The organism is Halorubrum rutilum (assembly GCF_042665015.1).
Lineage (GTDB): Archaea > Halobacteriota > Halobacteria > Halobacteriales > Haloferacaceae > Halorubrum > Halorubrum rutilum.
In genome coordinates this window covers 213,998-269,469 of sequence record NZ_JBHTBL010000004.1, presented here as the reverse complement: position 1 = coordinate 269,469, position 55,472 = coordinate 213,998, and the positions used below count along the sequence as shown (strand labels likewise).

The 55,472-nt window shown below is 69.8% G+C and carries 55 protein-coding genes and 1 tRNA gene (2 of these 56 running past the window's edge); 26 read left to right on the top strand and 30 right to left on the bottom strand.

All coding sequences use genetic code 11. The annotated features are described in order from the left end of the window. Positions 1-585, top strand: partial view of a DUF7973 family transport facilitator gene (locus ACFQMF_RS05555; protein ID WP_256408552.1) — the 3' portion only. 495 nt of this gene lie to the left of the window's left edge; 585 of the gene's 1,080 nt are visible here — the last part of the coding sequence; its start codon lies off the left edge, out of view; its stop codon occupies positions 583-585. 17 nt (positions 586-602) lie between these two features. Here ACFQMF_RS05555 and ACFQMF_RS05550 read toward each other — a convergent pair whose 3' ends face one another. Then, positions 603-1,004, bottom strand: a complete 402-nt coding sequence (locus tag ACFQMF_RS05550) for a hypothetical protein (protein WP_256408553.1) — start codon at positions 1,002-1,004, stop codon at positions 603-605. Between the two features lie 130 nt (positions 1,005-1,134). On the opposite strand from ACFQMF_RS05550, the gene ACFQMF_RS05545 reads away from it, so the two are divergent. The 3 genes from ACFQMF_RS05545 to ACFQMF_RS05535 all read left to right on the top strand — a co-directional run bounded on the left by ACFQMF_RS05545 (position 1,135) and on the right by ACFQMF_RS05535 (position 3,403). Further along, positions 1,135-1,341 carry a hypothetical protein gene (locus ACFQMF_RS05545; RefSeq protein ID WP_256408554.1) on the top strand — a complete coding sequence of 69 codons (207 nt, stop codon included), beginning with the start codon at positions 1,135-1,137 and terminating at the stop codon, positions 1,339-1,341. A gap of 88 nt (positions 1,342-1,429) precedes the next feature. Further along, positions 1,430-2,602: a Cdc6/Cdc18 family protein gene (locus ACFQMF_RS05540; RefSeq protein ID WP_256408555.1), complete on the top strand. Its 1,173-nt coding sequence runs from the start codon at positions 1,430-1,432 to the stop codon at positions 2,600-2,602. 117 nt (positions 2,603-2,719) lie between these two features. Continuing rightward, positions 2,720-3,403, top strand: a complete 684-nt coding sequence (locus ACFQMF_RS05535; protein ID WP_256408556.1) for an HAD-IIB family hydrolase — start codon at positions 2,720-2,722, stop codon at positions 3,401-3,403. 532 nt (positions 3,404-3,935) lie between these two features. Here ACFQMF_RS05535 and ACFQMF_RS05530 read toward each other — a convergent pair. Continuing rightward, a complete protein-coding gene (locus ACFQMF_RS05530; protein WP_256408557.1) occupies positions 3,936-4,220 on the bottom strand; it encodes a DUF357 domain-containing protein in 285 nt (94 codons plus the stop codon). Between the two features lie 181 nt (positions 4,221-4,401). Between ACFQMF_RS05530 and ACFQMF_RS05525 the strand changes: the two genes are divergently transcribed. From ACFQMF_RS05525 to ACFQMF_RS05500, 6 genes are all read left to right on the top strand, one after another. After that, entirely contained in the window at positions 4,402-5,265 is an 864-nt protein-coding gene (locus ACFQMF_RS05525; protein ID WP_256408558.1) for a DUF6498-containing protein, read from the top strand. Between the two features lie 131 nt (positions 5,266-5,396). Beyond that, on the top strand, positions 5,397-6,119 hold the full coding sequence (locus ACFQMF_RS05520) for an RNase P subunit p30 family protein (RefSeq protein WP_256408559.1): 723 nt from the start codon (positions 5,397-5,399) through the stop codon (positions 6,117-6,119). Continuing rightward, entirely contained in the window at positions 6,103-6,756 is a 654-nt protein-coding gene (locus tag ACFQMF_RS05515; protein ID WP_256408560.1) for a class I SAM-dependent methyltransferase, read from the top strand. The genes ACFQMF_RS05520 and ACFQMF_RS05515 overlap by 17 nt, the downstream gene beginning before the upstream one ends. A gap of 7 nt (positions 6,757-6,763) precedes the next feature. Then, complete coding sequence (locus ACFQMF_RS05510) at positions 6,764-7,243, top strand: Rpp14/Pop5 family protein (RefSeq protein WP_256408561.1); 480 nt, start codon at positions 6,764-6,766, stop codon at positions 7,241-7,243. A 4-nt stretch (positions 7,244-7,247) separates the two neighbouring features. Continuing rightward, positions 7,248-8,045: an archaeal proteasome endopeptidase complex subunit alpha gene (gene psmA, locus ACFQMF_RS05505; protein ID WP_256408562.1), complete on the top strand. Its 798-nt coding sequence runs from the start codon at positions 7,248-7,250 to the stop codon at positions 8,043-8,045. Between the two features lie 57 nt (positions 8,046-8,102). After that, positions 8,103-9,014, top strand: coding sequence for an SDR family oxidoreductase (locus ACFQMF_RS05500; protein ID WP_256408563.1), 912 nt, complete (start codon positions 8,103-8,105; stop codon positions 9,012-9,014). A gap of 2 nt (positions 9,015-9,016) precedes the next feature. Here ACFQMF_RS05500 and ACFQMF_RS05495 read toward each other — a convergent pair whose 3' ends face one another. After that, positions 9,017-9,547, bottom strand: a complete 531-nt coding sequence (locus ACFQMF_RS05495; protein WP_256408564.1) for a hypothetical protein — start codon at positions 9,545-9,547, stop codon at positions 9,017-9,019. Positions 9,548-9,782: 235 nt separating this feature from the next. Here ACFQMF_RS05495 and ACFQMF_RS05490 point away from each other — a divergent pair, with 235 nt between their 5' ends. The 6 genes from ACFQMF_RS05490 (at position 9,783) to ACFQMF_RS05465 (ending at position 16,120) form a co-directional block, all read left to right on the top strand. Next, complete coding sequence (locus ACFQMF_RS05490; protein ID WP_256408565.1) at positions 9,783-11,708, top strand: beta-CASP ribonuclease aCPSF1; 1,926 nt, start codon at positions 9,783-9,785, stop codon at positions 11,706-11,708. A gap of 332 nt (positions 11,709-12,040) precedes the next feature. Next, on the top strand, positions 12,041-13,093 hold the full coding sequence (locus tag ACFQMF_RS05485; protein ID WP_256408566.1) for a PhnD/SsuA/transferrin family substrate-binding protein: 1,053 nt from the start codon (positions 12,041-12,043) through the stop codon (positions 13,091-13,093). Between the two features lie 6 nt (positions 13,094-13,099). Beyond that, complete coding sequence (locus ACFQMF_RS05480; protein ID WP_256408567.1) at positions 13,100-13,900, top strand: phosphonate ABC transporter ATP-binding protein; 801 nt, start codon at positions 13,100-13,102, stop codon at positions 13,898-13,900. Further along, positions 13,897-14,892, top strand: coding sequence for a phosphonate ABC transporter, permease protein PhnE (gene phnE / locus ACFQMF_RS05475; protein WP_256408568.1), 996 nt, complete (start codon positions 13,897-13,899; stop codon positions 14,890-14,892). Before ACFQMF_RS05480 ends, phnE begins: the two co-directional genes overlap by 4 nt. A gap of 227 nt (positions 14,893-15,119) precedes the next feature. After that, positions 15,120-15,491, top strand: a complete 372-nt coding sequence (locus ACFQMF_RS05470) for a methylglyoxal synthase (RefSeq protein WP_256408569.1) — start codon at positions 15,120-15,122, stop codon at positions 15,489-15,491. A gap of 77 nt (positions 15,492-15,568) precedes the next feature. Then, positions 15,569-16,120, top strand: a complete 552-nt coding sequence (locus ACFQMF_RS05465) for a DUF7332 family protein (RefSeq protein ID WP_256408570.1) — start codon at positions 15,569-15,571, stop codon at positions 16,118-16,120. A 51-nt stretch (positions 16,121-16,171) separates the two neighbouring features. Here the strand turns inward: ACFQMF_RS05465 and ACFQMF_RS05460 are convergent, their stop codons facing one another. The 3 genes from ACFQMF_RS05460 to ACFQMF_RS05450 form a co-directional block, all read right to left on the bottom strand. Further along, positions 16,172-16,756, bottom strand: a complete 585-nt coding sequence (locus ACFQMF_RS05460; RefSeq protein ID WP_256408571.1) for a DUF6517 family protein — start codon at positions 16,754-16,756, stop codon at positions 16,172-16,174. Between the two features lie 127 nt (positions 16,757-16,883). Further along, positions 16,884-17,204 carry a transcription factor S gene (locus ACFQMF_RS05455; protein ID WP_256408572.1) on the bottom strand — a complete coding sequence of 107 codons (321 nt, stop codon included), beginning with the start codon at positions 17,202-17,204 and terminating at the stop codon, positions 16,884-16,886. Positions 17,205-17,273: 69 nt separating this feature from the next. Further along, a complete protein-coding gene (locus ACFQMF_RS05450; RefSeq protein WP_256408574.1) occupies positions 17,274-18,080 on the bottom strand; it encodes an alanyl-tRNA editing protein in 807 nt (268 codons plus the stop codon). 187 nt (positions 18,081-18,267) lie between these two features. Here ACFQMF_RS05450 and ACFQMF_RS05445 point away from each other — a divergent pair, with 187 nt between their 5' ends. Next, positions 18,268-20,109, top strand: coding sequence for a DUF7289 family protein (locus tag ACFQMF_RS05445; protein WP_256408575.1), 1,842 nt, complete (start codon positions 18,268-18,270; stop codon positions 20,107-20,109). Between the two features lie 36 nt (positions 20,110-20,145). Here ACFQMF_RS05445 and ACFQMF_RS05440 read toward each other — a convergent pair whose 3' ends face one another. The 7 genes from ACFQMF_RS05440 to ACFQMF_RS05410 are packed head-to-tail and all read right to left on the bottom strand — an operon-like array spanning position 20,146 to position 28,483. Further along, positions 20,146-20,964, bottom strand: coding sequence for a DUF7289 family protein (locus tag ACFQMF_RS05440; RefSeq protein WP_256408576.1), 819 nt, complete (start codon positions 20,962-20,964; stop codon positions 20,146-20,148). Beyond that, positions 20,961-21,449: a DUF7266 family protein gene (locus ACFQMF_RS05435; protein ID WP_256408577.1), complete on the bottom strand. Its 489-nt coding sequence runs from the start codon at positions 21,447-21,449 to the stop codon at positions 20,961-20,963. The genes ACFQMF_RS05440 and ACFQMF_RS05435 overlap by 4 nt, the downstream gene beginning before the upstream one ends. Beyond that, positions 21,442-22,365: a DUF7261 family protein gene (locus ACFQMF_RS05430; RefSeq protein WP_256408578.1), complete on the bottom strand. Its 924-nt coding sequence runs from the start codon at positions 22,363-22,365 to the stop codon at positions 21,442-21,444. The genes ACFQMF_RS05435 and ACFQMF_RS05430 overlap by 8 nt, the downstream gene beginning before the upstream one ends. After that, the gene (locus tag ACFQMF_RS05425) at positions 22,353-22,952 is read right to left on the bottom strand and encodes a DUF7288 family protein (RefSeq protein ID WP_256408579.1); all 600 of its coding nucleotides are present in this window, start codon (positions 22,950-22,952) and stop codon (positions 22,353-22,355) included. The genes ACFQMF_RS05430 and ACFQMF_RS05425 overlap by 13 nt, the downstream gene beginning before the upstream one ends. A 1-nt stretch (position 22,953) precedes the next feature. Beyond that, positions 22,954-23,523 (bottom strand): DUF7287 family protein, encoded by a 570-nt coding sequence (locus ACFQMF_RS05420; protein WP_256408580.1) that lies wholly within the window; start codon positions 23,521-23,523, stop codon positions 22,954-22,956. Next, positions 23,513-25,549: a type II secretion system F family protein gene (locus ACFQMF_RS05415; RefSeq protein ID WP_256408581.1), complete on the bottom strand. Its 2,037-nt coding sequence runs from the start codon at positions 25,547-25,549 to the stop codon at positions 23,513-23,515. Before ACFQMF_RS05415 ends, ACFQMF_RS05420 begins: the two co-directional genes overlap by 11 nt. 27 nt (positions 25,550-25,576) lie before the next feature. Further along, the gene (locus tag ACFQMF_RS05410; RefSeq protein WP_256408582.1) at positions 25,577-28,483 is read right to left on the bottom strand and encodes an ATPase, T2SS/T4P/T4SS family; all 2,907 of its coding nucleotides are present in this window, start codon (positions 28,481-28,483) and stop codon (positions 25,577-25,579) included. Positions 28,484-28,587: 104 nt separating this feature from the next. On the opposite strand from ACFQMF_RS05410, the gene ACFQMF_RS05405 reads away from it, so the two are divergent. Then, positions 28,588-29,292, top strand: a complete 705-nt coding sequence (locus ACFQMF_RS05405; protein ID WP_256408583.1) for a DUF1405 domain-containing protein — start codon at positions 28,588-28,590, stop codon at positions 29,290-29,292. Between the two features lie 221 nt (positions 29,293-29,513). On the opposite strand, the gene ACFQMF_RS05400 is transcribed toward ACFQMF_RS05405, so the two are convergent. Beyond that, a tRNA-Arg gene (locus tag ACFQMF_RS05400) sits at positions 29,514-29,586 on the bottom strand. Positions 29,587-29,640: 54 nt separating this feature from the next. Next, positions 29,641-29,937 (bottom strand): Sec-independent protein translocase subunit TatA/TatB, encoded by a 297-nt coding sequence (locus tag ACFQMF_RS05395; protein ID WP_256408584.1) that lies wholly within the window; start codon positions 29,935-29,937, stop codon positions 29,641-29,643. A 213-nt stretch (positions 29,938-30,150) separates the two neighbouring features. Here ACFQMF_RS05395 and ACFQMF_RS05390 point away from each other — a divergent pair, with 213 nt between their 5' ends. After that, complete coding sequence (locus ACFQMF_RS05390; RefSeq protein ID WP_256408585.1) at positions 30,151-30,621, top strand: redoxin domain-containing protein; 471 nt, start codon at positions 30,151-30,153, stop codon at positions 30,619-30,621. Positions 30,622-30,648: 27 nt separating this feature from the next. Here the strand turns inward: ACFQMF_RS05390 and ACFQMF_RS05385 are convergent, their stop codons facing one another. The 5 genes from ACFQMF_RS05385 to ACFQMF_RS05365 form a co-directional block, all read right to left on the bottom strand. Beyond that, entirely contained in the window at positions 30,649-32,685 is a 2,037-nt protein-coding gene (locus ACFQMF_RS05385; protein ID WP_256408586.1) for an AMP-binding protein, read from the bottom strand. Positions 32,686-32,736: 51 nt separating this feature from the next. Beyond that, positions 32,737-33,123, bottom strand: a complete 387-nt coding sequence (locus tag ACFQMF_RS05380; RefSeq protein WP_256408587.1) for a hypothetical protein — start codon at positions 33,121-33,123, stop codon at positions 32,737-32,739. A 63-nt stretch (positions 33,124-33,186) separates the two neighbouring features. Continuing rightward, positions 33,187-35,694: a DNA gyrase subunit A gene (gene gyrA / locus ACFQMF_RS05375; protein ID WP_256408588.1), complete on the bottom strand. Its 2,508-nt coding sequence runs from the start codon at positions 35,692-35,694 to the stop codon at positions 33,187-33,189. Continuing rightward, entirely contained in the window at positions 35,691-37,628 is a 1,938-nt protein-coding gene (gene gyrB, locus ACFQMF_RS05370; RefSeq protein ID WP_256408589.1) for a DNA topoisomerase (ATP-hydrolyzing) subunit B, read from the bottom strand. Before gyrB ends, gyrA begins: the two co-directional genes overlap by 4 nt. Before the next feature lie 76 nt (positions 37,629-37,704). After that, positions 37,705-38,700: a hypothetical protein gene (locus ACFQMF_RS05365; RefSeq protein WP_256408590.1), complete on the bottom strand. Its 996-nt coding sequence runs from the start codon at positions 38,698-38,700 to the stop codon at positions 37,705-37,707. A 173-nt stretch (positions 38,701-38,873) separates the two neighbouring features. Here ACFQMF_RS05365 and ACFQMF_RS05360 point away from each other — a divergent pair, with 173 nt between their 5' ends. After that, positions 38,874-40,085: an iron-containing alcohol dehydrogenase family protein gene (locus ACFQMF_RS05360; protein WP_256408591.1), complete on the top strand. Its 1,212-nt coding sequence runs from the start codon at positions 38,874-38,876 to the stop codon at positions 40,083-40,085. 39 nt (positions 40,086-40,124) lie between these two features. On the opposite strand, the gene ACFQMF_RS05355 is transcribed toward ACFQMF_RS05360, so the two are convergent. Next, complete coding sequence (locus tag ACFQMF_RS05355) at positions 40,125-40,403, bottom strand: hypothetical protein (protein ID WP_256408592.1); 279 nt, start codon at positions 40,401-40,403, stop codon at positions 40,125-40,127. Positions 40,404-40,510: 107 nt separating this feature from the next. Here ACFQMF_RS05355 and ileS point away from each other — a divergent pair, with 107 nt between their 5' ends. The 3 genes from ileS (at position 40,511) to ACFQMF_RS05340 (ending at position 44,839) form a co-directional block, all read left to right on the top strand. Next, positions 40,511-43,663: an isoleucine--tRNA ligase gene (gene ileS / locus ACFQMF_RS05350; protein ID WP_256408593.1), complete on the top strand. Its 3,153-nt coding sequence runs from the start codon at positions 40,511-40,513 to the stop codon at positions 43,661-43,663. Between the two features lie 147 nt (positions 43,664-43,810). Continuing rightward, positions 43,811-44,281, top strand: coding sequence for a GNAT family N-acetyltransferase (locus tag ACFQMF_RS05345; RefSeq protein ID WP_256408594.1), 471 nt, complete (start codon positions 43,811-43,813; stop codon positions 44,279-44,281). A gap of 63 nt (positions 44,282-44,344) precedes the next feature. Further along, positions 44,345-44,839, top strand: coding sequence for a hypothetical protein (locus tag ACFQMF_RS05340; protein WP_256408595.1), 495 nt, complete (start codon positions 44,345-44,347; stop codon positions 44,837-44,839). A 37-nt stretch (positions 44,840-44,876) separates the two neighbouring features. On the opposite strand, the gene lrpA1 is transcribed toward ACFQMF_RS05340, so the two are convergent. From lrpA1 to ACFQMF_RS05325, 3 genes are all read right to left on the bottom strand, one after another. After that, positions 44,877-45,305 carry an HTH-type transcriptional regulator LrpA1 gene (gene lrpA1, locus ACFQMF_RS05335; protein WP_256408596.1) on the bottom strand — a complete coding sequence of 143 codons (429 nt, stop codon included), beginning with the start codon at positions 45,303-45,305 and terminating at the stop codon, positions 44,877-44,879. Between the two features lie 149 nt (positions 45,306-45,454). After that, positions 45,455-46,393: a thiamine pyrophosphate-dependent enzyme gene (locus ACFQMF_RS05330; protein WP_256408597.1), complete on the bottom strand. Its 939-nt coding sequence runs from the start codon at positions 46,391-46,393 to the stop codon at positions 45,455-45,457. Positions 46,394-46,396: 3 nt separating this feature from the next. After that, positions 46,397-48,292: a 2-oxoacid:acceptor oxidoreductase subunit alpha gene (locus ACFQMF_RS05325; RefSeq protein WP_256408598.1), complete on the bottom strand. Its 1,896-nt coding sequence runs from the start codon at positions 48,290-48,292 to the stop codon at positions 46,397-46,399. A 171-nt stretch (positions 48,293-48,463) separates the two neighbouring features. Between ACFQMF_RS05325 and dph5 the strand changes: the two genes are divergently transcribed. The 3 genes from dph5 (at position 48,464) to ACFQMF_RS05310 (ending at position 50,199) form a co-directional block, all read left to right on the top strand. Beyond that, positions 48,464-49,261 (top strand): diphthine synthase, encoded by a 798-nt coding sequence (gene dph5 / locus ACFQMF_RS05320; protein WP_256408599.1) that lies wholly within the window; start codon positions 48,464-48,466, stop codon positions 49,259-49,261. 116 nt (positions 49,262-49,377) lie between these two features. Further along, positions 49,378-49,764 carry a CBS domain-containing protein gene (locus ACFQMF_RS05315; protein ID WP_256408600.1) on the top strand — a complete coding sequence of 129 codons (387 nt, stop codon included), beginning with the start codon at positions 49,378-49,380 and terminating at the stop codon, positions 49,762-49,764. Positions 49,765-49,824: 60 nt separating this feature from the next. After that, the gene (locus ACFQMF_RS05310) at positions 49,825-50,199 is read left to right on the top strand and encodes a CBS domain-containing protein (RefSeq protein ID WP_256408601.1); all 375 of its coding nucleotides are present in this window, start codon (positions 49,825-49,827) and stop codon (positions 50,197-50,199) included. Positions 50,200-50,234: 35 nt separating this feature from the next. Here the strand turns inward: ACFQMF_RS05310 and ACFQMF_RS05305 are convergent, their stop codons facing one another. The 6 genes from ACFQMF_RS05305 to ACFQMF_RS05280 all read right to left on the bottom strand — a co-directional run. Continuing rightward, complete coding sequence (locus ACFQMF_RS05305) at positions 50,235-51,494, bottom strand: MgtC/SapB family protein (protein WP_256408602.1); 1,260 nt, start codon at positions 51,492-51,494, stop codon at positions 50,235-50,237. 151 nt (positions 51,495-51,645) lie between these two features. Further along, complete coding sequence (artA, locus tag ACFQMF_RS05300) at positions 51,646-52,608, bottom strand: archaeosortase A (RefSeq protein WP_256408603.1); 963 nt, start codon at positions 52,606-52,608, stop codon at positions 51,646-51,648. Positions 52,609-52,824: 216 nt separating this feature from the next. Beyond that, entirely contained in the window at positions 52,825-53,277 is a 453-nt protein-coding gene (locus tag ACFQMF_RS05295; protein ID WP_256408604.1) for a transcription elongation factor Spt5, read from the bottom strand. Next, entirely contained in the window at positions 53,277-53,453 is a 177-nt protein-coding gene (locus tag ACFQMF_RS05290) for a protein translocase SEC61 complex subunit gamma (RefSeq protein ID WP_123114379.1), read from the bottom strand. The genes ACFQMF_RS05295 and ACFQMF_RS05290 overlap by 1 nt, the downstream gene beginning before the upstream one ends. A gap of 138 nt (positions 53,454-53,591) precedes the next feature. Further along, positions 53,592-54,746 (bottom strand): cell division protein FtsZ, encoded by a 1,155-nt coding sequence (gene ftsZ, locus ACFQMF_RS05285; RefSeq protein WP_256408605.1) that lies wholly within the window; start codon positions 54,744-54,746, stop codon positions 53,592-53,594. A gap of 101 nt (positions 54,747-54,847) precedes the next feature. Continuing rightward, positions 54,848-55,472: the 3' portion of a D-aminoacyl-tRNA deacylase gene (locus tag ACFQMF_RS05280; RefSeq protein ID WP_256408606.1), read on the bottom strand. Its footprint extends 866 nt past the window's final position; the window shows 625 of its 1,491 coding nt (coding positions 867-1,491); its start codon lies off the right edge, out of view; it ends in the stop codon at positions 54,848-54,850.

Genomic DNA, 55,472 nt, shown 5'->3' with positions numbered 1-55,472 from the left:
CACCGGGCGGTGTTCGGCTACTCCGTCATCGGGAACGTCAGCAGCAAGGCGAGCGGCTTCTTCGACATGGGGCCGTTCGAGCGCGAGGAGATGCGCGAGCCCGGTGAGGTCCCGGGCGACGGCGACAAGTCCAGCGAGGACCGGCTCGCGGTCGAGCCGTGGCTGCCGAACATGTACAAGTGGTCGCACGTCGCGGCGATCGGCTCGGCCTCCGGGCTGGCGGCGGCGTACGCCGCGATCCAGACCGGGAACGTGTTCCTCGGGTTCGGTATCAGCGCGGCGACGCTGCTGTTCCTGAACCTCGGCGTCGACCGGATCCCGGTCACGCACCACATGACCCTCCCGGGCGCGACGGCGTGGGCCGCGTTCACCGGGGCCGGCTTCAGCGGAACGGTCGGCCTGATCGCCGGCGCCGGGTTCGGACTCCTCGGCGCGGTGATCGGCGAGGCCTTCCAGCGTGTCTTCTACGCGCACGGGGACACGCACGTGGACCCGCCGGCCGCGGCGATCTTCATCACGTCCTCGATCCTCGCGGTGCTGGCGATCCTGGGCGTTCTCGGCTCCATCTGGGTACCGGGCGCCTGAACCCTCGCTTCCGATTTTTATCCCGTCGGAAGCACCGAGGAAAGACCCACATACGAAACGACACCAGCGATGATCCCGACACCAACCGAGGTAATGAACCCGTGAGTGGACGCGAACGCGGCGACGGCGACCACCGACAGCACGATCAGGCCGATCCCGGCGGCGCCGTGGTGGTACGCGCCGACCGTCGGGTGGTCGCTGAGCGACGTCCGCTCCGCCTCCGGAACCCGCACGCTGGCGTGGTACGGGACGTACAGGCGGACGCCGATCCCGGCAGTCGCCGCGGCGATCGACGCGAACTGGACGTCGACGACGAGCTCGCGGACGAGGAGGAACGCGGCGATCGCGACGATCAGCGCGACCGCCTTGCTCCGCCGGTCGGCCTTGACGACCGACTCGTCGAACTCTGGTTCGGCCATACTCCGCGGGAGGCGGCCGGGGGTGTTAAGATTGTGGACGGCGGCGGGAGCGTCCCGACGCCCGCCCGCGGTCGCCGAGCGGCCGCGGCGTTCGGGGTGGATTTAACGTCGACGGGCGCGAGGAGCCGGTATGGACGCGGAGACGCTCGGACTCGAGAGGAGCGACGGTCGCAACATGCTCGCGGTCGCCGCGACCGTCACCCTGGTGGTGGCGGTGACCGCGGAGGGACCGATCGGGCCGCGCGTCGTCGCCGGCGCGATCGCCGGCGCCGTCGCGGCCGTCGTCTTCGTCGCCTCGACGCTGCTGATAAACCGGTACAAGCCCGATCACTGGTGAGGCCGCGTCGGGCGCCCGATCGGAGCCCGCGGCGACGGCGTCGGCGCGGTCCGTGCCAGTTTTATTCGGACACCGGGGAGGGGCGACCGTGAACATCGACGACCGGATCGAGCGCCGGCTGGGGTACGACGCCGGCGCCGGCGTCCTCGTCGACCTCGACGCCGTCTCTCCCGTCTCGCACGTGGAGTCCCCGACGGGTCGAGGACCGGTGTTCGAGCGGCTGCTCGACGCGTTCAGTCCAGCGTTCTCCGGGTCGCTCCCCCCGAGCACCTACGTGCACGGGCCGAAGGGGAGCGGGAAGTCGGCCGTCGTCTCGGCGCTGTTCGACCGGCTCGCGTCCCACAGCGGCCCGCGCCGAGCGATCCAGACCACGACGCGGGCGGTCGAGCCGACGCTGCCGGGGTTCGTCTACGTCGACGCGCGGCGCGGCTCGACCCGGTTCCGGCTCTACCACGACGTCCTCTCGGAGATCGGCGACGAGCCGGTCCCCGAACACGGGATCGGCACCGACGAGCTCGCCGACGAGCTCCGGGACGCCGTCCGTACCGGGCCGGACGTGGTCGTCGCGGTCGACCACGTCAACGAGCCGGAGACGCCGGACGCGGCGACCGTCGTCGACTGGCTCGCGGGTCTCAGCGGGCACGTCGCGCCCGTCTGTCTCGGCCGGGACGCGCCCGACGAGATCGAGTGGGAGCCCGGCGAGCGCGTCGCGTTCGAACCGTACCGCCGACACGTGCTCGTCGAACTGCTGACGAGCCGGTGCTCGACCGGGCTCGGCCGCGACGCGATCAGCCACGACCAGATCCGCGAGGTCGGCGAGTGGGCCGACGGCGACGCCCACGACGCGCTCGCCGCGGTGACCGGCGCCGCGATCAGCGCGGAGCGGGCCGGGGCGTCGACGGTCCGGCCGACCGACCTCGACGCGGGGATCGAGAACGTGCCGCGGCCGGGCGCGGCGCTCGGCCGCGTGCTCGCGCTCTCCGAGAGCCGCCGTCGGCTGCTGTACGAGCTCGTCAGCCTGTCGGACGAGGACCGCTCGTCGGTGAGCGCCGCGACGGAGACGATCGCCTCGCGGCCCGCCGTCGACCTCTCGGCCTCGACCGTGCGCCGAGTGCTCTACGAGCTCGCGGACGCGGAGCTGCTCGACCGGGTGACGGTCCGCCGGAGCGACGGCAAGGGCCGTCCCCCGAGCCGGCTCGTCCCGCGGTTCCCGACGCTCGTGTTCCGGGAACTGTTCGACCGGCCGTCGTGGTCGGTCTGAGCCGCCCCCATCGACCAAGCCGCCGCGGTCGACGACCGCGGACGCCCTTTTATCGCGCCCTGACGCCGCGCCGAGCCCGAGCGCAAGACAGTTGCGCCCGGCCGCCCCACCGCCGGTATGGCCCCGCCCCTCGCCCTGGACATCGACGGAACGCTGACGACGCCGAGCGGCCGGATCGACCCGCGCGTCTTCGAGCTGCTGCCCGACTGGGACGCGCCGGTCGTCCTCGCGACGGGGAAGGCGTTCCCCTATCCGGTCGCGTTGGCGCACTTCCTCGGTCGGCCGGAGACCGTGATCGCCGAGAACGGCGGGGTCGCGCACGTCGACGGCGAGACGGCGGTCCTCGGCGACCCGGCGGTCCCGCGGGCCGTCGTCGAGGCCTACGAGGCGCGCGGCGGGGAGATCGGCTGGGGGGACGGCGACACGGTGAACCGCTGGCGCGAGACGGAGGTGGCGCTGTCGCGAGACGGCGACGAGGCGCTGCTCCGCGAGGTCGCCGCGGCGGCAGAGGGGCGCGTCGAGGTCGTCGACACGGGCTACGCGTACCACGTCAAGTCGCCCGACGTGAGCAAGGGGAAGGCCCTCCGGCGCGTCGCCGACGCGCTCGACATCGCTCCCGAGGCGTTCGTCGCGATCGGCGACAGCGAGAACGACGCCTCGACGTTCGCCGTCGCCGGCGAATCGTACGCGGTCGCCAACGCGGACGCGACCGCCCGCGAGGCGGCCGACGTCGTCCTCGACGAGGCGTATATGGACGGGACGGCCGAACTGCTGACCGACCTGCGTGAGCGGGGCGAGTGAGGCTTCTCGACGCGAGGATTGTTTATAAGTGCCAAGCGACAGCCACGTGAGATCTTGTTAATAAACGGTGCTGTGGCGCGTGCCGACGAGCAGCCGTCAGGCTGCGAGTCGCACGCGCGAGGGAGCCCGCGGCCGCCGATGGCGGCCGCGGCGAGGCTGGGGAGGCGTGAGGCGCGGTTGCGGGCGGGTGGGACTCAAAGGGGCAGGCGGGAGGCGGGCGCAGGCGTTCACGAGAGCGGAGCTCTCGTGAGCCAATCAGAACGCGAAGCGTTCTGATGACGACGCAAGTACCGCAGGGAGCGAGCAGCGCGAGCGACTGAGGAGCGCAGCGAGCGTGCGCCCGCCTCCCGCCTGGGGGCTTTGGAAGTGTTCTCTGTCGATCCGCTAACAATCACATATAGCCGAGCGGCTGGGGTTTTGGAGGTGTTCACCGCGGAGCTACCGGCAACCGTTTATAAACGATCGACTGCAGACGACCAGAGACTCACGCTCGCGTCGCTCTGCACTCCGTAAACGATCACGTCCTAACCGCTCACGTCGTGAACAGCTCGGTGTCGTCGGGGACCGAGAAGAGCCCCAGCCGGACGCCGGCGTCGAGCCAGCCGTAGCCGTACGAGTACGACGCGAGCGCGTTCACCGGGTCGTCGCCCTCGCGGAAGTGCCGCCCGTCTTCGAGGTACGACTCCGCCATCTCGACGACGTCGGCCGCCGCCTCGCCGAGGTGCGTGTCGGCCGGCGGCCGGGGCTCCGCGGCCGCCAGCGCGTCGGCGAGCATGCGCTCGTAGCGGTCCGTCTTCTCCTCTAGGTCGGCGCTCATGCGCTCCGGTTCCCGCGAGCGGATGAAAAGGGCGTCGGGGCGCGGGCGGCCCGGCGACCGGGCGCGGGGGACGGCCGGGGGTGACGCCGGGCGACGGGAAAGGAGCGCTCGGGACGCTCGACCGCGGGAGCGGACGCCCGCGGAGCCGGATTTATACTCGCTCCGCCCGCAGTACCGGGCGATGCCCTCCGACGGATCGCCCGACGTCCAGTCCGGCCCGTCCCGCCTCCTCGACCCGACGGGCCCCGCGGCCCTCGGGATCGTGGTCGCGACGAACCTCCTCCCGCTCATCGGGGTGGTCGCGTTCGACTGGCGCGTCGGAGAGCTGCTCGCCGTCTACTGGATCGAGGTGGTCGCGCTGGTGCTCGCCCACGGCGTCGCCGCGATGTTCGCGGAGCGCCCCATCGTCTTGGAGGACCGCTCGTTCTACATCACCGGCTACGACGAGGACGCGGAGCGCGACGAGGTGTGGGAACGCGATCCGGACCCGATCCGCCTCGTCCCGTGGCTCCCGCCGATCTACCGCCGGAACGCGCGCGTCGTCGCCCGGTCGCTGGGGGCGTTCGGCTTCCTGCTGTTCCCGCTCCTCCCGGTCGGGTGGGACGCGCTCTCGTACCTCACGCCGACCGTCGGGCTGGCGACGCTCGGGGTCTGCGGCGCGCAGGTCGCGGAGGCGTACCGGGAGTTCCTCGGCGGGCGCGCCTACGAGGAGCGGTCGCCGTACATGGTCGTGGAGGCGGCCCAGCGCGTCGTCTTCTTCTACTTCGTCATCGGGATCGTCACGGCGGTCGCCGTCACCGCCGGGATCTTCGCGATCGAGGCGGCCCTCGCCCCCGGGCTGCTCGACCGCGTCGCCGACGCGTTCGGCGTCGAAGCGGTCCTCCTGCCGTATCTCCTCCCTATCGCGCTCGCGAAGGCGACCGTCGAGTGGGGCCGGCGTCGGGCCGTCCGCGAGGACGACCCGGACGGGATCGCGACGTGGTTCACCGGCGAGGATCCCAGACGGGAGTGGAAGAAGCGGGAGGAGTCCGCCGGAGACGACTGATCCCGGACCCAAACCCGAGAGGACGACGGGAAGCAAGACGGACGAGGAAGCGAAACGGACGAGGCGAAACAGGAAGCAAGGTCGGCGCCGAAAGCGCAACGAGGATACGGCCCGGCGCGAAAGTGGGGCCCATGTACGAGGCCGTGCACGCCCACCCGGACGGGGAGGCGACCGTCGCCCGCCACGCCGCCACCGCGGCGCGGTACGGCTACGACGGGATCGTCGTCCGCACGCGGGACGCCCTCCCCCCGGCCGGCGAGGGCGGCGAACCGCCGGACGAGGCGGCCGCGCTCCGCGAGGAGTACGGGGTCGACGTCGTCGACGCGGTCGAGGTCGACGCCGACGACCCGACGAGCGCGTCGGGCGCGGTCGGCAACTACCGGTCGGAGCGGACCGTCGTCTGCCTCGTCGGCGGCGACGACGCGCTGAACCGGTTCGCGGTCGAGGAGCCCCGCGTCGACGTGTTGGCGCGTCCGATGGCCGGCGGCGACATCAACCACGTCCTCGCGAAGGCGGCCCGCGACAACGGGGTCCACGTCGAGTTCGACTTCGGCCCGGTCCTCCGTGCGACCGGCGGGGAGCGGGTGCGGGCGCTCGCCGACCTGCGGAAGCTCCGCGAGGTCGTCGGCCACTACGACGCCCCGTACGTGGTGAGCGCGAACCCGCGGTCGCACCTCGGACTCCGGGCGCCCCGGGAGCTGGTCGCGGTCGGCGAGGCCGTCGGGTTCGACGCCGAGGCGGTCCGGGAGGGGCTCCGGGCGTGGAGCGAGATTGCCGACCGGAACCGCGAGCGGCGTTCCGAGGAGTTCATAGAGCCGGGGGTCCGACTGGGGAGGTATGAAGAGGACGGTTGAGGAGCACGCGGCGCGCTTCTCCGAGAAGGCCGCCGAGTACGACGACTCCAAGAGCGACGAGTACCACGCCTGCGCGAGCCTCGTCGTCGACTACGCCGACCCGAGCACCGACGACGTGGTCCTCGATCTGGGCGCCGGCACCGGCGCCATCGCCCTCGCGCTCGCGCCGGACGCCGAGCGCGTGCTCGCCCGCGACATCAGCGAGGGGATGATGGACGAGGGGCGGCGCAAGGCCGACGAGCGCGGGGTCGCGAACGTCGAGTTCGCGTACGGCGAGTTCCGCGAGCCCGAGGTCGACCCCGGTCAGCGGGTCGACGTCGTCACCTCGAACTTCGCGCTCCACCACCTCGCGGACGGCGAGAAGCGCGAGGCGATCCGCGAGATGGCCGCCACCGGCGCCCGCCGGGTCGTCCTCGGCGACGTGGCCTTCTTCGAGGGGCCGGACCCGGAGGCCCCGTTCTACGGCCCCGAGGTCGACGACCCCGCCACCGTCGGCACCCTCGTCGAGGCGTTCACCGCGGAGGGGTTCGCGGTGACCGCGGTCGAGCGCGTCCACGACCAGGTCGCCGTGATCGTCGCGGAGCGACCCGGCGAACGCGGGGGAGACGCCGAGGGCGGCCGCTCCCTCTCCGAGTGATCGCGCCGTGAAACACCTCCCCAAACACCTCCGGCCGCGCTGGCGGTACGTCGCGGTCGGGATCGAGACGTGGCCCGACGCCGACCTCGGGCGCCGCGCCTTCCAACGCGCGCTCTGGTACGCCGCCGGCAACCTGCTCGGCGACGCCGGCAGCGCCGACGCCGACCTCACGCTGCTCTCGTTCGCGCACGACGACAGCGTCGGCGAGGCGGTGGTGAAAGTCCGTCACGGCCACGTCGCCGAGGCGCGCGCGGCGATCGCCTGCGTGAGCGAGGTTGACGGCGAGGCGGTCGGGATCCACGTCCGTGGGATCTCGGGGACGGTGCGTGCCTGTGAGGAAAGATATATGGGTCGCGCGACCGCCAGTTCGACACAGCGAGACGTCGCGTTCGAGGGTGCCGAGCGGCCCGCGGTCGTGCGCGAGGACGCGTGCGACGTGCGGACCGAGTCGGGTTACGTCGGCGCGGCGGCGTTCGACACCGAGTGATATCATGCAGGGACAATCCCAACAGCAGGCGTACGACCGCGGAATCACGATCTTCTCTCCCGACGGCAGGCTCTACCAGGTCGAGTACGCCCGGGAGGCGGTGAAACGCGGGACGGCGAGCGTTGGCGTCCGCGCCGAGGACGGGGTCGTCCTCGCGGCCGACAAGCGCGCCCGCTCCCCGCTGATGGAGCCGGCGAGCATCGAGAAGCTCCACAAGGCCGACGACCACGTCGGCGTCGCGAGCGCGGGCCACGTCGCCGACGCCCGCCAGCTCATCGACTTCGCCCGCCGGCAGGCGCAGGTGAACCAGCTCCGGTACGGCGAGCCGGTCGGCATCGAGACGCTGACGAAGAACATCACCGACCACATCCAGCAGTACACGCAGGTCGGCGGCGCGCGCCCCTTCGGCGTCGCGCTGATCGTCGGCGGGATCGAGGACGGCGAGCCGCGCCTCTTCGAGACCGACCCCTCCGGCACCCCCTACGAGTGGCAGGCGCTCTCGATCGGCTCCGACCGGAGCGACCTCCGCGACTACCTGGAGGAGGAGTACGAGGCGGGCCTCTCCACTGACGAGGCGGTCGGGCTCGCGCTCGACACCCTCGCGCAGTCGAACGACGGCGAGCTGGCGCCCGACGGCGTCGGCGTCGCCACGATCACGGTCGACGACGACGACGGCTACACCGAGCGGTCGAACGACGAGATCGAGTCGATCCTCGACGAGCGCGACCTGCTCGCGACCGACGAGGACGCGCCGGCCGAGAACGGAGACGCAGACGACGCGACGGACGCCGACGAGGAGTAAGGCGCCCGCCGCGCGGCCCTTTCCTCGCCGTCGCCGCGACGCCCGGTCGGGAGAGTTATGCCGACGGGGGCCGACCGACGACGCGTGCAGAAGACGGTACTCATCACCGGCTGTTCCTCGGGTATCGGCCGCGCCGCGGCCCACGCGTTCAACGACGAGGGGTGGACCGTGTACGCGACCGCGCGGAACCCCGCGGACGTCGAGGCGCTCGGCGAGGCGGGCTGCGAGCTCGCGACGCTCGACGTCACCGACGGGTCCGACGTCGAGCGGGTCGTCGACCGGATCCTCGACGAGGAGGGGGCGATCGACGCCCTGATCAACAACGCGGGCTACGGCCAGTTCGGGCCGATCGAGGACGTGTCGACGGCGAAGGTGCACGAGCAGTTCGACGTGAACGTCTACGGCCCGCACCGGCTGACGAAGGCGGTGCTGCCGGCGATGCGGCGCGAGCGCGACGGCACCGTCGTCAACGTCTCGTCGGTCGCCGGGCGCGTCTCGTTCCCCGGCGGCGGCGTCTACTGCGGCTCGAAGTTCGCGGTCGAGGCGATGTCGGACGCGCTCCGCAACGAGGTCGCCGAGCACGGGATCGACGTCGTCGTCGTCGAGCCGGGACCGGTGAAGACGAACTTCTCGAAGCGCGCGCAGGCGGAGGCGGGCGTCGATCCCGACGGGGACGGCGGCGCCGACGGGGCCGACGCCGACGGCGACAGCGGCGACGGCATCGACCGCTCCGGCGCCTACGAGGAGTTCTACGAGCTGTTCGAGGACGCGAAGCTCGTCGGCGGCGGCGGTCCCGGCGCGGTCGAGCCGGAGCTCGTCGCGGGCGCGATATACGACGCCGCGAGCGCGACGAACCCGCCGGCGCGGGTCCAACCGGGCACCGCCGCCCGCGTCGGCGTGCTCGCGCGGTTCCTCCCGGACGCGCTGCTCGACCGCGGCTACGAGTTCGTCCGCAACTTCACGTCGTAGCGTCAGTCGTCGGGGTTCAGACTCCCGGGCCCCGACCCGACCGCGAACGGGCTCTCCCCCTCCCGCCACTCCCAGCCCGGGAGGCGCGTCTGGAACCCCGCGGCGAGCGCGGCGTCGAGGTCGTCGGCGCCGGCGGTCCCGGCGTCGTCGCCCGGCGCGGTTTCGTCCTCGTGCACGTGCACGTCCACGAAGTGGAACGTCGCCTCCGCGAGCAGCGAGAGGGGCCGACCGCCGGCGATCGTCGCCGCGAGCTCGCGGCCGAGGACCTCGTCGACGACGAACCCGGGGTAGTCGCCGGCGACGTCGAGGTCGCGGAGGAGCGCGACGCAGCCCGCGACGTTGACCGCGACTTCGCCGTCGGCGAAGACGGCGTCGACCTCGCGGCGGTACGCCTCGGGGGGCACGGGATCCACGTCCGTCTCGAACAGCGTTCCGAGCCGCTCGCGGCTCTCGTTGATGAGGGGGACGACGACGGGCGCGCGGTCGTGGACCCACGCGCGCTCGTCGCGGACCGTCTCTGGCGTGACGCGCATGCGACGTCGAACGCCGGCGGCGGGCAAGGGGTTTGCCCTTTGCGAAGGGTTTTATAATAACCGGGGTGTACGACCACCCAAGCGGGTTTTCGCTGGCTGTTCCCGCACGGTACCACCTACGGACAGTACTACCACTATGCCTACCCCGTCACGGTCGGCCGTTCGGCGGCGAGCGACGTACCGGCGCGCGGACGCGTTCGACGGCGGCGGCGACCCCGACGACCCGCGGTAAGATATGAGTCAAGTCGACAAGCAGCTCGATACCCTGAAATCAGAGATCGAACAGGAGATTCCGAACGACATCACGGTCACCGACGTCAAGTACGAGGGCCCGGAGCTGGTCGTGTACACCCGCGACCCGAAGCGGTTCGCCGGCGACGGCGACCTCATCCGCCGGCTCGCCTCCAAGCTCCGGAAACGAATCACGGTCCGCCCCGACCCCAGCGCCCTCTCTCCGCCGGCGCGCGCCGAGGAGGAGGTCCGGGAGGTGATCCCGGACGACGCCGGGGTGACCGACCTCGACTTCCACGAGGACACCGGCGAGGTCGTCATCGAGGCCGAGAAGCCGGGGATGGTGATCGGCCGCCGCGGCTCCACGCTGCGGGAGATCACCCAGGAGGTCGGCTGGACCCCCGAGGTCGTTCGGACGCCCCCGATCGAGTCCTCCACCGTCTCGAACGTGCGCGGCTTCTTGAAGAACGAGCGCGAGGAGCGCCGCGACATCCTCGAACGCGTCGGCCGGCAGATCCACCGCGAGGAGATGTCCGACGACGAGTGGGTCCGGATCACGACGCTCGGCTGCTGTCGCGAGGTCGGCCGCGCCGCGTTCATCCTCTCGACGCCCGAGACGCGCATCCTCATCGACTGCGGCGACAAGCCCGGCGCGGAGGGCGAGGTGCCGTACCTCCAGGTCCCCGAGGCGCTGGGCGCCGGCGCGGCGACCCTCGACGCGGTCATCCTGACGCACGCTCACCTCGACCACTCGGCGCTGCTGCCGCTCCTCTTCAAGTACGGCTACGACGGCCCGATCTACACGACCGAGCCGACCCGCGACCTGATGGGACTGCTCACGCTCGACTACCTCGACGTCGCCGCCAAGGAGGGGCGGACGCCGCCGTACGAGTCGGCGCAGGTCCGCGAGGCGATCAAACACACCATCCCGCTGGAGTACGGCGACGTCACCGACGTAGCGCCCGACGTGAAGCTCACCTTCCACAACGCGGGCCACATCCTCGGCAGCGCGGTCACCCACTTCCACATCGGCGACGGGCTCTACAACGTCGCCTTCTCGGGCGACATCCACTACGAGGACACCCGCCTGTTCAACGGCGCCGTCAACGACTTCCCGCGCGTCGAGACGCTCGTGTTGGAGTCCACCTACGGCGGCCGCGACGACTACCAGACCGACCAGGCCGACTCGGAGGAGGCGCTCAAGCGGGTCATCAACGAGACATACGAGCAGGGCGGGAAAGTCGTCATCCCGGCGTTCGCCGTGGGGCGCTCGCAGGAGATCATGCTCGTCTTGGAGGAGGCGATGCGCGAGGGCGAGATCCCGGAGATGCCCGTCCACCTCGACGGGATGATCTGGGAGGCGACCGCGATCCACACGACCTACCCCGAGTACCTCCGGGACGACCTGCGCGACCGGATCTTCCACGACGACGAGAACCCGTTCCTCGCCGACCAGTTCAACCACATCGACGCCGGCGAGGACGAGCGGCAGGAGGTCGCCGACGGCGACGAGTGCATCGTCATCTCCACCTCCGGGATGATCGAGGGCGGCCCGATCATGTCGTGGCTCCGCCACATCGGCCCCGACCCGGACTCGAACCTCGTCTTCGTCGGCTACCAGGCGCAGGGGACCTTAGGCCGCCGGATCCAGAACGGCTGGGACGAGATCCCGGTCGACGGCTGGGGCGGCGGGAGCCGCGGCGACACGCTCACCCTGGAGATGGGCACGGAGGTCGTCGACGGCTTCTCCGGCCACGCCGACCGGCAGGGGCTAGAGAACTTCGTGAAGACGATGAACCCGCGGCCCGAGAAGGTGCTCTGTGTCCACGGCGACGAGCGCTCCGTGCAGGACCTCTCGTCGGCGCTGTACCACGACTACAACATGCGGACGTTCGCGCCGAAGAACCTGGAGACGTTCCGGTTCAAGTGAGTCGTCCTCGCGGGTTCTGCGGCTTCAAACAGCCTCGTCCCGCATCGCCACGCGTTGAGGCGGAGCACTTTGGGCGGTCTTGACCCGTAGGCTGGCCACTCAGCGCGTCGTCGGCTTGCGGTGCGTCAGCAGGTCGTTCGTCGAGAATTTCAAGTCCGGGAACGCGAGAAGGGAGTACAGTTCCCGGTGAGACACCCGTCTGATTAGATGGTATATAGAAGTTAATTTGTGATGTGTAAGGCTATTGCACCGTAGTTTGTGACATACCGAAACGTAGTTCAATTTATAAAAATTATAAAATCTTATTCTGATACTTCACTGACCAATATCCGATGCCAGACAAGGCACGCCGTCGCGTACTGCAGGGCACTGGAGTAGCACTGACCGCCGGTCTCGCGGGCTGCGGCGCAAGTAGTTCCGGTGACGGCTCTGATGGTAGTTCCGGTGACAGTTCCGATGGTAGTTCCGGTGACGGTTCCGATGGAGAGTCCGATTCGACCGGAGATTCGTCGGGCAACGATTACGAGCCGGTCACGTTCCTGGAGACGCCCGGCGAGACTCCCGGGGATACCGAGGAGATGTGGGAGCCGTTCTCGGAGTACGTCAACTCGCAGGTCGACGAGCTGGACCTGAACGTCGAATTCGCGGACAGCACTTCGGGAATCGGCCAATCGCTTATCAACGACCAAGCCGAGATGACGCGCAGCGACATCGTGTTGCTCGCGAATCCCGAGGAGATTGACGTCGTCGGCATCGTTAACGAAGGCGGTGCGTCGGTGTACTTCTCCGGGATCGCGACGCGTCCGGACTCCGATATCGAGGAGCTGTCAGATCTTGAAGGAGAGAGCATCGTGTTCGCTGACCGGCTCTCGACGAGCGGATCGCTGTACCCCAACTACATGCTGAACCAGGCCGGACTGGACACCGGAGAGGCCCCGTACGGCGACCCAGTGGACTACGACGGGACGTGGACGAGCGGCCAGGCCGGCGCGATAGAGAACTTCCTCAATCGGGACGAGTTCGCCGCAGTCGGTTGTGACATCGCAGTTCTGTTGGAGTATATCCCGGAAGACCAATGGCCGGACCGGGTGCGCGAACGGTCCGGTCGATGGGACGACGACGTCGGATCGAGTTCGACGGAGCTAGAACTGGTCCAAGCGTCGCAGTCGCTCCCTCTCTCGCCCATCATCGCGCGCAGCAACTGGGAACACCCGCTGCGTTCCGACATCGAGGAGGCGATTCTCTCGATCGACGAGGGGACGCTACGGGAACCGGACGGAGACGTGGACAACCCCATCAGTGCGGTTTCGCCGGGTAGTAACGAGGATTATCAGCCCATTCTCGACGTGATCAACACGCTCGGCGTCGATCTGGGGGACCTGTAACTGTATATGGTCCTCCGCGTACAGGATTTGACCAAAGAGTACGGGGACACGACGGCCCTGTCAAACGTCTCCTTCGAGGTCCCCGATGGAAGCTTTGCTGTCGTGCTCGGCGAGTCTGGGGCTGGCAAGTCGACGCTGTTGCGGATCCTCAACGGGTTGACCGAGCCCACTTCGGGGAGTGTATACCTCGACGGACAGGAGATCACCAACTCGCGGTCGGACGTTGGAATGGTGTTTCAACAGCACAACCTCGTCGATGAGCTGAGTGCCTACGATAACGCCCTGACCGGGGCGTTCAACCGAACTGGGTACCTTCGGAGCCTGCTCAATTTACAGCCTACCGAGGATCGAGAACTCGCGTTGGAGGCGCTGAGCACGGTCGGACTGCTCGACGAAGCAGGTCAAAAAGTTAGTAGTATGAGCGGAGGCCAGCAGCAGCGCGTCGGGATCGCACGCGCGTTGGTTCAGCAGCCCACGCTCCTCCTCGCCGACGAGCCAGTCGCCAGTCTGGACCCTGCCAGTGCTGAAACGGTAATGACGTACTTCCGTGAGACTGCGAAAAAACGCGACCTCACGACGCTGGCAAGCCTCCATCAGGTCAATATCGCCCGGGAGTTCGGCGAGCAGTTCATCGGGATGAAAGACGGTGAGGTCATGTTTGTAGGCTCGCGCTCGAAGCTCACGCCCTCTATTCTCGAAGAGATCTACGGTGAGATCCAGACGAAAGAACTCCGAGAAGGGACCGAGACTACCGAACTGAACGAATCGATGCAGACCGAGGCCGCCGATACGAAAACCGGACTATGAGCACCGATCGCGATCGCCTCACTGAGAGGCTACTCCGACGGTTCCTCGGTGATACTCAAGAGGATTCGGCCGTCAAACAACGGCACAGCGAATTGAAACGTGCCAGACTGATACGTCGGCTGTCTCAGTCGGTTCTACTGATTAGCATTGCGGGGGTCCTGTACTTCTCATTGAGCGCGGCCGGGTTCTGGAGGACAGAGTGGCTGGAGTATTGGCCGCAGTTCACCGAAGCGCTCGCGCAGTATTTCCCGCCGAAGCTGTATTTCGGCGTAATTCCGTTTGTTGACCTCGGGCGCTACTATCGGTTCATGAACGAGGCTGGGTTGGTGGGAGAAGCTGGGATCACGCTGGCGATTGCGCTCGCGGGGACGATCATGGGCGCGCCACTGGCACTGCTGTTCGGTATCCTCGGAAACGAGCGGGTTACCCCGTTCCCGCTCAATTTCCTCTTTCGGGGGGTGATGAGTATCATTCGCTCGATTCCGGCGCTCGTTTGGGCGCTGATATACGTCCCCTTGGGCGGTATCACTCCGGTAACCGCAACACTCGCTCTCGGTACGGACACTATCGGAGAGCTGGGCCGACTACTCACCGACGAACTCGAAGAAGTCGATGACGGACCGATCGAAGGGATCAGGAGCACTGGCGCAGGTAAGCCTCAGATAATCACATTCGGAATGATTCCACAGATGGTCCGACCGTTCATCGCGTGGGCGATGTTCGTTCTGGAGAATAACGTCCGGTCTGCGGTCAGTCTCGGTATCATCGGAGCGGGCGGTCTCGGAGTGACGCTGACGATCGAGCAGCAGACGTTCAACTTCACGAATATGATGGCGACGATTCTGTTCATAGTGATACTCGTCATCTCCGTCGAAATGATCAGCCAGCGAACGCGCTCTTACCTCCGTGAGGGCGACGATGTGGAAGAGATGAGCTTCCGTCAGCTAGTTTTCGGCTTCCCCAGACGGATGTCCGATTCACTGCTCAAATAGACAGACGGGTCCGTATTGCTTCCATTACGCCTCCGAACAATGGAAGATAGAAGGTGTAGAACGCGTCTCCTACTGGATGGGACAAATAATTCAGTTAAATTGTTTCGACTGATCGGAGAAACTGCTGACGAACGGCTCGGATCGTGGTCTTAGCACGGAACCGGCTCGTCAGGATAGCAACTTACTTCGACGGGAGTATTTAACCCGCGACGCGGCAACGTCATCTCATGCGCATCGCGCTCATCGCTCACGACGAGCTGAAAGACGAGATGGTCGAGTTCGTCACGAAACACGCCGCGACCCTCGACGACTGCGAGCTCGTGACGACGGGGACGACGGGGAAACGCATCGCCGAGGAGACCGGCCTGACCGTGAATCGGCAGGCGTCCGGGCCGTACGGCGGCGACCTCCAGATCGGCGCGATGATCGCGAACGACGCGGTCGACGGCGTCGTCTTCCTCCGGGACCCGCTCACCGCGCAGGCGCACGAGCCGGACATCTCAGCGCTCCTGCGGGTCTGCGACGTGAAGGACGTGCCGCTGGCGACCAACGTCGCCTCCGGCGAGCTGCTCGTCGAGGGGCTGCTCGGCTCGCCGTGACGCCGCCCCGCACCCGAGTATCAGATCGGATAGCGAGAGGGGCGGCGTTTTAGGTGCGTTCCTCGTACCCCGGACCAATGACCGGTCACTCGGCGGCCCGGCTCGCCGCGCTGACGACCGCGCTCCTCCTCGTCTCGGCGCTCGCCGCGAGCGGCGCGGTCGTCGGGGGCGGCGCGGCACAGGCGGGCGTCGGCGCGGCGCAGGCGGGCGGCCCGGCACAGATGGGCGGCACTTCGGGCGGCGGTCCCGGCGGCGACGGGTCCGGCGGCGACGTGACGCCGCCGACGCGCTGTTTCGCGGGCGACGGCTACCCGATCTCGATCGGCGAGACCGGGGCGACGATCGACGCGGTCGTCCACCTCTCCGTGCTGACCGATCCCGCCGCGGGCAACGAGTTCGGGCTGGAGGCGGCCGGGACCCTCGACGGCGACCCCGTCGTGACGCTCGCCGCGGGTGTCCGGCTCACCGCGCGCGAGGCCGTCGTGAACGGGGTCGACCCGTTCGCGGCGTTCGACGTGTTGTACGCGTACGAACTCAACCTCCCGATGTTCGGCGGGGCGATCGACGACGCGGAGTACCGCGACGACGGCCCGCCGATCGAGTCGGGCGCCGGTATCGCTGACTGCTAAGGCGGGACGCGCCTCGCGTTCCGCCGCCGTCGTCGCCTCCCTCGCGTCCCGTTACTCCTCGTCGCCGTCGCGTTCCCCGCGCGCCGGCGAGCGAACGCCGCGAATGATCCCCAGCAGCTCCCGCCGCGCGTCCTCGGCGTCTCGACCGGCCGGATACGCGTCCGCACCGAGCGGGTAGGCGCCCCCGGCGAGGAGGTACTCGTCGGTCGCCCAGACCGCGAGCAGCGCCTCGACCGGGACCTCGCGGTCGCCGCCGCGACCGCCGTCGCTCCCGAGGCGGCAGTCGCCGCGGAAGGTCCAGAGCGTCGCGCGCGATCCCGCCGGGTCGTCGACCGCGATCTCGCGGTCGCCGCGGCGCTGGACCGCCTCGATGTCGCGGTCGGCGAGCCGGTCGCGGAACCCCTCCCTGGCCCGGCGCTCGACCAGCCGTGTGAGCGCGGCGTTCGGCGCGGTCTCGGGACGGATCCGCAGGCGACTCGCGAAACAGAAGGGCCGCGGCGCCGTCGCGTCCGCCCGCTCGTACCGCACCGTGCTCGCGGTCACCGAGACGGGACCCGCGGCGAACGGGCGGTCCGTCGACTCGGCGACGCGTCGCCAGCCGTCGAGGCGGTCGGCGGGCACGACGGGCGGGTCCATGGCGGCCGTTCGCCGGGAAGGTAATTAAAAGCGGGCGCGGGCCGGAGCGTCGTCGGGGCGGTGAGGGGAGGGACGTGGAGGGGTCACAGCGTGCCGCGGCGGGCCGAGAGGAACCGCTCGGGGCCGGTCAGTGGTCGTCCTCCCGCCACTTGTGCTCGCACTCGGTGCAGACGAAGAAGCGCGTCTCGGACTCGTCGGCCGAGCGGATCTGCTGCATGTACCAGTACGCGCGGTCGTTGCCGCACTCCGGGCAGTGCGCCGTCGTCTGCGGGAGCCCCTTGTCCTCCGCGTCGCTCACGTCGATGACCTCGGACTCGACCTGCGACTCGGTGGTCCACTCGTCGTCGCCGTCGTCGCGTCCGACCTCGTTGCCGCAGGAGTCGCACACCCAGTGGTCCTCGCCCTCGCCCGACTTCATCATCGAACCGCACTCGTCGCAGAACTTCATGGCGGAACCCAGCCGCGGATCGCATATAAACGGCGGGATCGCGAACGAACGGGAGCGTCGCCGGACCCGTCACTCGTCGCGGTCGAGGTGCTCGGCGAGCGCGAACCGCACGCGCTCCTCGTCGCTCCCCTTCGTCTCCCGGCCGGTGACGACGACCTCGCCGATCTCGGCCGTGTCGTCGACGTGGGTCCCGGCGCAGGCGGTGCGGTCGTAGGGGTCGGCGTCGGCCTCCGGGCCCGCCTCGTCCGCGCCCGCGGCGCCGATCTCGACGATCCGGAGCTCCTCGATCGAATCGGGGAGGAGGCGGATGCGCGTGCGCTCGGGGTCCAGGGTCGCTTCCGCCTCGGCGCGGTCCAGCAGGTAGCTCGTCACGGGGCGCTCGTCGGCGACGAGCTCGTTCAGCCGCGCCTCGATTCGGTCGAGGTCCGCGTCGTCGAAGCGGTCGTACGCCGCGTCGAGGTGCGCGCGGTCGTCGTACAGCTGGTTCCCGGTGGTGGCCGCGTCGAACTCGTCGAGCAGCAGCGCCGACAGCAGGTGCTGGGCGGTGTGGTACCTCGAGTGGGCCGCCCGACGCGCCGCGTCGATCTCGCCGATCACCGCCGTTCCCGGGTCGGGCGGTGAGGGGTCGCCCCCCTCGTCGCCGGTCGTCGGCGCGAGCGTGTGGTAGATCGTGTCCTTCTTCTCGACGTCGACGACCCGCCATCGGGCGTCGCCCTCCCCGTCCGCGACGCGGAGCGTGCCCGTGTCGTGGGGCTGGCCGCCGCCGGTCGGGTAGAACGCCGTCCGGTCGAGGACCACCCGGTCGTCGAGCGTCCGCTCGACGGTCGCCTCGAACGTCGTCACCGCGTCGTCGGCGAGGTACAGCGCCTCGGTCATGCCCGAACGAAGCCGCTCCGTCGACATAGGTGGTGCGTTCGGCGCGGGCGACGGGCGCGCCGACCGCGAGCGAGAGCGTGAGAGACGGGGAGAGGTGCGGGAGAGACGTGTCTGGGGACCGAACCGCGGTCTCAGCGCTGATACTCGGACGTCGACGCTTATCAGTGCTCCCGCCGTAGACGGCCGCATGGACAGCCGCGACCGCGCACAGAGCGAGGTGATCGGGACCGTGCTCCTCATCGGGCTCACGATCACGGCGGTGGGGGTGACGGTCGCGATCGGCTCGGCCGCGCTCGCCGACGCGCAGGCGTCGGCCGACGTGCAGCGCGTCGAGGGGGCGATGACGCAGGTCGACTCGAAGACGAGCCTCGTCGCGCACGGCGGGTCGACGAGCCAGCGCGTCCGGCTCGATCCCGGCTCGACGGCGAACGCCCGCATCGACGGGGACGCGGGCCGGATGCGGATCGAGGTCGAGACGGAGGACGGCGACGTCGAGGCGCGGAACGTGACGCTCGGCGCCGTGGTCTACGAGCGCGGCGACGACCGCGTGGCGTACCAGGGCGGCGGCGTCTGGCGCGCGAACGAGGGCGGCTCGTGGATGGTGTCGCCGCCGGAGTTCCACTACCGCGGCGACACGCTCACCCTCCCGCTGGTGACGATCGACGGCGAGGACGGTCGCTTCCGCGACTCGGCGGTCGTCACCCGGAACGCGAGCCGTCCGGACCAGTTGTTCCCGAGCGGGGACGTCTCGAACCCGCTGCTCGGCGGGAACGTCACCGTCACCGTCGAGAGCGAGTACGCTCAGGCGTGGGGGCGGTTCTTCGAGTCGCGCACCGAAGCGAACGTGACGCGGCTGGCCGACGACGAGGTCGAGGTGCGGCTCCGGACGGTGACGACCCATCCCGCGCTCAACGCGAGCGTCTCGTCCGTGGCACAGTCACAGCTCGCTCTCGGCGGCGTCACGTCTCTTTACGCGGACAGTTACGACTCGTCCCAGGGGGCGTACGATCCTGATACCGCGGGCAGTGAGGCTCGAATACGAACGAGCGGACAGTTTCAGCTGGTCGCAAACGGCGGGGGACCGGACTCGTTCGAGGTTCGCGGAGATGTTGTGGCAGATTCATTTAATCCCTCACAGAATAGTAGTAAATGGAAAAAGAATACAAATATAACTGGAGATCTGATTCGAAACAGCGGATCTATCGATCCCGGCCCGACCTCGGGTGCGATAGCCGAGCGAATAGCGCAAGTCAAGGCGCTCGGCCTCGACGAACCCGGAGAGTGTCGCAGCGATTCCGAATTCGATGACGGAGGCACCCACCCGATCAGCGAAGATACGTGCTTCGCGGACGGCCTCGAAGTATCCGACGGGACCACGCTCCGGATCGAGGACGGATCGACGGTTCACGTCCAGGGAGGCCTTGACGTGGGCGAAAATGGGAGAGTCGTGTTCGATAGCACGAGCGGTGACATCGAGGTCCTCCTAGAGGACGAGCTCTCTATCGAGAGCGACGGACGGATCGACTCGGTAGGTGGTGGCCGCAACGTCCTCTCCGTCGACGCCGGAATAGACGTTCAGGACCAGGGGTCGATCGAGACGGACGAGGACACCCGCCTCGACCTGTACAACACCGGCGAGATAGATCTCTCGGATAGGGCACAGATCACCGCGGACGGGGACGTGGCGGGCAACCTCTGGCTCTATTCGAGCGGGAGCGAGATCGAATTCGACGGTCCCGGCGAAGATAGCGTCGACGACAGGGACATTCGGTTTACCGGCGTCCTCTACGCTCCCCAGAGCGAGGCGTACGTCGAGGGGAGAGTCACATTCAAGGGGTCGAACACGTTTCTGAGCGTCAATTCGGGCGAAGCCGACGACAACGGAAACGGCGGCAACGACGATTACGTCGATATCAGCTTCCATTACGACGAGGCGCTTCAGGGATCTCACCCGTTCGGGGGCGGCTCCGTTCCGGTCGTGAGTCACCTCCACGTCTCCCGCCATCGGGTAGTTATTGAGACGAACTGAGCGGAGCGTCTGCCGACGGGGTTCACTTCGGCGCCGTCACCGTCGCAGGGAGACGATGCGAGTGAGGTGCTGGACATAGACCTGATCGTCGTTGACGATGCGGGCGACCGCGACGCCGTCGGCGCCGGCGGGTGTGACTTCCTCGAAACCGTCGGTTCGTTGGAAGTACCGACGCCACGCACCGGCATGTGCGCTCTCTACCCGGAGGTGCAACGTCTCACCAGCCGCGTCGAACCGGCTCGTCTCCGATCCGGTGTCCAACTGATCGACGGTGGTGATCTGGACGGTCCCCTCACCGGTGACGCTGGCGTCCGCCTCTTCCGGCACCAGATCGACGATCGGTATCGTCGTCCGGTCGTACGCGGCGACGAACCGCGGGTCGGAGAGCATCACGGAACCGTCCCCGTCGCTCCGAACCAAAGCACCGGCGTCGTAGGCGATCACCGTATCCCCGTCGCGGTACGTGAGCGAGCCCGCCTGCCACTCAGCGAGCGTCACGTTATCGCCGCCGCCGGTCGTCCGGTTAAGAACGAACCGCGTCTCGCCCGACGTCGCGAGGGTACCGCCGGCCAGCCGGATCTCGGTGGCCCGACTGGGGTCGCCGTACCGCTGGACGTCCCGGAGGTTGTCGTCGAACACGTCGAACGCGCGCTCGACGTTGGCGACGCGTTCGGCCTCCCGGCGGTCCTCGACGCCGGTGATCCCGACCGCGAACACCGTGCCGATGGTGATCGTGATGAGCGAGAAGACGAGGATGTACCCGACCACGTCGCTCACGCCGCGGTCGTCGCCTCCGAACGCGCGCCGGGACGCGTCGAGGTCGACGGCGACGGTCCGAGAGCGCCGGTCGCTCATCGGTCGGTCACCTCCAACTCGTCGTCGCCCGGGTCGTACGCGATCCGTATCGGCCCGCCGGAGACGGTCGTCTCGGCGACGCGCTCGGTCGCCGCGTGCGGGACCCGAACGGTCACGTCGGGGTCGTCGGTCCGCAGCGTCACGCCGTCGTCGTCGACCGCGATCCGGTACGTGGACCCGGCGACTCGCTCGGGGAGGTCGACGGAGACGGTCACCGCGTCGGGACCGCCCGCTCCGTCCGCCCGGGCCGCCCTGACGAGCCGGTCCGCGCTCTCTAAGTTCGCCACCGTCGTCTGGCCCGTCACCTCCAGGTTCCCCCGGACGACGCGCTCGGTCTGGGAGTCGACGACCCCGCCGACGCCGACGACGACCCCCGAGAGCAGCACCGCGCCGATGGCGAGCGTCAGCACGTAGCCGACGGCGACGCTCACCGCGCGGTCGTCGCGGACGAGGCCCGACCGCCCGCCGAGCCGGCGTTCACGCATCGGGCTCACCCGGGGCGACCCGGATCGGCGTCTCGAACCGCAGGTCGGCGGTGCGGTAGCGGAACTCGATCGTCGCCGCGTAGACGGCGTCTCGGACCGTCAACGCGGTGTCGCTCTCGGGGTTCGCGTCGGTCCCCACGGTCGCGGTCACCTCCGCCTCGGCCTCATCCGCGTTCTCGAACTCGATGTCGAACGGTCCGTCGTCCTCGTCGCTCAGGCTCTCCGGCCAGACCATCGGACACGGCTCGCCGTCGAGGCGGTCGCCGGTGAGGTCGAGCACGGCGGGATCTCCGGAGGCGGGATATCGACACCGCTCCGTCGGGGTCGAGCCGTTCTCCCCGCGGGCGACCACGACGTCGCCGTCGTTCTCGTACAGGTACACCTCGTGGGTGGTGTTGGCCGCGGTGTCGTTGAGGACGACGGTGAACGCCGCGGCTTCCGTCGACGGCAGGTCGCTCCCGTTGGCGACCGAGAACGCGCGGATCCGGTCGACCTCACCGATCGTCGTCGAGTCGTTGACCGAACCGGTGAGATACTGACCCGGGGTGGTGCTGAGGAGATCGACGGCGGCGATCCCGCCTCGACTCGCGTAGCGCGCCGTCAGGTTCCGGTCGATCGCGTCGACGCTGGCCTCGATGTCCGCGTCGCTCGTCGACCCGTCTCGGTTCGCGGCGTCGAGACGCGCCCCCGTCTCCTCGACGACCGCCGCGCGGACCTCCAGCGCCTCGCCGTCGGCGGCCTCGACGCCGCGGGTGGCGACGTTCTCGCCGTAGATGCTCGCGTTCAGGAGGACCACGAGCGCCACGAGCGAGACGGCCACGACGAGCCCGGAGATCAGCAGGAGCTGACCGCGGTCCGCGTCGCGGAAGCGTTCGCGAGGGTCGTCGCCGTCGAAGGCCGGGATCATAGCTGCCATACGGTGATCCGCACCTCCACGCGATAGATCGGTCGGGTGTCGGGGTCTTCCGCGTAGAACGACTGGTCATCGTCCGCGGCGACCTGCGCGAGCGTCCTGTCCTCGTACCCGGGCATCGTCAGGTTCGCGTCGTCGGTCAACACGACGGTCCGCGTCGCCGTCACGGCGTTGTCGCTCGGCGAGCCCATGTCCACCAGCGGCGTCGACTCCCCGTACCGCGGCCCGTGCCGGAGCTCGACGTTGAACGCGATCCGCGCGTCGCGGAAGGTCCGGTTCAGCGCCTCGCCGAACCCGTTCGGCGGTCCCCCCGCGGTGAACGGCCCGGGCGTCCCCGACGCCCTGAACGAGCTCCTGTTCGGGTCCCACCGGAGCGCCGCCTCCCGCAGGTCGCCGTTCGCGGCGCTCGTCTCCAGCAGGTCGGTCGCGACCGCGCGCTGCTGGTTCTCCAAGTGCTGGTTGGACGTGCTGGCCGACAGCGGCGTGACGGCGGTCGCCTGCAGTGCGAACGTCAGCCCGGCGACGATCAGGATCGCCGCGGCGAACGCCTCCAGCGTGTGCGCCTGCCCCCGGTCGTCGATCCGGCTCATCTCACCACACCCACACCGTGAGCCGGTACTGGTCCCCGCGGATCGAGACGACCCGCTGCGAGGCGCTGACGCCGCCGCGGTCGACGCGGACCGAGTCGGTCGTGCCGCGGCGCAGTTCGAGCGCGTGCGTTCCGTACCGCGTGTCGATCGAGAGGTCCAGCGGGTCGGCGATCGGGTCCGACTCGTTCAGCTCGTGGATCGCGACCAACACCTCCTCGTCGAGCCCGAACCGGGTCGCGACGTCGTCTTCGACCCCCTCGGGGCAGCCGGCCTCGTCGGCGAGGCCGGCGTCAGGCTCGAAGAAGGCGACGGTACAGGCCGGCGACAGCACCCCGGGCTCCGTCGGCGACGCGGCGAGGAGGTCCCCCGCGAGCCCGGCCGCGACCCGGTCGCTCACGACCGGTGAGGCGGTCGCGGGGCCGGTGAACGGGTCGAACAGCGTCGGGGTGAACGCGATCACGAACGCCAGCGTCAGCAGGAACACGCTCGCGCCGACGGCGAAGTCGATCGGGGTCTGCGCGCGGGCCGTTTCGCTCGACCCGAGTCCGCGTCGCCGCGGCTCACCCGACATAGATCCACACCCCCAGCGCGAGCGTCAGCAGGACCACGGCGAACTTGACGCCGGAGATGATGTCGGCGTTCCGGATGTACCCGCTGATGAACCCGGAGAGGACCGCCTGCAGCGTCACGGCGTGGAAGAACAACAGCGAGAGCACCTCCGGGTCGACGCCCCCGCCGCCTCCGAAGCCGGCGCCGCCGGCGGCGCCGCCGCCGTCCGCCTGCGAGGAGAGCCCGCCCATCACGTCGATGAACTGGGTCTGGAGGATGGCCATCACGCCGAGCAGGGTGACGTACGTCATCACGATGATCGCCACCTGCATCCGGGTCCGGGAGACGCGGTCGCGCTCGATGTCGTCCTGGTTCTCGGAGGCCTGCGCCGCCGTCGTCAACACGTCCGTGATCTGCGAGGAGGCCTCCTGCGCCTCCGAGATGAGCTTCACCGTCCGGGCGAGCCGGGGCACCGCGTACTTGTTGTTGAACTCCACGAGGGCGTCGCGCAGGCTCATCCCGTAGTTCACCTTCGCGTGGACGACCTCGAACTCCTCGGCGAGCTGACCGGTCGAGGTCTCCGACACCGTCTGGACCGATTCGAGCAGCGTCTGTCCGGTGTCGTTCGCCGAGGAGAGCTTCCGGAGGCTCTCGGAGAGCTTCCCGGTGATCGCCCGCTTCGACCGCCGGCTCCACTCGTGGAACGCCGCGAGCGGGACCATCACGAGGTACGCCGGGACGTACACCCAGACGAACGTCGACCAGACGGGGCGGGCCACCCACCCGTCGAAGGTCGTCGGCGCGTTGCCGGTGAGCGCGGCGATCGCGACGATCGCGACCGCGGCCGGTACGGTCAGCGCCAGCGTGTACAGGGGGTTGTCGCGCAGGAAGACGTGCGGCGCCGAGACGATCTGTTTCGTCTTGTACGTCCCCTCGCGGTCGCGGATCCGGTCGAAGACGCCGAAGCGACCGACGAACCCCTCGATCAGCCCGAAGTGGAGCAGCCCCTCCTGGCTCGTCTGTCGGAGGCGCTCGCTCCCCCCGTCGGGGTGCAGGTAGCCGTCGCCGGGCTCGTCCTGCTTGACCGTGGAGACGAGCACGAGGAAGCCGATCCCGGTCAGCGGGATCAGGACGTACACCGTCGCGTACAGCAGCCGGTCGTCGGCCTCGCCCATCATCCCCATGATGACGAGGATGATGATGAGGAGGAGGGGGAACAGCGAGAGCGTCATGTACATCTCGCCGAACAGCTCCAGCGTCTCCAGGGTCATCTCGCGCTCCTGCTTCGACGTGCGGAGGTGTTTCTCCTTTTTGTCCTTCAGGAAGCTCTCCATGTCGCCGCCGGAGTTGACGATCGAGAGCATGTCGGCGAGGAACTGCGAGAGCTCGTCCGACGGCGTCTCCATCGACTGCTGGCGGATCGCGTTCCGGTAGTCGGTGCCGAAGTACTCCGTCTCGTTGACGATGCTCTGGAACTCGCGGGAGACCTCGCCGTACGTGTCCTCCGCCGTCGCCATCGCGCGTAGGATCTCCAGCTGATTGAGTCCCCCGACGGAGAGCGCGTACATGAACGAGACGGAGTCCGCGAGCAGGAGGTTGATCTCGCGCTTCCGCGAGGACGCCCGCGAGTAGGGGACCGCCACGAACCCGCCGAAGCCGAGCGCGAACCCGATCGAGCCGAAGACGAGCCCGCTGAGCAGCACCGCGGTCGGGACGACCAGCGACCGCAACAGCTCCCGGATCGCCGGCGTCGGCGCCGGCATCCCGAGCGACAGCGCGCTCGGGTCGATCAGCCCGAGCGAGAACACGCCGTACCCGACCAGCGTCCCGATCGCCCAGAGGAGGCCGCCGACGAGCAGCCCGGCGCCGAGCGCCCGGGAGACGTACATCTCCACCTGGTCCGGCATCCGCGCCTCCGCGAGCTTGCGCTCGACGTCCCCGACGAAGTCGCCGTCGGGGTCGAACAGCAGCTCGAAGACGGGGTAGAACAGCTCGCCGAGGGCGTCGCCGTCGGCGGACCCGTCGCCGACGCCCGTATCGAGGCTCACGCGGTCCACCTCGCTCGGGACACGGCGTTACCCCTCCTCCGGGGACTCGACGGTGCCGAACCCCCAGTCGCCGGCTTCGTCGCCGTCGGACTCGCTTTCGGCCTCCTCCGCGTCGGGGTCGTCCTCGGCTTCGGGCGCCGGTTCGACCGCGTCGCGCTCGTCGGGACCGGCGTCAGACACGTCGTCGTCGCCGTCCGCCGGATCCAGCACGTCGACCCCCTCCGCGAACGGCTCGTCGAAGTCGATCCCGTCGTCGCCGCCGGTTCCGTCGCTCTCGCCGTTCGAACTCGGACCGTCCGCGTCCGAGGCCCGGTCGTTCGGACCGATGCGGGGCTCCCCGTCGAGGGGAGTGACGTCGGCGACCCCCTCGAAGCCGTCGCGGGCGACCGGCTCGGCCGTCGCCTCGCCGCCCGTCGCGTCCTCGCCGTCCGCGCCCGCGTCGGGTCCTTCGGGACCGGCCGCCTCGGGGCCGAGCGCGGCCGCCTCGCGGGCCGTCTCCGCGAGCGTCTCGTGGGCGGCGTCGGGCGTCGCCTCGACGTCGCGGGCGGGGGCCACGTCGAGCAGCGCGTCGGCGACGGAGTCGGGCATCCGACCGCGGTACTCGGCGAACAGGTCCTCGGCCTCGTCGAGGATCCCCTCGACCTCCGCGCGGCCGGCCTCGTCCGGCTCCGGCCGGGGGACCATCTCCTCCTTGTCGCGGTCGACGTTGATGAGGACCGACTCCATCTCCCGGAGGTCCTCCAGCGAGCGCTCCAGCTCCTCGTTGGCCATCAGCGCGAGCACCGTCTCCGGGTCGTTGATGAACGCCTGGAACGTCGCGGCCACCTGCGCGTAGCTGTTGAGCCCGCGGTCGATGAGGTACGCGAGCACGACCCGGCGCTTCCGGAGCTCGGCGTTCAGCGTCTCGCGGCTCCACCCGCGGTCGAACATGATGTCTTCGAGGGTGTTGGAGTCGCCCATCTGGAGGAACTCGTCCGTCTCGGCCTGCCACTGGAACACGTCCTGGACGTTGATCTCGTCGTTCTCGGCGTCGTAGTGGTTGATCTCGGTCAGCGACTTGTTCCGGCGCACCTTCTTGCCCTGCACCCGCGTGGAGGTCTGGACGGAGACCAGATCGAGGGCGGTGAACATCGTCTTCGAGACGTTGATCGGCTCCGTGGTGAACCGCTTGAGCACCTCGCCGACCGTGTCCGCGTGGAAGGTCGTGTAGGTGGTGTGGCCGGTGGACATCACCTGGAAGGCGGTCCGGCCCTCCTCGCCGCGGATCTCGCCCATCACGATGTAGTCGGGGCGCTGGCGGAGCGCGGCCTCCAGCAGGTCGAACTCGTCGATGTCGCCCTTGTCGTCGTCGGAGAAGGAGGGGCGGGTGACGGAGGCGATCCAGTTGCGCTGCGGGAGCTCGACCTCGCGGGTGTCCTCGATGGAGACGATCTTCGCGTTCGAGGGGATGAAGAGGGAGACCGCGTTCAGGCTCGTCGTCTTCCCGGAGGCGGTGCCGCCAGCGAAGATCAGGCTCTTGTGGTTCTCGATGGAGAGCCACAAGAAGGCCATCTCGTCGAGCGAGAACGTCTTCCAGTTGATCAGGTCGATCGGCGTGAACGGGATCTCGTTGAACTGCCGGATGGTGTAGTTGGTCCCGTGGTCGGACACCTCGCGGCCGAGGGTGAGCTGGGCGCGGGAGCCGTCCGGGAGCGTGGCGTCCACCTGCGGGCGGCGCTTCGAGATGCCCTTGCCGGAGCGCTGCGCGAGCTTCACGACGAAGTCGTCGAGCTCGTCGGTCCCGTGATAGACGTTGGTGATGATCTGCTCGTAGTCGGAGTGGTAGACGAAGACGGGGGAGTCGTACCCGTCACAGGAGATGTCCTCGACGTTGATGTCGTACTTGATCGGGTCGATCCGCTCGTAGCCGATGAAGTCGCGCTTGAGGTAGTACAGCAGCTTCTCGACCTGGTGTTCGGAGAGGGTCTCCGGGTCCTCCGCCAGCACCGCGGGCTCGGGCCGTGCGGGGACCCTCGTCGGCCCCGACTCGGACGGCGACTCGGCGGGCGGTTCGTAGCCGAGCGACTCCGTGATCCGGGCGGCGATCCCCTCGGTGACGTCGAAGCCGAACCGGTCGACCGCGTCGTCGACGAGGTCGTCGACGAGCCCGCGGCCGCCGCCCTCGCGCTCGTAGAGGTCGTACCGGTCGAGCAGGGTGAGCGCCTCGTCGACGATCACGTCCTTCCGGAACGCCTCGTCGCCGCCGGCGATCGCCTCGTCGGCGTACTTGATCGAGGTCCGGAGCTTCCCCGTCAGGAACTCGACGAGGTCCCTCTCGATCTCGGTCCGGTACGGCTGGACCGCGTAGTACTTCACCTCGTTCTCCTTCGTCGAGCGGAACACGATCACGAACGCGTACGGCTCGTTCACCCAGTACCGCTCGATCTCGCGGAAGTGACGCTTCTTCGGCATCGGCACCGCCTTCTCTAGGTCGTACCGGTTCGCGAGCGTGGTGTCGCCCGCGGCCGTCGAGAAGAACGCGTCCTCGTCGACCTCGGGGTTGACGTTCACCGTGCGCTCGTCGACCAGGTCGGCGAGCTCGGCGGCGGCGCTCCCGCCCGCGCCGAGCAGCTCCTCGGTCCGGTCGGGGTCGAAGCCGAGCGCCTCGGTCTTGTCCTCGTGCGTGAATTCGAGGGGCTCGTCGTCCTCGTCGGTCGGAGGGGATCCGTCCTCGTCGAGGAAGTACTCGTCGCGGTAGTCGTCCCACGTGTAGTATCCCTTGGACACCGGCACTTCGTCGAGGGCGTACCGGGCCGAACACAGGTCGCGAACGACGTCGCCGACAGCCGCGGCCGCCCGAATCCGGCGGGCGGTCTCCGAGGGGTCGGACGCCGGTGTCGCTCCGGTCGCCTCGTCGGGCGACTGCGGCGGGCGCTCGGCGTCCTCTGTTGCCATGGACGTACGAAACCCGTTCCAGTTAAAAAAGGTGTCTCGCAAAACCCCGCGACTGATAATTGCCGAGCGAGCGGTTTTAGGTCGGCGGACGCCGAAGCGACGCCGTGGCACGCTCAGACGACGCTCCGGTTCGGCGCGCGCTCGGGCGCCTCCGGCGGTCGGCCGTCCGCCGGCGGGTCCGCGCCGCGATCGCCGAGGAGCTGCTCGGCACGCCCCGGAGCCTCGGCGTCGTGCTCGCGTTCGTCGCGTTCATGTTCGCGGTGGGGGTCGGCTACTACGCGCCGACCGCGGGCGACGTACCGGTTCCGCTGTGGCCGCTGTACGCGGACTCGGCGGTCGCGGTCGCGCTCGGCGGGGCCGCCCTCGCGGCGCTCGTCCCGACGGTCCGGGCCGGCGGGAGCGTCGTCGACGAGGCGCCCGCGTCGCGACCGCTGGCGTACCTCCAGACCCTCGCGTTCGTCTGGCTGGTCACGTTCGGCCTCTGGCCGCTGGTCTCGCTGAACCTCGCGGTCTCGCAGTACGTCGCCGCTCCCGACGCGTGGATCTACTACTGGGGGGTGCTCGGCACGCACCTGCTGTTCGTCGGCCTCGCGCTGCTGTTCCCCGCGTTCGGTCGGACGACCCGGGGGGCGCTGGCGCTGGCGCTCGCGCTCGCCGTCGGCAACGTCGCCCTCGACTACGGGCTCGGCTACCACCCGCCCCTCTTATACGAGCCCGGACCGCTGCTGGCGGGCTCGACGCTCGCGATCGCCCTGCTCGCCGTGTGGCTCGCGTGGCGGTCGTTTCCGCGACTGGGCGAAGACGAGTGAGCGGGCCTTGTGAACGAGTGCGAGGGCGCGGCGGGATCCACGCGAGCGAACGAAGTGAGCGAGCGTGGAGCCGGTCGCGCCCGTGACTGAGCGAAGCGAAGGAACGGGCGCGACGGGATTCGAACCGGAATCAGACGTGCTCGCTCGCTTCTCTCGCTGTGCGCGACTGATAGGATTCAAATCCCGCTTGCGCCGCTACTGCTCACTTCGTTCGCAGGTAGCGGGCGCGGCGGGATTTGAACCCGCGATCGAGAGGTTAGGAACCTCTCGCCCTGTCCGCTAGGCCACGCGCCCAATGCGGGCGGAGAAGACGTCGAAGCGGGGATCGGTCGGCGCCGCGGGGTCGGTCTACGCGCTGGTCTCTTTGTCGGTTTCGAGGTCCTCGAACTCCTCGTCGTCGTCGAGCGTCGAGTCCGCGTCGACGGTCGAATCCGCGTCGACCGACGAGTCGTCCTCGCCCTGCATCTGCTTCAGCTCGTCCTCGACCTCCTCGCGGCCCTTCTTGAACTCGCCCATCGCCTGGCCGGTCGAGCGAGCGAGCTTCGGGATCTTGTTCGCTCCGAACAGGAGGACCAGGACGAGCAGGATAATGAGGAGCTCCGGGCCCGCCGGGATGCCGCCGATCAGTGGAATCGCAGTTACCATCTCTGTCCGGCAGTAACCCTCTTGCGATTATAGTCTTTTTGCCTCGGTAGACGAGCCTCGGATCGCCGCTGAGCGGGCAACGCGCCGGGAACCGCGGCCGTCCCGGGAACCGCGACCGTGCCGGATGCGCGACCGTCCCGGGAACGCGACCCGGCCGAAAGCGCGGCCGGCGGACGGCGAAACCGTGATACGGCCGCGGCGCAAGCGATGGGTATGACAGCCGTCGGCGACGACGCCCCCGACTTCACCGCCTCGCTCGTGGACGACGACATCGAACCGTTCCGGCTGGCCGAGCATCTCGGCGACGGGCCCGTGGTGCTCGCCTTCTTCCCGGCCGCCTTCTCGAACACCTGCACCGATGAGATGGAGGCGCTCCGCGACGGGTTCGACCGGAGCGCCTGCACGCTGTTCGGCGTGAGCACCGACCTCCCGCACGCGCTCGCGGCCTACCGGACGCAGTACGAGCTCCCGTTCGCGCTCGTCGCCGACCCCGACCACCGCGCGATCGAGGCGTACGACGTGATCGAGGACTTCGACGGCTACGGCGTCGACACCGTCGCGCAGCGCGCGGTGTTCGTGATCGACGGCGGCGGGGTCGTGACCTATCGGTGGCTCGCGGACAATGCGGGACGGGAGCCGGACTACGACGCGCTGGCCGACGCGGTCGCCGAGGCGGCCGAGTAGCGTCCGAAGCGCCGGGAACGGCGACCGTCAGGCCGCGTCGCGGAGGTCCTCCAGCGCCTCCGGGTTCTCCATCGAGGAGAGGTCGCCGGGGTCCTCGCCCCTGTACACCGACTCGATCGCGCGCCGGATGATCTTCCCGGACTGCGTCTTCGGGAACGCGTCGACGAACAGCAGCTCGCGCGGCCGGAACGGCTTCCCGTGCTCCTCGCCCACGAGGGCACGCAGCTCCTCGCGGAGGTCGTCGCTCGGCTCGACGCCCGGTTCGAGCACGACGTACGCGACGACCGCGGTGCCGGTGGTGTCGTCGGGGACGCCGACCGCGGCCGCCTGATTGACGGCGTCGTGATCGATGAGGACGCCCTCGATCTCGGCCGGCCCCACCTTCCGCCCGGCGACGTTGAGCGCGTCGTCGGCGCGGCCGTGGAGGAACCAGAACCCGTCGTCGTCCTTCTGCGCGAAGTCGCCGTGGTCCCAGAGGTCCTCCCACGTCGACCAGTACTCCTCTAGGTAGCGCTCGTCGCCGGACCACAGCGACTTCGTCATCGAGGGACAGGAGTCGCGGGCGACGAGGTAGCCGCGCTCGCCGGCCTCCCGCACCGACTCGCCGCCCTCGTCGACGATGTCGACGTCCATCCCGAGCCCGGGGCCGCCGAGCGTGCAGGGTTTCAGGGGTCGGTTCGGCATCGACATCAGGAAGCAGCCGCAGATCTCGGTGCCGCCGGAGATGTTGATTACGGGGCACTCCCCGCCGCCGACCGCGTCGTGGAACCAGCGCCACGACTCGGGGTCCCACGGCTCGCCGGTCGAGCCGAGGATCCGGAGCGAGGAGAGGTCGTGGCCCTCGACCCACTCGTCCCCGTGTTTGCGGAGCGCCCGGATCGCGGTCGGCGAGATGCCGAACTGCGTGATCGAGTGCCGGTCGATCAGCTCCCAGAACCGGTCGGGCTCCGGGTGGTCCGGCGCGCCCTCGTACATCACCACCGTCCCCCCGAACGCGTGGTTGCCGATCAGCGTCCACGGGCCCATCATCCAGCCGATGTCGGAGACCCAGAAGAACCGGTCCGCGGGCTTCTGGTCGAAGCCGAAGTGGATCTCCTTCGCGCACTGCGTGAGGACGCCCGCGTGGGTGTGGACGATCCCCTTCGGCTCGCCGGTGGTCCCCGAGGAGTACAGCAGCATGGACTCCTGGTCGCTCGGGAGTCGCTTCGTCTCGTAGTCGGTCGACCGCGACGCGATCGCCTCGTCCCACGTCCGGTCGCGGTCGGGATGCCACGGGATGGGGTCCGAGCCGACGGCGTCGGGCTCGCCGGCTCCGTCGCTCGCCGGCGTCGCTCCCAGTCGGTCGTACACAACCACCTCCTCGACGTGGCCCGCGTTCGCGACCGCCTCGTCCGCGGTCGCCTTCAGCCGGACCTCGTCGCCCCGGCGGTAGAAGCCGTCGCCGGTGAAGAGGACCGACGGCTCGGCGTCGGCGATCCGGGTCGCCGTCGCCTCCGTGCCGAACCCGGAGAAGATCGGGACCGCGATCGCGCCGACCTTCAGGCAGCCGTAGAGGATTGAGACGACATCGGGCACCATCGGCATGTACAGCGCGACGGTGTCTCCGGCCTCGACGCCGACGGAGTCGAGATAGTTCGCGACGCGGTTCGTCTGTCGGGCCAGCTCGTGGAAGGTGACCTCCCGCACGTCGCCGGGCTCGCCCTCCCAGATCAGCGCGACCCGGTTCCGGTTCGGCGAGTCGACGGCGGCGTGTCTGTCGACGACGTTGTGCGCGACGTTGATCTCGCCGCCGGGGTACCAGTCGGTGAACTGCGGGCCGTCGCTGTCGTCTCGAACGGCGTCGTAGTCGGTGTAGAAGTCGATGTCGAGGTAGTCGGTGATCTCGTCCCAGAACCAGTCGACGCCGGACGCCGGCTCGCCCGGGACCTCCGAGGTAGTGCGCTCGATCAGCGCCTCGTAGTCGTCGACGTCGTACTCGCGCATGAACGCGGCGACGTTCGTCGACTCGGCGAACGCCTCGCTCGGCTCGTGTACGACCTCGTCCGTCCCCTCGTACTCGTCCATCTCGTCCGGTCGTTCCCGCGGTGACCGTAAGTAACTTTCCTGAACGTTTCCCTACCGCGGGTCCACGCACTCGCCCGCGACCTCGACGCTCTCGCCGTCGACGGCGACCGTCCCGTCGTAGAGGGCGCAGACGCCCGCGTCCCACGCGAGTCGCCCCTCCCAGTCGGCGCCGGTCACGACGGCCTCGTGCCGGCCGGTCTCGCCGACGACGACCTCGAACGCGCGGGCGACCCCGGCGTCGACGCGGTCGGACGTCTCCTCGTACGTCGTCCCGTCGTCGCCCTCGACGACCACGTCGACGTCGACCGGGTCGTCGCCGTCGTTCCGGACCGTCAGGTCGAGCCGGCCGGGATCGGTCCCGCCGAGGCCGAGGCAGCCGGCGGCGCCGACCGCGGTCGCGGTCGCGACCGTCGCCGTGAGGAGTTCGCGTCGGTGCACGGAGGAGCGGTCGGGGCCGAGACCCTTGAACCCCGCACACGCGGGCCGCCGGGACCGGCGCGCCTACTCGGCGTCGACCGGGTCGTCGTCCGCGTCGTCGGCTCCCTCGTCGGCGTCCGCGTACGCCGCCTCGGGCACGATGTCGACGGAGGCGACCGCGTCGTCCGGCTCTAAGTTCATCACGATGACCCCCTTCGTGTTGCGGCTCACCGTGGAGATCTCCTCGACGCGCGTCCGCATGATCTGGCCGTCGTCGCTCATCGCGACCAGGTGATCGCCGTGGGTGACCGCCTCGATGGCGACGGCCTCGCCGTTGCGGTCGCCGGTCTTGATGTCGATCAGCCCCTTCCCGTTGCGGGACTGGAGGCGGTACTCGTCGAGGTCGGAGCGCTTCCCGTAGCCGTTCTCCGTGACGGTGAGCACCCAGTTGTGGTAGTCGTCGTCGACGGCGGCGACGCCGGCGACCGCGTCGCCCTCGCGGAGGTCGATCCCGATCACGCCGCGGGCCGTCCGGCCCATCGCCCGCGCCTCCGACTCGTCGAAGCGGATCGCCATCCCGTTGCGGCTCCCGATGACGATGTCGCGCTCGCCGTCGGTCACCTCGACGTCGACCAGCTCGTCGCCGTCCTCCAGCCGGATCGCGCGGATCCCCGTCGACCTGATGTTGCCGAACTCGTCGACGGCGGTCCGCTTGATGTACCCGTCGCGGGTGACCATCGTGAGGAACTCGTCGTCGTCGAGGTCGTCCGTGTTGACGACGGCCTCGATCTCCTCGCCGTCGTCGAGGTCGAGGAGGTTGACCGCCGACTTCCCGCGGGCGGTCCGGGACATCTCCGGGATCTCGTACGTCTTCAGCTCGTAGATCTGTCCGCGGTTGGTGAACACGAGCAGGTAGTCGTGGGAGTTGGCGGCGAAGACGGAGGAGACGCGGTCGCCCTCCTTCAGGCCGGTGCCGATGATCCCCTTGCCGCCGCGGTTCTGGGCCCGGAAGGTGTCGAGGGGCATCCGCTTGATGTAGTCGTCTTCGCTCATCACGACGACCTGCTCCTCCTCGGGGATCAGGTCCTCGTGGGTCACGTTGCCGGCGTCCTCGATGAAGCTCGTGCGGCGCTGGTCGCCGTACTCCGCCTTCATCTCGTTCAGCTCGTCGACGATCACGGCGTCGAGCTCGTCGGGGTCGGCGAGGACCGTCTCCAGCCGCTCGATCCGGGCGGTGACGTCCTCGTACTCCGACTCGATCTCCTGGGTCTCCATCGAGGTGAGCGACCCGAGCTGCATCCGGACGATGTGGGCCGCCTGCGCCTCGCTGAACTCGTACTCGGCCTCCAGCGCCGCCTTCGCGGCGTCGCGGTCGTCGGAGTTCTGGATGGTCTCGACCACGTCGTCGACCTGTTCGAGCGCCTTCAGGCGCCCTTCGAGGATGTGCGCGCGCTCCTTCCGCTCGTCGAGCTCGTGCTCGGAGCGCCGGCGCACCACCTCGCGGCGGTGCTCGACGTAGTGACGGAGCGTCTCCTTCAGGTCCAACACCTGCGGCGAGCCGTCGACCAGGGCGAGGTTGATGACGCCGAAGGTGCGTTCGAGGTGGCTCTCCAACAGCTGGTTCTTCACCACTTCCGCCATCGCGTCGCGCTTGAGCTCGATCACGATGCGCATCCCGTCGCGGTCGGACTCGTCGCGGAGGTCGCGGATCCCCTCGATCGCGCCCTCGTTCACGTCCTCGGCGATGCGCTCGACGAGCCGCGACTTGTTCTGCTGGAAGGGGAGCTCCGAGACGACGATCCGGCCCTCCTCCTCCATGACCTCGAACTCGGCACGGACGCGGACGCGGCCGCGACCGGTCTTGTACGCCTCGTGGACCGCGTTCCGGCCGACGATGTTCGCGCCGGTCGGGAAGTCCGGTCCCTTGACGTGCTCCATCAGGTCCTCGACCGTCGCGTCGGGGTTCTCGATCAGCTCGACCGTCGCGTCGACGACCTCGCCGAGGTTGTGCGGCGGGATGTTGGTCGACATCCCCACCGCGATCCCGGAGGAGCCGTTGACGAGGAGGTGCGGCACCGCCGCGGGCAACACCTCCGGCTCCTCCAAGCGGTCGTCGTAGTTGGCGGAGAAGTCGACCGTGTCGCGCTCGATGTCCGCCAGCAGCTCCTCGGCGATGGGGGCCATCCGGGCCTCCGTGTACCGCATCGCGGCCGGCGGGTCGCCGTCGACGGAGCCGAAGTTCCCCTGCCCGTCGACGAGGGGATACCGCATCGAGAAGTCCTGGGCCATCCGCGCGAGCGTGTCGTAGATGGCGCTGTCGCCGTGCGGGTGGTAGTCGCCCATCGTCTCGCCGACGATGGAGGAGGACTTCCGGTGCGAGGAGCTGCTCGTGACGCCCGCCTCGTGCATCGCGTAGAGGATGCGCCGGTGGACGGGTTTGAGCCCGTCGCGCACGTCGGGGAGCGCCCGGCCCGCGATAACCGACATCGCGTAGTCGATGTACGACTGCTCCATCTCGTCCTCGATGCGGGCGTTCGTCACCTGCGCGGCGCGCACGTCGCCGGGGTCGACGTCGGGGACGTCCGAGCTCATATGTCCACCCACTCCGCTTCGGTCGCGTGCTCCTTGATGAACTGCTTGCGCGGCTCGACCGCGTCGCCCATCAGCACGTTGAACATGCGGTCGGCCGCGGCGGCGTCGTCGATCGTGATCTGCTTGAGGATCCGGTTTTCGGGGTCCATCGTCGTGTCCCACAGCTGGTCGGGGTTCATCTCGCCGAGGCCCTTGAACCGCTGGACCTGGTCGGGGTTCCCGTCGCACTTCTCCTCGACGATCCGGTCGCGCTCCGCCTCGGTCATCGCGTCGTACGTCTCGCCGCGGTAGCGGACGCGGTAGAGGGGCGGCTGGGCCGCGTAGACGTAGCCGGCCTCCAGGAGCGGCTTCATGTGGCGGTAGAGGAGCGTGAGGAGGAGCGTCCTGATGTGGGCTCCGTCGACGTCGGCGTCCGTCATGAGGATTATCCTATTGTATCGTACATCCTCGATATCGAATTCTTCCCCGATCCCCGCGCCGATCGCGGTGATCAGCGCGCGGATCTCGTCGTTCTCTAAGATGCGGTCGAGCCGGTGTTTCTCGACGTTGAGGATCTTTCCCTTCAGGGGCAGTATCGCCTGATTCTCGCGGTTCCGTCCCTGCTTCGCCGAGCCGCCGGCGCTGTCGCCCTCCACCACGAACAGCTCCGCTTCGGCGGGGTCGCGCGTCTGGCAGTCGGCGAGCTTGCCGGGCAGCGCCGTCGACTCCAGCGCGGACTTGCGGCGGGTAAGCTCCTCGGCCTTCTTCGCGGCCTTGCGCGCCCGCGCTGCCTCCGCGGCCTTGTGGACGACCTTCCGGGCGGTGTCGGGGTTCTCCTCGAAGAAGGTGCCGAGCTTCTCGTGGGTCGCGGACTCGACGATGCCGCGGACCTCGCTGTTGCCGAGCTTCGTCTTCGTCTGCCCCTCGAACTGCGGGTCGGGGTGTTTCACCGAGATGACGGCCGTGAGCCCCTCGCGCACGTCCTCGCCCTTGAGGTTCGCGTCGAGGTCGTCGACGAGCCCGTGCTCGTTGGCGTAGTCGTTGACGGTCCGGGTGAGCGCGGTCTTGAACCCGGTGAGGTGGGTGCCGCCCTCGCGGGTGTTGATGTTGTTCGCGAACGCGTGGACGGAGCCCTGCAGCTCCTCGGTCGCCTGCATCGCGACCTCGACGTGGATGTCCTCGTCCTCGTCCTCGAAGTAGATGACCTCCTCGTGGATGGGCGTCCGCGTCTCGTTGAGGTAGCCGACGAACTCGCGGATCCCGCCGTCGTAGCGGAACGTCCGCTCGTCGCCCGCGTCGTCGGCGGCGTCGGCGTCTCGCTCGTCGGCGAGCGTGATCGCGACGCCGGAGTTGAGGAACGCCAGCTCCCGGAGGCGACTGGCGAGCGTGGAGAACTCGAAGTCCTCCGTCTCGAAGATGTCGCCGTCCGGCCAGAAGCGGATGTACGTCCCGGTCGACTCGTCCGCCGCCATGTCGCGGACGCGCTCGAACCCGCCCTCGACCGGCTCGCCGCGGGCGAACTCGTGGCGGTAGACGCCGCCGTCGCGTTTCACCTCGACCTCCAGCCGCTCGGAGAGCGCGTTGACGACGCTGACGCCGACGCCGTGGAGCCCGCCGGAGACCTGGTAGGACTTCGAGTCGAACTTCCCGCCGGCGTGGAGGACGGTCATGATCACTTCGAGCGCCGGCCGGTCGTACTTCTCGTGGGTGTCGACCGGGATCCCGCGCCCGTCGTCGCTGACGCTGACGGAGCCGTCCCCGTGGATCGTGACGGCGATCTCGTCGCAGTGGCCCGCGAGCGCCTCGTCGATGGAGTTGTCGACGACCTCGTAGACGAGATGGTGTAACCCCCGACCGTCCGTGGACCCGATATACATCGCCGGACGTTTACGGACGGCCTGCAGGCCCTCGAGGACCTGGATCTGGCCGGCTCCGTACTCGCTCTGCTCTGACATAGAACTTGACGGAATTAGTTCGTGCCGGGTTATAAACCCGACGCACGCGCACGCGGGCGTGAGAGGCGCGCGGCGATCACGGGCCGCCTCCGGTGGGGCGACCGGGGGCTACTCCGCGCCGTTCCGACCGCCGGACGCTCCCTCCGAGCGACCGCCTGACGCCTCCTCCGGGCGACCGTCGAGGAACGCCCGCGCGCGCTCGGCGACGCGACGCCCGGAACCGATCGACGTCGACCCCGTCCGGGCCGGACGCCCCGCTCCCGAACCCGAGCGCGGTCTCCCTGGCGACCGCCTCGACCGTCCGGTCCGCGAGGGCGTCGACCGTCGCCGGCTCCCCGCGCCGGTCGAGGGCGGCGGCGACCCGCTCGAACCGCTCCGGCCGGGCGTGGGTCGCGGCGAGCTCGTCGGGGTCGGCCGAGCCGTCCGCCCCGGCGTCGGCCGGATCGCGGCCCTCCCCGCGGGCCGCTTCGCAGCCCGTCCCCCTCTCGATCCGTCCGCGCCCGCCGCGCTTGTTCCGGACGACGACGCCCGCGGCCGGCCCGTCGCGCCACGCCGACGCCGGGACCGCGTACTCGTCGGGGTCGAAGTCGCGGGCGTTCACCTCGCGCGCCACCGCGTTGACCGGGTCGAGTCCGACCCCCTCGAATATCGCCGCGGCGGCGTCCGGCGGGCGGAACGCCCCGTCGGTCGCGTCCGCCTCCGGCGCGTCGTCCCCCGCCCACACGTCGGTCCCGAGGAACGGCGGGATCCGGTCCCAGTCGTAGTCGGTCCCGCGGCGGTGGGTCGCGACGCCGAGGAACGTCACGCCGGCGGGGTCGGCGACGGCCCGCCGGAGCGCCTCCCGGTCGAAGCGGTCGCGGACGTGCCGGACCGCGGGGCGGAGCGCGAGCGGGACGGCGTCCGGGCCGTCGTACGCGGTCGCCGGACCGCCGAACCGGAGGAGCCCGGACTCGTCCATCGAGAAGCGGAGGCCCGTCCCGTCGATCAGTTCGAGGAGCCAGAGGTGGCCGTCGAGGAGTCCGTCTGGCGCGTCCGTCTCGTCGAGGTCGGGGAGCGGTGGGAACGGTCGCATGGTGGGGAGTCAGGCGGGCGGATCGGAGCTCCGGCCCGCGTCGGGTTGGCTCTTTGGGAGTCGGCGTCGGACCGCGGGTCGCGGCGCGCCAGTGACGCGCCCGCGACGCCGACCGGCTCGGCGGCCCCGGGACTCCCACAGCTACAAGCGGCCGCCGGCCGTACCGCCTCCCGATGCTACCGATCGCGGACGCCTTCGAACACGACTACCGGGGCTGTGAGATCCTGTACGGACGCGGTCGCGCGAGCGGGCTACGGTCGGTCCTCGCCGACCGGGGGCTCGGCGACGCGCTCGTCGTCTGCGGCTCCAACGTCGGCGCCAACGACGACCTGATGGACCCGATCCGCGAGGGGCTTGGCGACCGGCTCGCCGGCGTCTTCGACGGGACGACCCCCGACAAGCGCGTCGAGACCGCGTACGACCTCCTCGACAGGCGGGCCGAGGTCGGCGCGGACGCCCTCGTCGCCGTCGGCGGCGGGAGCAGCCTCGACACCGCCCGGCAGGCGGCGATCCTCGACGTCGACGGCCGCGACCTCGCCGACCTCCGCGCCGACGCGGCGGCGGGACCGGAGGCGCTCGGCTCGCTCGCGCCCGGGAGCGACCCGACGCTCCCGGTCGTCGCGATCCCGACGACGTTCGCCGGCGCGGACCTCTCGACCGGCGGCTCGCTGGAGGTGCTCCCGGCCGACGAGTCGCCGACCGGCCAGCCGGTGACCGTCAGCGGCGACGGGCCGATGCCGGTCGTCGACCTCGCCGACCCGGCGCTGTTCGAGACAACGCCGCGGTCGGCGCTCGCGGGGTCGGCGATGAACGGCTTCGACAAGGGGATCGAGACGCCGTACGCGAGCGACGCGACCCCGGTGAGCGACGCGAGCGCGGTCCACGGCCTCCGGCTGCTCGCCGACGCGCTGCCCCGGGCTGCGGGGGACCGGCCCGGGAACGAGGCCGCGATGGACCGGGCCGTGGTCGGCGCGCTGCTCGTCCAGCTCGACCGCAGGATATCGGTGATCCACGCGTTCGGTCACGGGTTCGCGCGGCGCTACGACTTCCAGCAGGGGGACGTCCACGCGGTCGTCGCCCCGCACGTCCTCGCGTACCTCTTCGACGAGGTCGACGCGAGCCGCCGGGCGCTCGCGGCCGGGCTCGGCGTCGACGTCGACGGCCGCGACGACGACGCGATCGCGGAGGACGTCGTCGAGGCCGTCGCCGCGGTCCGCGACGCGCTGCCGGTCCCGGATCGCCTCCGCGACGTCCCGGCGACCGACGAGAGCGACCTCCCGGCGATCGCCGAGTACGTCGTCGACGACTGGTGTATGGACCGCGCGCCCGAGGGTCTCGACGCGACGCCCGAGGCGATCGAGGGCGTGTTGCGCGCGGCCTGGTAGCGGCGCCCGGGCGGGCGCGGTGGCCGACCCGCCGCCCCGCTATCCGCCGCCGCTCCCGCCGTAGCTCCCCTTCCGCGCCTCGGCCTCCCGATCGCGTCGGTCTCGCTCGTCGTCCGAGTCCGACGCCGACGGCCGCGGCTCTCGCTCGGACCGCCGCGCCGCGAGCGCCCAGCCGAGGGCGTACGCCGCGACGGCCGAGGCGGCGCCGGCGGCCGTGCCGGCGAGCTGCGCGCCGACGAGGAACCCGACGACGCCGAGCGCCGGGCCGCCGAGGAGCGCGTATCCGGGGTTCTCGCGCGGGGTCCGTGGGATCGGCATGTCGAGACGATTCCGTTCGCGGCCCAAGTGTCTTGTCTCGTTCCGCCGCCGCTGAACCGTTCCCACGACTCCGCCGTATTCAAATACGCGCGCGCAGACCAACGGATATGGACGATATCGACGACCAGTACGCGCCCGCGGACGTCGAGTCGGCGGTCGACGAGTACTGGAACGACGCGGACGCCTACGAGGCGGCGAAAGAGGCGCACGCCGACGACCCGCCCTTCTTCTTCGTGGACGGGCCGCCGTACACCTCCGGACAGATGCACCTCGGCACGGCGTGGAACAAGACGCTGAAGGACGCGATCATCCGGCACAAGCGGATGACCGGTCACCGCGTCACCGACCGCCCGGGGTACGACATGCACGGGCTCCCGATCGAGGTGAAAGTCGAGGAGGAGCTCGGCTTCGAGAACAAGCGGGACATCGAGGAGTACGGGATGGAGGCGTTCATCCGGAAATGCAAGGAGTTCGCCCTGGAGAACCGCGCGGCGATGGACGAGGACTTCCAGTCGATCGGCGTGTGGATGGACTGGGAGGACCCGTACGAGACGATCTCGCCGGAGTACATGGAGGCGGCGTGGTGGGCGTTCTCCAACGTCGCCGACAACGGGCTCGTCGAGCAGGGGAAGCGCTCCATCTCGCAGTGCCCGCGCTGCGAGACCGGGCTCGCCAACAACGAGGTCGAGTACGAGGACGTGGAGGACCCCTCGATCTACGTGAAGTTCCCCCTCTCGGACCGCAAGGGGAGCCTCGTCATCTGGACGACGACGCCGTGGACGATCCCCGCGAACACCTTCGTCGCCGTCGACGAGGAGCTCGCGTACGACGCCGTCCGCGCCGAGAAGGACGGCGAGGAGGAGCTGCTGTACGTCGCCGCCGAGTGCGTCGAGGACGTGCTCGGTGAGGGGCGCTACGAGTCGTACGAGGTCGAGGCCGAGCTGACGGGCGACGAGCTGGTCGGATGGGCGTACGACCACCCGCTCGCCGACCGCGTGGCCGAGTACCCCGACTTCGAGGGCGCCGGTGAGGTGTACGCCGCCGACTACGTGGAGGCCGACCGCACCGGACTCGTTCACTCCGCGCCGGGTCACGGGGAGGAGGACTTCGAGCGGGGCACGGAGCTCGGGCTGGATATCTTCTGTCCGGTCGCGCCGAACGGCGAGTTCACCGACGCGGCCGGCGAGTACGCCGGCCAGTTCGTGCGCGACGCCAACGACGACATCGTCGAGGACCTCGTCGCCGACGGCCACATGCTCGCGCACGGCACGGTCGACCACAGCTACGGCCACTGCTGGCGCTGCGACACCGGGATCATCCAGCTGGTCACCGACCAGTGGTTCATCTCGATCACGGACGTCAAGGAGGACCTCCTCGACAACATGGAGGAGTCCGAGTGGCATCCCCAGTGGGCCCGCGACAACCGGTTCCGCGACTTCATCGAGGACGCCCCCGACTGGAACGTCTCCCGCCAGCGCTACTGGGGCGTCCCGATCCCGATCTGGGTCCCGGAAGACGCGGAGGCCGGGAGCCTCGACGATGACATGATCGTGATCGGCACCCGCGAGGAGCTCGCCGACCGCGTCGAGGAGGACATCGACCCCGACTCGATCGACCTCCACCGCCCCGCCGTCGACGACCTCACGATCGTCGAGGACGGGACGACCTACCGCCGCGTCGACGACGTGTTCGACGTGTGGCTCGACTCCTCCGTCGCCACGTGGGGCACGCTCGGCTACCCGAGCGAGACGGACGCCCACGAGGAGCTGTGGCCCGCCGACCTGATCGTCGAGGCGCACGACCAGACCCGCGGGTGGTTCTGGTCGCAGCTCGGTATGGGGACCGCCGCCGTCGGCGAGATCCCCTACGAGGAGGTGCTGATGCACGGCTTCGCCAACGACGAGGACGGCCGGAAGATGTCGAAGTCGGTCGGCAACATCGTCACGCCCGAGGAGGCGATCGAGCGCGCCGGCCGCGACCCGCTCCGCACCTACCTCCTCAGCCACGACCAGCAGGGGGTCGACCTCGCGTTCGAGTGGGACGGCCTCGCCGAGCTCCAGGGGAAGCTCAACATCCTCTGGAACGTGTTCCGCTTCCCGCTGGAGTACATGGGTCTGGACGGCTACGACCCCGCGGAGGCCGACCTCTCTGACGGCGAGCCGGAGCTCGTCGACGAGTGGGTGCTCTCCCGGCTCCAGTCGGTCGAGACCGAGGTGACGGAGGCGTGGGCCGACTACCGCGTCAGCGACGCGGTCAACGCCGTGATCGAGTTCGTCACGCAGGACGTCTCGCGGTTCTACGTGAAGGCCGTCCGCGACCGGATGTGGGAGGAGGCCGACTCCGCCTCGAAGCGCGGCGCCTACGCGACGCTCGCGACCGTCCTCGACGAGGTGGTCAGGCTGCTCGCGCCGATCGCGCCGTACATGACCGAGCGCATGTACCAGACGCTCGACGGCTCGGCGACGACCGTCCACCAGCTGGGGTACCCCGAGCCCGACGACGGGCTCCGCGACCCGGAGCTAGAGCGCGACGTGGCCGTCCTCCGCGACGTCGAGGAGGCCGCCGCGAACGCCCGCCAGCAGGCCGGGCGCAAGCTCCGGTGGCCCGTGCCGCGCGTCGTGGTCGAGAGCGACGACGAGACCGTGACCGCCGCGGTCGAGCGCCTCGCCGACCTGATCGGCGAGCGCGTCAACGCCCGCGAGGTGACCGTCACCGACGCGTTCGACGAGCTGGTCGAGACCGCGGAGCCGCAGATGGCCGAGATCGGCCCCGCCTTCGGCGGCGACGCGCAGAAGGTGATGGAGGCGGTCCGGGGCGCGACCCGCGCCGCGGTCGAGGGCGGCGAGGTGACCGTCGACGGCGAGCCGGTCGAGCTCGACGAGGGGATGGTCGAGTACGTCGCCGAACCCCCCGAGAACGTCTCCGGCGTCGACTTCGACGGCGGCACCGTCTACGTCGACACCTCGCTCACTCCCGAGATCGAGTCGGAGGGGTACGCCCGCGACGTGATCCGCCGGATCCAGGAGATGCGCAAGGAGCTCGACCTCGACGTCGAGGCGCGGATCCGCGTCGGCGTCGGCGTCGACGACGACCGGATCGCCGGCTTCGTCGAGGAGCACGCCGACCTGATCGCCGGCGAGGTGCGCGCCGACGCGTGGCTCGACGACCCGAGCGACGCCGCCGACGCCGAGGGCGGCCTCGTCGAGGCGTGGGAGGTCGAGGACGTCGTCGTCACGATCGGAGTCGAGCCGGTCGCGTAGGGCGCTCGGTCCGGTCGCGTCGGCGACCGACGTCGCCGGGACGGGCCGCATCCGAGCCGGGTTCCGCTCCCGCCGGGATCCGGTCGTTACTGTGCGAACAATTCCCATCCCGAAACCTATAGGTGCGTTCTTTACTCACGGTCGAACATGCATGTCCGGGCGGCGCGGCCCGACGACGCGGAGACGCTGCGGACGGCGGTCTCGCGGGCCCGCGAGGCGACCGTCTTCGACGACATCGGATCCCCTCTTCTGGACGTGTCCGCCGCCGGCGTCCGCGAGGCCGCCGCGGAGGCGGAGTGGTCGTTCCTGATGGAGGACGACGACGGTCCCGTCGGCGTCGCCATCGCGCACCCCGACGCCGAGGGGTCGGAGGCGGAGCTGCTCGCGCTGTGGGTCCACCCGAGCCACGCGGGCGAGGGGGTCGCCGACGAGCTGCTCGCGCGCGTCGCGTCGTCGGTGACCGGCCGCGGCGTCGACACGCTCCGGGCGAGCGTCCCGGCCGACAGCCCGGGCGCCCAGGAGTTCTTCGCCGCGCACGGGTTCAGCCCCCGCGGCACCCGCCGCGGTCCCGCCGGCGACGAGTCGATCGTCGTCGTCGACGCGGACGAGCTCCGGTAGCCCGGAGGCGCCGGCGCGGGGTGAGACTAAGTGACCGGGGAACGCACGCCCGGTCGACGGACCATGGTCCCCGCCGACTCCGCCCCCGCCCTCCTCGTCGCGCTCGGCGCCGCGCTCGCGATCGTCGCCCTCGCCAGCCTCCCGTCCGGGAGCCGGCTCCGGCGGCTCTACGGGGTCGACGACGGCGACGACACCGGCGCGCGAGCCAACGCCGCCGTGCTCGCTGGCACCGGCGCGTTCCTGCTCGGGCTCGCGGCCGCGATCCGCCTGGAGCTGCCCGACCGGCTCGTCGCCGCCGGCGCGCTCGGCGTCGCGGCCCTCGGAACCGTCGTCCTCGGGTGGCTCGTGCGCTACCGCGACCGGCGCGAGCTCCTGACGACGCCGGACGTGAGCCGGGAGCGCGCGCGTCGGCTCGGCGGCGCCGCGATGTTGACCGGCGCGCTGCTGTGCCTCCCGCTCGCGGGGGTCCTGCTGGGCGCGAGCGAGTCGGCGATCGCCGCCGCGGCGCTGGGCGTCGCCGCGGTGGCCGGACTCCTGATCGCGCTCGCTTACCGGTAGGAAGGAGACGCCGCCGAGCCGGGGAACCGCTCCGCGCTCACTTCAGGCGTTCCTGCAGGAACGAGGGGTGCGCGGCCGTGACGCCGTCGATCGCCAGCAGCTTCTCGGAGATGACGTCGCCGAGCTCGTCGCCGTCGCCGGCGCGGACCTCCGCCATCAGCATGTGGTCGCCGGAGGAGGTGTACAGCGCCTGCACCTCGTCGAGCTCTTTCAGTTCCCGGGTCGCCTCCACGTACTGCCCGGAGTCCACGTCCATCCCGACCATGGCGATCGACTGCGACGAGAGCTTCTTCGGGTCGATCTCCGCCGAGTACCCCACGATCACGCCCCGCTCTTCGAGGCGGTCGATGTACTTCCGCACCGTCGGCTTCGAGACGTCGGCGCGCTCGGCGATCTCCGCGCAGGAGGCCTGCGCGTCCTCCTCTAACACCGACAGGATCCGTTCCTCCGTCGATACCGTGCTCATACGCCTCTCTTTGTCACCACGGAAAAAATACCTTGCGAACCGAAAAACGAGACGAACGGACGACGAACCGCGGCGGGATCGGCGGGCGATCCCGGGTGACGGCCGCGTCGCGGTCGTTTCCGGGGGGTTCGGGCGTGCGCTCCGAACCGTCAGGCGTGCTTGTCGAGGAACATGTCGTGGGAGCGCTCCCACTCGTACCCGTCGTCCCAGTAGCGCTCGGCCAGCGGCTCGTCGGGCATCTCGCCGATCGCCTGCTTCTCCTCGCCGTAGGACGGGCGGTCCTCGTCGACGTAGTAGCGGCCGGTGAGGACCTTCCCCTCGTACAGCGACTCCTCGGTCTCGCGCATCATCTCCGCGGCCTCGACACGGTCCGTCGGGTCGAACTCGTAGTCGTCGGACTCGTTGACGTCGATGTACGGGACGTACTGGCGCGCGTCCTTGTTCCAGGTCGGGCACTGAGTGAGGAAGTCGACGTGCGCGAAGCCGTCGTGCTCGATCGCCTCGACGATGATCTCCTTCGCCTGGTTCGGGTTGACCGCGGCCGTGCGGGCGACGTAGGAGGCGCCGGCGTTCAGCGACAGCGAGAGCGGCTTGAGCGGCTCCTTGGCGCTGCCGGACGGCTGCGTCTTCGACGTGTGGCCCTTCGGGCTGGTGGGCGAGGTCTGGCCCTTCGTGAGCCCGAAGATCTCGTTGTTGAAGACGATGTACGTCATGTCGTGGTTCTCCCGGGCCGTGTGGAGGAAGTGGTTCCCGCCGATCCCGTAGCCGTCGCCGTCGCCGCCGGCGGCGATCACTTCGAGGTCGGGGTTCGCGAGCTTCGCGGCGCGGGCCACGGGCAGCGAGCGCCCGTGGATCGTGTGGAAGCCGTACGTGTCGAGGTAGCTGTTCAGCTTGCCCGAACAGCCGATCCCGGTGCACAGCAGGGTCTCCTCGGGCGTGCGCCCGACCTCGGGGAGCGCCTGCTTGAGCGCCTTCAGGACGCTGAAGTCACCGCAGCCCGGACACCAGGTCGGCTGCGGCTCGACGCCGGGGGTGTACTCGTCGCGGTCGATCTCTCGCTCCTCTCCGATGGCTGAAAACGTGCTCATTGGTTAATCACCTGCGGCGGGGACGAAGGTCGTCTGATGGCCGGACGCGTCGCCGTCGCCCTCGACGATCGCGGCCTCGAACCCGTCGACGATCTCGGCCGGCTCGAACGGGTTCCCGTTGTACTTCAGCAGGCTCGACAGGCGCTCGCCGTAGCGGCCGAGGTGCTTCTGGACGAGCCCGCGGAACTGTCCCGAGGCGGTCATCTCGACGACCAGGACCTCGTCGACGCTCTCGATGAACGCCGCCACCTGCACGGTCGGGAACGGCGCCATGTCGGAGACGCCGTACGACTTCACCGAGATCCCGGCGTCGTTGAGGCGGTCGACGGCCTCCTCGACGGTGCCCTGCTGGCTCCCGAAGGTGAGGATGCCGTACTGCGCGTCGTCGGGACCGGCGTACGAGCCGGTGTCGACGGTGTCGAGGTCGGCGCGGATCGCCTCCAGCTTCTGGGTCCGCCGGTCGATCTGCGCGACGCGGTTGTCGGGCGACTCGGCGATGTGGCCGGTCGGGTCGTGCTCGTTGCCGGTCGCGAGGAAGCGACCGCCCTTCTGACCGGGGATCGACCGCGGGGAGACGCCGTCCTCCACGTCGTGCTGGAAGCGGTGGAACTTCCCGTCCTCAGAGTGCGGCTCGTCGGCGAGCGCGTCCTCGCTCAGGGTCTTCCCGAGCGACGGGTTCGGCTCGCGGTCGAAGTGGCTCTTGGGGACGTTCGTCATCTCGCCGCCGAGCTTCTGGTCGTACAGGAGGATCGACGGGATCTGGTACTCGTAGGCCAGCCGGAAGGCGATCCGGGACTGCTCGTACGCCTCCTCGACGGTCCCGGGCGCTAAGACGACGCGCTGGGAGTCGCCCTGCGAGGTGTAGAGGACGTGTTCGAGGTCGGACTGCTCCGGCTTGGTCGGCATCCCGGTCGAGGGGCCGGCGCGCATGGCCTCGACGAGGACGACGGGCGTCTCCGTCATCTCCGCAAGCCCGAGGGGCTCGGACATCAGGGCGAACCCGCCGCCGGAGGAGCCGGACATGGCCTTCACGCCGGCGTGCGAGGCGCCGACCGCGAGCGCGGCGGCCGCGATCTCGTCTTCGACCTGCTCGGAGATCCCGCCGAGCTTCGGCAGGTTCTTCGTCATGATGGTGAACACCTCGGTCCACGGCGTCATCGGGTAGCCGGCGATGAACCGGCAGCCCTCGTCGATGGCGCCGTAGGAGATTGCGTCCGACCCGGACATGAGCAGCTGCGTCTCGTCGTGTTCGCCCGTCGGGACGCTCACGTCGGGCGCGTCGACGTCGTACTCCTCCCGCACCTGGTCGTAGGCGGTCTGGAGGATCTCCAGGTTGGGGTCGAGGATCTTCTCCGGCATCGCGTCGCGCATGAGGTCCTGGACGTGGTCGAGGTCCATGCCGGTGATCGCGCAGGTGGCGCCGACGCCGGCGGTGTTGCGCATGACCTCGCGACCCATGTCGCGGGCGAGCCCGCGGAGGTCGAGGGAGTACACGTGCCAGTCGTTCTCCTCGGCGCGCTCCTCGAAGTTCGGGATCTCGGAGGCGTCGAGGAGCCCCTCGTCGTAGACGATGACGCCGCCCTCGCGGAGCTCGTCGAGGTTCTCCGAGAGCGGTTTGATCTCCTCGTTCCCGTAGACGGCCTCCTCCTGGGGGTTCCGGGCGAAGGAGTCGCCGAGCGCCAGCAGGAAGTTGTAGCCGTCACCGCGGGAGCTCACCGGGTCCGCCGAGGCGCGGACCTCGGTGTAGGTGTGGCCGCCGCGGATGCGGGACGGGTAGTGGCGATGCGTGAACACGTTGAGCCCCGATCGCATCAAGGCCTTTGCGAAGTTCTGGCTGGTCGAAGCGATCCCGTCGCCGGATCCCCCCGATATCCGCCAGATGAGTTCGTCGTCAGTCATAGTGGTATGGTAGCCCGTGAGGGCCTCGTGCGCTGTGGTTGTGGTGGTTACCTCTTAGGGCTTGCTATGGAATCACAAGGAACAATCATTAAAGATCTTTAGGCGAGCGGGGGACGGGCGCGGGGATCGCCGTTCCGCGCCCTTTTAGCCGCCGCCCGACCGACGGCGCGTATGCTCACGTTCATCGGGCTCGGGCTCTACGACGAGCGGTCGGTCACCGTCGAGGGGCGCGAGGCGCTGCGCGCCGCGGACCGCGTCTTCGCCGAGTTCTACACCAGCCGGCTGGTCGGCGCCGACGTCGACGAGCTGGCGGCGCACCACGGCGTGGAGGTCGAGGTCCGGGACCGCGAGGGGGTCGAGCGGGACCCGGAGCCGGTCCTCGCGGCCGCCGCCGACGGCGACGTCGCCTTCTGTACCGCCGGCGACACGATGATCTCGACGACGCACGCGGACCTCCGGCTGCGCGCCGAGGACCGCGGGATCGACACGCGCGTGATCCACGGTGTGACCGCGCAGTCGGCCGCGTCGAGCCTCACCGGGCTCCAGAACTACCGGTTCGGGAAGGCGACGACGCTCCCGTTCCCGTACGCCCACGGCGGCGGCGACGTGCCGGAGAGCGTGGTCGAGACGGTCGAGGCGAACCGGGGGCGCGGGCTTCACACCCTCGTCTACCTCGACATCAAGGTCGGCACCGGTCCGACCGGGCCCGACCCGGACCACGAGGAGTACATGACCGCCGACGTCGCGGCCGGCCTGCTCGCCGACGGCTGGCGCGACGAGCTGGCCGTCGTCGTCGCCCGGGCGGGCTCGCCCGACCCGGTGGTCGCCGCCGACCGGCTGAGCGCGCTCGCCGATCGGGAGTTCGGCGACCCCCTGCACCTCCTCGTGATCCCCGGCGACCTCCACCACGTGGAGGCCGACGCGCTCGCCGGGCTCGCCGGGGCGCCCGCGGAGCTCGTCGAGGAGTGAGCGCGCCGGTGGGTGAGCGCCCCGGTGGATGAACGCCCCGGTAGGTGAGCGCGCCGCGGGTCGCCCGGGGCCCACGACCGGTCGTTTGATATCCCCGTCCCGCGTTACCACAGTCCATGACAGACGTGCCCGTCGAGCGGCTGATGTCCACCGACCTCGTCACGATCGCCCCGGGAGCGGCCGCCGCGGACGCGGCGAGACGCATGCTGGAGACGGGAGTGAGCTCGATCGTCGTCGTCGACGACGACGGGCGCCTGGCGGGGCTGATCACCGCGACCGACTTCGTCTCGCTCGTCCGCCGGAACGACCCGGACGACGAGACGCCCGTCGAGGCGTTCATGACGACGGACGTGGTCACCGTCTCGCCCGACGACTCCGTCGAGGAGCTCGCGGAGCCGACCGACCGGGGGTACACGCACCTGCCGGTGGTCGCCGGGGACGGCGAGCTCGTCGGGATGCTGTCGACGACCGACCTGACGTCGTACCTCTCGGATCGGCGGTGAAGGCGGCCGGCGGGACCGCACACCGGAAGAGTAATCAGAAGTGGTAGCACACGACACGGCATGGACCTGAACGACCGGACCCGCGTCAGCGAGATCATGTCGACGCCGCTGGAGACCATCGGGGCGGACGAGCCGCTCCGCGAGGCCGCGCGTCGGATGGCCGACGGCGACATCAGCGCGCTCGTCGTGACGACGGGCGGCGGCTGTATCGTCACGCAGAGCGACATCGTCGGCGCCGTCGCGGCGGGCCGCGACCTCGACGAGGCCGTCGTCCGCGACGTGATGACGGAGGACGTGGAGACGGTGACGCCGGACCTCATGATGGAGGAGGTGGCGGCGATGATGACGATGTACGAGGTCAAACACCTCCCCGTCGTCGACGACGACTACGTCGGCATGGTCTCGTCGACGGACGTGGCGGCGCACCTCTCGTGAGCCGGGGCCGCGTCCGGACGGCCGACGCCGCCCGGCTACGACAGGAGTAGCGGGACGCCGACCGCGACCCCGACCGCGATCAGCACGAGGTTCCAGACCAGCACCGGACGCACCAGTTCGCGGGCGATGCTCGCCGCGAACGCGGTCTTGACCAGGATGCTCGCGGCGGTCCCGGCGACGACCCCCGCGACCGCGGTGTCGACCGCGATCTGTCCGGTCCCGAGCAGCGAGACGGCCGTCGTCGTCGCGGTCCCGGAGGAGACGAGCCCCGCGAGGAACGACGTGGCGACGAACCCGCCCGCGCCGAAGGCCCGCTCCGCGCCGGCGGAGGCCAGGAGGACCGCGAGGAACAGCGCGCCGAACGTCAGCGCGTTCCGGAGGCTGAACGGGGAGGTGAGCTCCGCCTCCATCGCCGTCCGCCAGTCGCTCCGCCACGTCGCGATCGCGACGCCGGCGAGGGTGACCGCGCCGAGCGGCGCTCCGACCACGAGGGCGGCCTCCGGGACGAAGGCGGCGACGACCGCGGCGTTCCGGAGCGCCATCGCGGCGTTCGCCAGCAGGATCGAGCCGACGGCGACGTCGAGTAAGTCCGCTCGCCCCCTCGCGCGCTTCGCCATCTCCGCGACGACCGCCGTCGAGTTCACGAGCCCGCCGAAGAAGCCGGTGACCGCGTAGCCGCGCCCCTGGTACCGCTTCACGAGCACGTAGTTGACGAAGCCGATGGCGCTGACGGCGACGACGAGCGACCAGACGAGCCGGGGTTGGACCGCCCCCCACGGGTCGATCGTCTCGGCCGGGAGCAGCGGGAAGACGACGAACGCGAGGATGGTGAACTCCACCGCGCTCCGGACCTCCTCGCGGGAGAGCCCCCACGCGAACTCGTGGAGCTCCCGCTTCAACACGAGGAGGAGCGAGGAGAGCACCGCGACCGTCACCGCCTCGATGAAGAGCTCGGCGGCGACGAGCGCCCCGACCCCGTACGTGACGAGCATCGACACCGAGGTGGTGAGCGAGAGGCCGTCGACGTCCGCCTCGACGAAGCTCCGGACCGCGAGCAGCACCGCGCTGGCGACGATCAGCGCGCCGCCGACGACCAGCAGCCCGTCGGCGTCGAGGATCGAGAACACCGCGGCCGCGAGGCCGATCAGCGCGAACGTCCGGATCCCCGCCGACTTCTGGGACCACTCGCGTTCGAGCCCGAGGAACATCCCGAGCGCGGTCGCTAAGACCAGCTTCGCGACGTTGCTCTGGAGGTAGACGAGCGGGTCGACCGGGGTCGCGGCGACCGGGCTCATCACGACCGATCACCGTCCCCATCGGAGCGTCGCGCCCGCCGAACCGTCGGTTTCATCCCTCGGATATATACCGCAAATACGCCTATAGTTTGCTATATACCGCTATATACCGACCGCGGCGACGGGACCGGGGTCCGGTTCTCCGAGCCCGTCAGCGGTTCGTCGGCTCCCGGGGGAGGTCCAGCGACTCCGTCAGGTCGTGCTCCTCGCCCGTGAGCAGGTAGAGGACGTCTTCGAGGATGACGGCGAGCTCCGGGAGCTCCCGCACCGCGAGGAATGTGATCCCGATCAGCGCGACGACCGCGAGCAGCTGGCTCATGATCCGGTCGGAGATGAGAAAGGAGACCCGATACGGGTCGGTCGCGCCGAACATCGCGAGCACGAGGTCGGTCTGCCACTGCATGTACTGGTTGCCCGCGACGACGGAGATGAACGTCGTCCGGAAGATGTTGAGCACGTAGATGAGCGGGAGCGACACCGCGAGCGCGCGGAGCTTCCGCGAGAGCGGCGCCTGCACGGCGGCGACGAGACCGCCGAAGATCGCCATGCTGCCGAGGCCCGTGCACGCGAGGACGACGTGGATCGTGACCGTGTGACCGTCGTCGAGCGTCCACGCGTACGCGGCGTCGTACCCCTCGTAGCTCGCCACGCGCTCCGGCGCGTAGCCGAGCAGGTCGATGAGGAACCCCGTCTGGGTCGCGACGGCCTCGATGAGGATCCGGCGGGGCTCGGGGAACGCGACCCCGGCGACCGAGAACGCCGGGATCGTCTCGAACGGGAGGTAGATGAACAGCATGATCGAGATGGCCCGGGTGAGCGTGAACAGCGAGGCGCGGCCGTTGTACAGGAGGTAGCCGGCGTAGATACAGGCCGGGACGCCGACGAGCGCCAGGATCGACTCGACGTAGCTCTGGTGTTCGAACGCGAAGTACGGGACCGTCGACAGCCAGAAGAGCCCGAACAGCGCCCACGTGCCCGCCGCGATCGACCGGCCGACCGCCAGCCCGCGGCTGTCGAGCAGCCACGAGGCGGCGAAGAGGATCGCGACGAGCCAGGCGAACGTGAACGTGTCGGGGACCAGGCTCAGGACCGCCGGCACGCCGGGACCGAACATGTCCGAACGGTCGGTCGTCGTCGAATAAAGCCCTTGTCGTTGCCGACGGCTCGTCGGGTAGCTCGGGGGCGAGAGAGAACGTGGGGAGGCGGGGGAAGGGCGAGAGAGGGTGGGGAAGACAGGAGAGAGCGAAAGAGGGTGGGAAAGACGGGAGAGAACGAGGAGGACGGAATCGAGAGGAGACGGGAGAGAGCGAGAGAGCCGAGCGCCGACGCGTCAGCGCTCGTCGGAGTCGAGCACCCGGATCTGGTCGCCGCGGACCGTGACCGGGATCGGGACGGTCGCCTCGTACAGCTCGACGGTCACCTGGTCTTTCCCCTCGTCGATGCGCTGGACGCGGGCCTTCTCGCCCTTGAACGGCCCGGCGATCAGCTCGACGATGTCGCCCTCGGCGATCCCCTCGACGTCGGGGGTCGGCGAGAGGAAGTGCTCGACCTCGGAGAACGGGCTCTCGGCCGGCCCCTCGGAGCCCTGGATCACGCCCCGGGCGTGGGGGATCTCGTCGAGGACCCGGGCGAAGACGCTGCCGTCGGTCGCCTCGACCATCACGTAGCTCGTGAGCTGGTCGGGGGCGATGACCGCCTGGATCTCCGGCATCTCCTTCTCGGCGAGCATGTCGGCGACGGTCCGCTCCTGGCTCGCGGTGGTCTTGACCGAGAAGATCGGCATCAGGCGCCGACCCCCGGCAGGAGGCTCATGATCGCGAACATCAGGAAGCCGATGAAGCCCACGAGGAGGATGCCGGCGCCGGCGATCTTCGACACCTGGAGGAACTCGTCGGTGCTCGGCGTGCTCGCGAGCTTCAGCACCCGAACGTAGCTGTTGAGGTCGTACGGAACGTCCATGTTACGACGCGCTTCGAGACGAGACGGTTTTTACCTTTTGATGCGAGGCGATCGGCGCGGCCGCGAGGAAGCAGGGAAGTCGGGGCGCGGACGCCGCCGAGGGCGGGACGGAACTCTATCGGGACGGGACGCGTCGCCTCACTCCACGTAGTCGATGTCTTCCATCTCCGCGGACGTCCCCTCCGGCGGCTCCCCGTTGCTGCCGTAGATCTGCGGCGACTCGACGCCGGTCACGACGATCATGGTCCGCATCTCGCCCTCAAGCTCGTCGTCGACCGAGGTGCCCCAGATGATCCGCGCGTCGGGGTCGATCCGGTCGTAGATCTCCTCGACGACGCCCTCGGCCTCCTCGATGGACATGTCGGTGCCGCCGGTGACGTTCACCAAGGCGGAGTTCGCGCCGGAGATGTCGACGTCGAGGAGGGGCGAGCGCAGCGCGGACTTCACCGAGTCCTGCGCCTTCGAATCGGAGTCGGACTCGCCGAGCCCGATCATCGCGACGCCGCCCTTCTCCATCACGGTGCGGACGTCGGCGAAGTCGAGGTTGACCAGCCCGGGCATCGTGATGAGCTCCGTGATCCCCTTCACCGAGCGCATCAGCACCTCGTCGGACACCTTGAACGCCTGCCGGACCGGGAGCTTCCCGACCGCGTCGAGCAGACGGTCGTTGGGGACGACGATGACCGTGTCGCTCACGTCGCGGAGGCGTTCGAGCCCGGCCTCGGCGTTCGTCCGTCGGACCTCGCCCTCGGCCGTGAACGGCGTCGTGACGATGGCGATGGTGAGCGCGCCCGACTCGCGGGCGGCCTTCGCGACGACCGGGGCCGAGCCCGTGCCGGTACCGCCGCCGAGCCCGGCGGTGACGAACACCATGTCGGAGCCCTCGATGGCGTCCTGGATCTCCTCCTGAGACTCGATGGCGGCCTCCTCGCCGACCTGCGGGAGGGAGCCGGCGCCGCGCCCCTGCGTCTTCTGCTGGCCCATGAGGATCTTCGTGTCGGCCTCGATGTTGACGAGGTGTTGAACGTCGGTGTTGGCGGCGACGAGCTTCGCGCCGTGGATCCCCTCCTCCCGCATCCGGTTGACCGTGTTGCCGCCGGCGCCCCCGCAGCCGACGACGGTGATGTTGGTCTGGAGGTCCTGCAGGACGTCCTGCAGCTCGTCGTCGGTCATCGTTCCGGACTGCGGCGGGGCGCCGGCGGTCGCGTCGTTCGCGCCGGCGCCGGCCTCCCCGGCGTCGTCGGCCGGGGATTCCTCGGCTTCGTCGATGGCGTCCTCTACGATAGAGTCCATTATGTGGTGAGGTTGCGACCCGGAGGTATTTATTTTTGCCCGATCGTCTGACGCGAGTCAGACGCCGAGAGACCGGCGCGAGAGCGCGGGAGGCGTCGACTTCACTCCGCCGCGTTCGGGGCGTCGATCGGGAACCGCTCCGTCCGCGCCCGCGACACCGCGTCCGGGGTCACGGTCTCGCCGTCGACCTCGACCGGCTCGCCGTCGGCGAGCCGACCGAACGCCGGCCCCTCGGGGACGCCGCGCTCCCGCGCCAGGTCGGGGTCGAAGGCGGTCTCGCGGGCGATCACGGCGCCGTCCGCCACCTCGACCGCGTCGTACCGCTCCGCGAGCACCCCCGCGAGGTCGGCGACGAGGTCGGCGTACCCGGGCGACTCCTCACCGGCGGCGAAGGCGGCCGCGTCGGCGGCGCGGGTGCCCGCCTGCTCCGTGTCGAAGGCGACCGCGTTCGCCTCGACGGCCTCGCGGGTCGCCGCCGGGTCGATCCCCTGTGCGCGCGACAGGAGCCCCCCTGGGAGTTCGAGGACCGAGACAGCGTCCGCGCTCGACTTCCCCGGAACGACCGCGCCGAACCGGAGCCCCTCGTCGACCGTCGCGAGGTCGCGTTCCAGCCGCTCGATCAGGGGGAGCGGGCGGTCGCCGACCTCGCGGACCCACGTCTCGCTCACGACCCGATGCCCGAGGTCCTCGACGACGGCGGCGAGCGCGGGCCGGTCGCCCTCGATC

Coding starts and splice junctions, on each gene's coding strand:
- ACFQMF_RS05550 (WP_256408553.1), bottom strand. CDS start 1,004: ATGGCCGAACCAGAGTTCGACGAGTCGGTCGTCAAGGCCGACCGGCGG.
- ACFQMF_RS05545 (WP_256408554.1), top strand. CDS start 1,135: ATGGACGCGGAGACGCTCGGACTCGAGAGGAGCGACGGTCGCAACATG.
- ACFQMF_RS05535 (WP_256408556.1), top strand. CDS start 2,720: ATGGCCCCGCCCCTCGCCCTGGACATCGACGGAACGCTGACGACGCCG.
- ACFQMF_RS05530 (WP_256408557.1), bottom strand. CDS start 4,220: ATGAGCGCCGACCTAGAGGAGAAGACGGACCGCTACGAGCGCATGCTC.
- ACFQMF_RS05525 (WP_256408558.1), top strand. CDS start 4,402: ATGCCCTCCGACGGATCGCCCGACGTCCAGTCCGGCCCGTCCCGCCTC.
- ACFQMF_RS05520 (WP_256408559.1), top strand. CDS start 5,397: ATGTACGAGGCCGTGCACGCCCACCCGGACGGGGAGGCGACCGTCGCC.
- ACFQMF_RS05515 (WP_256408560.1), top strand. CDS start 6,103: ATGAAGAGGACGGTTGAGGAGCACGCGGCGCGCTTCTCCGAGAAGGCC.
- psmA (WP_256408562.1), top strand. CDS start 7,248: ATGCAGGGACAATCCCAACAGCAGGCGTACGACCGCGGAATCACGATC.
- ACFQMF_RS05500 (WP_256408563.1), top strand. CDS start 8,103: ATGCCGACGGGGGCCGACCGACGACGCGTGCAGAAGACGGTACTCATC.
- ACFQMF_RS05495 (WP_256408564.1), bottom strand. CDS start 9,547: ATGCGCGTCACGCCAGAGACGGTCCGCGACGAGCGCGCGTGGGTCCAC.
- ACFQMF_RS05490 (WP_256408565.1), top strand. CDS start 9,783: ATGAGTCAAGTCGACAAGCAGCTCGATACCCTGAAATCAGAGATCGAA.
- ACFQMF_RS05485 (WP_256408566.1), top strand. CDS start 12,041: ATGCCAGACAAGGCACGCCGTCGCGTACTGCAGGGCACTGGAGTAGCA.
- ACFQMF_RS05480 (WP_256408567.1), top strand. CDS start 13,100: ATGGTCCTCCGCGTACAGGATTTGACCAAAGAGTACGGGGACACGACG.
- phnE (WP_256408568.1), top strand. CDS start 13,897: ATGAGCACCGATCGCGATCGCCTCACTGAGAGGCTACTCCGACGGTTC.
- ACFQMF_RS05470 (WP_256408569.1), top strand. CDS start 15,120: ATGCGCATCGCGCTCATCGCTCACGACGAGCTGAAAGACGAGATGGTC.
- ACFQMF_RS05465 (WP_256408570.1), top strand. CDS start 15,569: ATGACCGGTCACTCGGCGGCCCGGCTCGCCGCGCTGACGACCGCGCTC.
- ACFQMF_RS05460 (WP_256408571.1), bottom strand. CDS start 16,756: ATGGACCCGCCCGTCGTGCCCGCCGACCGCCTCGACGGCTGGCGACGC.
- ACFQMF_RS05455 (WP_256408572.1), bottom strand. CDS start 17,204: ATGAAGTTCTGCGACGAGTGCGGTTCGATGATGAAGTCGGGCGAGGGC.
- ACFQMF_RS05450 (WP_256408574.1), bottom strand. CDS start 18,080: ATGACCGAGGCGCTGTACCTCGCCGACGACGCGGTGACGACGTTCGAG.
- ACFQMF_RS05445 (WP_256408575.1), top strand. CDS start 18,268: ATGGACAGCCGCGACCGCGCACAGAGCGAGGTGATCGGGACCGTGCTC.
- ACFQMF_RS05440 (WP_256408576.1), bottom strand. CDS start 20,964: ATGAGCGACCGGCGCTCTCGGACCGTCGCCGTCGACCTCGACGCGTCC.
- ACFQMF_RS05435 (WP_256408577.1), bottom strand. CDS start 21,449: ATGCGTGAACGCCGGCTCGGCGGGCGGTCGGGCCTCGTCCGCGACGAC.
- ACFQMF_RS05430 (WP_256408578.1), bottom strand. CDS start 22,365: ATGGCAGCTATGATCCCGGCCTTCGACGGCGACGACCCTCGCGAACGC.
- ACFQMF_RS05425 (WP_256408579.1), bottom strand. CDS start 22,952: ATGAGCCGGATCGACGACCGGGGGCAGGCGCACACGCTGGAGGCGTTC.
- ACFQMF_RS05420 (WP_256408580.1), bottom strand. CDS start 23,523: ATGTCGGGTGAGCCGCGGCGACGCGGACTCGGGTCGAGCGAAACGGCC.
- ACFQMF_RS05410 (WP_256408582.1), bottom strand. CDS start 28,483: ATGGCAACAGAGGACGCCGAGCGCCCGCCGCAGTCGCCCGACGAGGCG.
- ACFQMF_RS05395 (WP_256408584.1), bottom strand. CDS start 29,937: ATGGTAACTGCGATTCCACTGATCGGCGGCATCCCGGCGGGCCCGGAG.
- ACFQMF_RS05390 (WP_256408585.1), top strand. CDS start 30,151: ATGACAGCCGTCGGCGACGACGCCCCCGACTTCACCGCCTCGCTCGTG.
- ACFQMF_RS05385 (WP_256408586.1), bottom strand. CDS start 32,685: ATGGACGAGTACGAGGGGACGGACGAGGTCGTACACGAGCCGAGCGAG.
- gyrA (WP_256408588.1), bottom strand. CDS start 35,694: ATGAGCTCGGACGTCCCCGACGTCGACCCCGGCGACGTGCGCGCCGCG.
- gyrB (WP_256408589.1), bottom strand. CDS start 37,628: ATGTCAGAGCAGAGCGAGTACGGAGCCGGCCAGATCCAGGTCCTCGAG.
- ACFQMF_RS05365 (WP_256408590.1), bottom strand. CDS start 38,700: ATGCGACCGTTCCCACCGCTCCCCGACCTCGACGAGACGGACGCGCCA.
- ACFQMF_RS05360 (WP_256408591.1), top strand. CDS start 38,874: ATGCTACCGATCGCGGACGCCTTCGAACACGACTACCGGGGCTGTGAG.
- ACFQMF_RS05355 (WP_256408592.1), bottom strand. CDS start 40,403: ATGCCGATCCCACGGACCCCGCGCGAGAACCCCGGATACGCGCTCCTC.
- ileS (WP_256408593.1), top strand. CDS start 40,511: ATGGACGATATCGACGACCAGTACGCGCCCGCGGACGTCGAGTCGGCG.
- ACFQMF_RS05345 (WP_256408594.1), top strand. CDS start 43,811: ATGCATGTCCGGGCGGCGCGGCCCGACGACGCGGAGACGCTGCGGACG.
- ACFQMF_RS05340 (WP_256408595.1), top strand. CDS start 44,345: ATGGTCCCCGCCGACTCCGCCCCCGCCCTCCTCGTCGCGCTCGGCGCC.
- lrpA1 (WP_256408596.1), bottom strand. CDS start 45,305: ATGAGCACGGTATCGACGGAGGAACGGATCCTGTCGGTGTTAGAGGAG.
- ACFQMF_RS05330 (WP_256408597.1), bottom strand. CDS start 46,393: ATGAGCACGTTTTCAGCCATCGGAGAGGAGCGAGAGATCGACCGCGAC.
- ACFQMF_RS05325 (WP_256408598.1), bottom strand. CDS start 48,292: ATGACTGACGACGAACTCATCTGGCGGATATCGGGGGGATCCGGCGAC.
- dph5 (WP_256408599.1), top strand. CDS start 48,464: ATGCTCACGTTCATCGGGCTCGGGCTCTACGACGAGCGGTCGGTCACC.
- ACFQMF_RS05315 (WP_256408600.1), top strand. CDS start 49,378: ATGACAGACGTGCCCGTCGAGCGGCTGATGTCCACCGACCTCGTCACG.
- ACFQMF_RS05310 (WP_256408601.1), top strand. CDS start 49,825: ATGGACCTGAACGACCGGACCCGCGTCAGCGAGATCATGTCGACGCCG.
- ACFQMF_RS05305 (WP_256408602.1), bottom strand. CDS start 51,494: ATGAGCCCGGTCGCCGCGACCCCGGTCGACCCGCTCGTCTACCTCCAG.
- artA (WP_256408603.1), bottom strand. CDS start 52,608: ATGTTCGGTCCCGGCGTGCCGGCGGTCCTGAGCCTGGTCCCCGACACG.
- ACFQMF_RS05295 (WP_256408604.1), bottom strand. CDS start 53,277: ATGCCGATCTTCTCGGTCAAGACCACCGCGAGCCAGGAGCGGACCGTC.
- ACFQMF_RS05290 (WP_123114379.1), bottom strand. CDS start 53,453: ATGGACGTTCCGTACGACCTCAACAGCTACGTTCGGGTGCTGAAGCTC.
- ftsZ (WP_256408605.1), bottom strand. CDS start 54,746: ATGGACTCTATCGTAGAGGACGCCATCGACGAAGCCGAGGAATCCCCG.